39 protein-coding genes (2 of these 39 cut by a window edge) are annotated in these 57,671 nt (G+C 70.9%); 26 read left to right on the top strand and 13 right to left on the bottom strand.

Features of this window, described 5'->3' with window-relative positions; translation table 11 throughout:
* Positions 1–237 carry the 3' end of a family 43 glycosylhydrolase gene (locus tag ACH34S_RS33065; protein WP_395956790.1) on the top strand. 1,245 nt of this gene lie to the left of the window's left edge, so 237 of the gene's 1,482 nt are visible here — the last part of the coding sequence; its start codon lies beyond the left edge, outside the window; the stop codon is at positions 235–237.
* Here ACH34S_RS33065 and ACH34S_RS33070 read toward each other — a convergent pair.
* From ACH34S_RS33070 to ACH34S_RS33080, 3 genes are read right to left on the bottom strand one after another with little or no spacing between them, the layout of a single operon-like run.
* The gene (locus tag ACH34S_RS33070) at positions 219–1,208 is read right to left on the bottom strand and encodes a glycosyltransferase (protein ID WP_395956791.1); all 990 of its coding nucleotides are present in this window, start codon (positions 1,206–1,208) and stop codon (positions 219–221) included. The two genes, ACH34S_RS33065 and ACH34S_RS33070, sit on opposite strands and share 19 nt — an antisense overlap.
* Positions 1,205–2,413 carry a hypothetical protein gene (locus tag ACH34S_RS33075; RefSeq protein ID WP_395956792.1) on the bottom strand — a complete coding sequence of 403 codons (1,209 nt, stop codon included), beginning with the start codon at positions 2,411–2,413 and terminating at the stop codon, positions 1,205–1,207. The genes ACH34S_RS33070 and ACH34S_RS33075 overlap by 4 nt, the downstream gene beginning before the upstream one ends.
* On the bottom strand, positions 2,410–3,792 hold the full coding sequence (locus tag ACH34S_RS33080) for a hypothetical protein (protein WP_395956793.1): 1,383 nt from the start codon (positions 3,790–3,792) through the stop codon (positions 2,410–2,412). The genes ACH34S_RS33075 and ACH34S_RS33080 overlap by 4 nt, the downstream gene beginning before the upstream one ends.
* Before the next feature lie 134 nt (positions 3,793–3,926).
* Here ACH34S_RS33080 and glf point away from each other — a divergent pair, with 134 nt between their 5' ends.
* From glf to ACH34S_RS33135, 11 genes are all read left to right on the top strand, one after another.
* Positions 3,927–5,150: a UDP-galactopyranose mutase gene (gene glf, locus ACH34S_RS33085; RefSeq protein WP_395956794.1), complete on the top strand. Its 1,224-nt coding sequence runs from the start codon at positions 3,927–3,929 to the stop codon at positions 5,148–5,150.
* Positions 5,147–7,234: a glycosyltransferase gene (locus ACH34S_RS33090; RefSeq protein WP_395956795.1), complete on the top strand. Its 2,088-nt coding sequence runs from the start codon at positions 5,147–5,149 to the stop codon at positions 7,232–7,234. The genes glf and ACH34S_RS33090 overlap by 4 nt, the downstream gene beginning before the upstream one ends.
* On the top strand, positions 7,231–8,100 hold the full coding sequence (locus ACH34S_RS33095; RefSeq protein WP_395956796.1) for an ABC transporter permease: 870 nt from the start codon (positions 7,231–7,233) through the stop codon (positions 8,098–8,100). Before ACH34S_RS33090 ends, ACH34S_RS33095 begins: the two co-directional genes overlap by 4 nt.
* A 2-nt stretch (positions 8,101–8,102) precedes the next feature.
* Complete coding sequence (locus tag ACH34S_RS33100) at positions 8,103–8,885, top strand: ABC transporter ATP-binding protein (RefSeq protein ID WP_395956797.1); 783 nt, start codon at positions 8,103–8,105, stop codon at positions 8,883–8,885.
* 66 nt (positions 8,886–8,951) lie between these two features.
* Positions 8,952–11,648, top strand: coding sequence for an HAD family hydrolase (locus ACH34S_RS33105; RefSeq protein WP_395956798.1), 2,697 nt, complete (start codon positions 8,952–8,954; stop codon positions 11,646–11,648).
* On the top strand, positions 11,635–12,780 hold the full coding sequence (locus ACH34S_RS33110; protein WP_395956799.1) for a class I SAM-dependent methyltransferase: 1,146 nt from the start codon (positions 11,635–11,637) through the stop codon (positions 12,778–12,780). Before ACH34S_RS33105 ends, ACH34S_RS33110 begins: the two co-directional genes overlap by 14 nt.
* Before the next feature lie 61 nt (positions 12,781–12,841).
* Complete coding sequence (locus ACH34S_RS33115) at positions 12,842–13,732, top strand: class I SAM-dependent methyltransferase (RefSeq protein WP_395956800.1); 891 nt, start codon at positions 12,842–12,844, stop codon at positions 13,730–13,732.
* A 291-nt stretch (positions 13,733–14,023) separates the two neighbouring features.
* A complete protein-coding gene (locus tag ACH34S_RS33120) occupies positions 14,024–16,105 on the top strand; it encodes a hypothetical protein (protein ID WP_395956934.1) in 2,082 nt (693 codons plus the stop codon).
* Positions 16,106–16,501: 396 nt separating this feature from the next.
* On the top strand, positions 16,502–20,614 hold the full coding sequence (locus tag ACH34S_RS33125) for a LamG-like jellyroll fold domain-containing protein (RefSeq protein WP_395956801.1): 4,113 nt from the start codon (positions 16,502–16,504) through the stop codon (positions 20,612–20,614).
* Between the two features lie 78 nt (positions 20,615–20,692).
* Positions 20,693–27,574: an RHS repeat-associated core domain-containing protein gene (locus tag ACH34S_RS33130; RefSeq protein WP_395956802.1), complete on the top strand. Its 6,882-nt coding sequence runs from the start codon at positions 20,693–20,695 to the stop codon at positions 27,572–27,574.
* Between the two features lie 1,766 nt (positions 27,575–29,340).
* On the top strand, positions 29,341–32,187 hold the full coding sequence (locus tag ACH34S_RS33135) for an ATP-binding protein (RefSeq protein ID WP_395956803.1): 2,847 nt from the start codon (positions 29,341–29,343) through the stop codon (positions 32,185–32,187).
* Between the two features lie 20 nt (positions 32,188–32,207).
* Here the strand turns inward: ACH34S_RS33135 and ACH34S_RS33140 are convergent, their stop codons facing one another.
* Positions 32,208–33,047 (bottom strand): hypothetical protein, encoded by an 840-nt coding sequence (locus ACH34S_RS33140; protein ID WP_395956804.1) that lies wholly within the window; start codon positions 33,045–33,047, stop codon positions 32,208–32,210.
* Positions 33,048–33,186: 139 nt separating this feature from the next.
* The gene (locus tag ACH34S_RS33145; protein WP_395956805.1) at positions 33,187–34,824 is read right to left on the bottom strand and encodes a hypothetical protein; all 1,638 of its coding nucleotides are present in this window, start codon (positions 34,822–34,824) and stop codon (positions 33,187–33,189) included.
* 355 nt (positions 34,825–35,179) lie between these two features.
* Here ACH34S_RS33145 and ACH34S_RS33150 point away from each other — a divergent pair, with 355 nt between their 5' ends.
* Both ACH34S_RS33150 and ACH34S_RS33155 read left to right on the top strand, forming a co-directional pair.
* A complete protein-coding gene (locus tag ACH34S_RS33150) occupies positions 35,180–36,430 on the top strand; it encodes a MurT ligase domain-containing protein (RefSeq protein WP_395956806.1) in 1,251 nt (416 codons plus the stop codon).
* Positions 36,420–37,133: a type 1 glutamine amidotransferase gene (locus tag ACH34S_RS33155; RefSeq protein ID WP_395956807.1), complete on the top strand. Its 714-nt coding sequence runs from the start codon at positions 36,420–36,422 to the stop codon at positions 37,131–37,133. Before ACH34S_RS33150 ends, ACH34S_RS33155 begins: the two co-directional genes overlap by 11 nt.
* A 10-nt stretch (positions 37,134–37,143) precedes the next feature.
* On the opposite strand, the gene ACH34S_RS33160 is transcribed toward ACH34S_RS33155, so the two are convergent.
* Positions 37,144–37,902, bottom strand: a complete 759-nt coding sequence (locus ACH34S_RS33160) for a gfo/Idh/MocA family oxidoreductase (protein WP_395956808.1) — start codon at positions 37,900–37,902, stop codon at positions 37,144–37,146.
* Between the two features lie 112 nt (positions 37,903–38,014).
* Here ACH34S_RS33160 and ACH34S_RS33165 point away from each other — a divergent pair, with 112 nt between their 5' ends.
* Positions 38,015–38,509, top strand: a complete 495-nt coding sequence (locus tag ACH34S_RS33165; RefSeq protein ID WP_395956809.1) for a pyridoxamine 5'-phosphate oxidase — start codon at positions 38,015–38,017, stop codon at positions 38,507–38,509.
* Positions 38,510–38,517: 8 nt separating this feature from the next.
* Here the strand turns inward: ACH34S_RS33165 and ACH34S_RS33170 are convergent, their stop codons facing one another.
* Positions 38,518–38,814 carry a DUF3303 family protein gene (locus ACH34S_RS33170; RefSeq protein WP_395956810.1) on the bottom strand — a complete coding sequence of 99 codons (297 nt, stop codon included), beginning with the start codon at positions 38,812–38,814 and terminating at the stop codon, positions 38,518–38,520.
* Positions 38,815–39,056: 242 nt separating this feature from the next.
* Here ACH34S_RS33170 and ACH34S_RS33175 point away from each other — a divergent pair, with 242 nt between their 5' ends.
* The 3 genes from ACH34S_RS33175 (at position 39,057) to ACH34S_RS33185 (ending at position 41,189) form a co-directional block, all read left to right on the top strand.
* Entirely contained in the window at positions 39,057–39,323 is a 267-nt protein-coding gene (locus ACH34S_RS33175; protein WP_395956811.1) for a DUF485 domain-containing protein, read from the top strand.
* On the top strand, positions 39,320–40,843 hold the full coding sequence (locus tag ACH34S_RS33180; RefSeq protein WP_395956812.1) for a cation acetate symporter: 1,524 nt from the start codon (positions 39,320–39,322) through the stop codon (positions 40,841–40,843). Before ACH34S_RS33175 ends, ACH34S_RS33180 begins: the two co-directional genes overlap by 4 nt.
* A gap of 67 nt (positions 40,844–40,910) precedes the next feature.
* Positions 40,911–41,189: a VOC family protein gene (locus ACH34S_RS33185; protein ID WP_395956935.1), complete on the top strand. Its 279-nt coding sequence runs from the start codon at positions 40,911–40,913 to the stop codon at positions 41,187–41,189.
* On the opposite strand, the gene ACH34S_RS33190 is transcribed toward ACH34S_RS33185, so the two are convergent.
* Positions 41,190–42,437 carry a flavin-dependent oxidoreductase gene (locus ACH34S_RS33190; RefSeq protein WP_395956813.1) on the bottom strand — a complete coding sequence of 416 codons (1,248 nt, stop codon included), beginning with the start codon at positions 42,435–42,437 and terminating at the stop codon, positions 41,190–41,192.
* Positions 42,438–42,681: 244 nt separating this feature from the next.
* Here ACH34S_RS33190 and ACH34S_RS33195 point away from each other — a divergent pair, with 244 nt between their 5' ends.
* On the top strand, positions 42,682–43,278 hold the full coding sequence (locus ACH34S_RS33195; protein ID WP_395956814.1) for a snapalysin family zinc-dependent metalloprotease: 597 nt from the start codon (positions 42,682–42,684) through the stop codon (positions 43,276–43,278).
* Positions 43,279–43,352: 74 nt separating this feature from the next.
* On the opposite strand, the gene ACH34S_RS33200 is transcribed toward ACH34S_RS33195, so the two are convergent.
* The 3 genes from ACH34S_RS33200 to ACH34S_RS33210 all read right to left on the bottom strand — a co-directional run bounded on the left by ACH34S_RS33200 (position 43,353) and on the right by ACH34S_RS33210 (position 48,238).
* On the bottom strand, positions 43,353–46,145 hold the full coding sequence (locus tag ACH34S_RS33200) for an ATP-binding protein (RefSeq protein ID WP_395956815.1): 2,793 nt from the start codon (positions 46,143–46,145) through the stop codon (positions 43,353–43,355).
* A 10-nt stretch (positions 46,146–46,155) separates the two neighbouring features.
* Entirely contained in the window at positions 46,156–47,175 is a 1,020-nt protein-coding gene (locus ACH34S_RS33205) for a hypothetical protein (protein WP_395956816.1), read from the bottom strand.
* Between the two features lie 94 nt (positions 47,176–47,269).
* Positions 47,270–48,238 carry a hypothetical protein gene (locus tag ACH34S_RS33210; protein ID WP_395956817.1) on the bottom strand — a complete coding sequence of 323 codons (969 nt, stop codon included), beginning with the start codon at positions 48,236–48,238 and terminating at the stop codon, positions 47,270–47,272.
* Positions 48,239–48,760: 522 nt separating this feature from the next.
* Between ACH34S_RS33210 and ACH34S_RS33215 the strand changes: the two genes are divergently transcribed.
* From ACH34S_RS33215 to ACH34S_RS33225, 3 genes are all read left to right on the top strand, one after another.
* The gene (locus ACH34S_RS33215) at positions 48,761–49,510 is read left to right on the top strand and encodes an SDR family oxidoreductase (protein WP_395956818.1); all 750 of its coding nucleotides are present in this window, start codon (positions 48,761–48,763) and stop codon (positions 49,508–49,510) included.
* Positions 49,511–49,591: 81 nt separating this feature from the next.
* Positions 49,592–50,494, top strand: a complete 903-nt coding sequence (gene sigJ, locus ACH34S_RS33220) for an RNA polymerase sigma factor SigJ (protein ID WP_395956819.1) — start codon at positions 49,592–49,594, stop codon at positions 50,492–50,494.
* A gap of 82 nt (positions 50,495–50,576) precedes the next feature.
* Positions 50,577–52,748, top strand: coding sequence for an MMPL family transporter (locus tag ACH34S_RS33225; RefSeq protein WP_395956820.1), 2,172 nt, complete (start codon positions 50,577–50,579; stop codon positions 52,746–52,748).
* 44 nt (positions 52,749–52,792) lie between these two features.
* On the opposite strand, the gene ACH34S_RS33230 is transcribed toward ACH34S_RS33225, so the two are convergent.
* Positions 52,793–53,812, bottom strand: a complete 1,020-nt coding sequence (locus tag ACH34S_RS33230) for a TerC family protein (protein ID WP_395956821.1) — start codon at positions 53,810–53,812, stop codon at positions 52,793–52,795.
* Positions 53,813–54,571: 759 nt separating this feature from the next.
* Positions 54,572–54,934, bottom strand: coding sequence for a DsrE family protein (locus ACH34S_RS33235; protein WP_395956822.1), 363 nt, complete (start codon positions 54,932–54,934; stop codon positions 54,572–54,574).
* 207 nt (positions 54,935–55,141) lie between these two features.
* Here ACH34S_RS33235 and ACH34S_RS33240 point away from each other — a divergent pair, with 207 nt between their 5' ends.
* The 4 genes from ACH34S_RS33240 to ACH34S_RS33255 all read left to right on the top strand — a co-directional run.
* On the top strand, positions 55,142–55,627 hold the full coding sequence (locus tag ACH34S_RS33240; RefSeq protein ID WP_395956823.1) for an FABP family protein: 486 nt from the start codon (positions 55,142–55,144) through the stop codon (positions 55,625–55,627).
* 356 nt (positions 55,628–55,983) lie between these two features.
* Positions 55,984–56,400, top strand: a complete 417-nt coding sequence (locus tag ACH34S_RS33245; protein ID WP_395956824.1) for a Fur family transcriptional regulator — start codon at positions 55,984–55,986, stop codon at positions 56,398–56,400.
* Between the two features lie 9 nt (positions 56,401–56,409).
* Complete coding sequence (locus tag ACH34S_RS33250) at positions 56,410–57,402, top strand: YgfZ/GcvT domain-containing protein (protein WP_395956825.1); 993 nt, start codon at positions 56,410–56,412, stop codon at positions 57,400–57,402.
* Positions 57,403–57,463: 61 nt separating this feature from the next.
* Positions 57,464–57,671, top strand: partial view of a hypothetical protein gene (locus ACH34S_RS33255; RefSeq protein ID WP_395956826.1) — the start only. The gene runs 284 nt beyond the window's last position; only the first 208 of its 492 coding nucleotides appear in the window; it begins with the start codon at positions 57,464–57,466; its stop codon lies off the right edge, out of view.

Below are 57,671 nucleotides of genomic sequence, written 5' to 3' on the forward strand. Positions count from 1 at the left end.
GCGCCCGCCGCCGGGCCGTACTCGGTCACCGTGCGGTACGCCAACGCGACCGGCTACGACGCCGACCTGGAACTGTCGGTGAACGGGCACGCGGCGACGTCCCTGCGGCTGTCCGCCACGGCGGGGGCCGGATGGGCGGTGGTGACGGCGAAGGCGGACCTCACCGCCGGATGGAACACCATCAGCCTGCGGAGGGTGGCGGGGCAGGGCGAGATCGACTACCTGGAACTCCGGTAGGCGGCCGTCCGCCCGCGCCGCTCATCGACCGGGACATCGACTCCGACCTCGCGCAGGATCGCCGCGGTCGGCCTCGGCCGTCCGAGCAGCCCCGCCCTTGTTCCGCGGAGCATCGCGCGGCGCAGCACCGCCCGGTCCGAGGACCGGGCGAAGGTGCGGGCCCAGCGCCGCAGGGTGGAGCCCGCGTACAGGACGCGTTCCGCCGGTGCCAGCCCACGGCTCCCGGTGAACAGCCAGATCTTGTTGCGGACCTCGTAGAAGAAGCGGTCGCCGGGGTCGGCGTCCGTCCCGCCGAACTCCCTGGTCTTGTGCACGGCGACGCTCGCCGGGCAGAGCAGGCCGCGGCGCCCGCGCAGCAGCCGGGTCGTGAACTCGAAGTCGTCGTTCCAGAGGAAGTAGCCGGCGACCGGGAGCCCGCGTTCCCGCACGTCCCGCGCGTCCACCAGCACGGACACGAAGGACGCGGAGCGGATCGGGACGCAGCCGGCGGCGCGCGCGATCCGCGCCTCGGCCGCCGCCGGCCTGGGTTTCGGGCGCGGCGTGTTCATCGGATGGTGGCGGCCATCGGTCCACACGACGCGGCTCGCGACCAGCGCGGGCGGCCCGTTCGTGCCGGTCGTGGCCTGCCGCCGTGCGGCCAGCAGGGCTTCGAGGGCCCCGGGTTCGGGGACCGTGTCGTCATCGAGCAGCCAGAGGAGGTCGGCGCCGCCGTCCAGCGCGCGGGCGATGCCCGCGCTGAACCCGCCCGCCCCGCCCACGTTCCGGGGCAGAGTCAGCAGGTCGACGTCCGGGAACCGGCCGGCGACCATCTCGGCGGTACCGTCCTCGGACGCGTTGTCGATGACGACGACCCGGTCCGGGACGCGTGATTGCGCGGCGAGCGCGGTCAGTGCCTCGTCCAGGAGTTCGCGCCGGTTGTAGGTGACGACGACCGCCGTGACGGACGCGCCCTCTCCCGGCCCCGGGGTCACGGGTTCCGCCTGCCCGTGGCGCGCCGGGCGGCGCGCTGCAGCGCGGGCGGCGGGGCCGCGGCCGCCTCCAGGAGCCGCCGCAGGTTGTCCTGGACGCCGGCCATCTCGCTGCGCAGGTGGGCGAGCCCGATGCGCTCGCGCGCCGCCGTCAGCTCCCCGAGCAGGTGCGCCGCGACACCGACGGACGCGGTCGCGATCGACTCGTCGGAGACGTCGCCCGGCAGCATGCCCGGACCCGGGTCGCGCGCCGCCGTCAGCTCGCCGAGGTCGCCGCGCACGTCGTAGCCCGCGCCGCGCAGCGCGTCCGCGATCTGCCGCGTGCGGTTCGCCGCCCACTCCGCATGCCGCGCCGGCAGGCCCATCCGCGGCCGCCCGGTCGTGTCGGTGCCCGCGGTGAGGCCGTGGCCGACGAGATGTTCGCGGACCGTGCGCTCGTAGTCGGCGCCCAGCGCCGGTCCGATCCGCTCGTTCAGCCGGCGCAGCAGCTCCGCTTCGATCGCCGACAGCGGCTCGTCCGCGGGGATCCCCCCGACGTCGCAGGCTCCGGCGTCGACGCCGATCAGGGCGCGGAAGCGGTCCCACAGCGGGCTCTGGCCGCCGTCCGGCGCGGGCAGCGTCAGCACGTGGACGCGCTCCTTCGGGACGGCGGACTCCCAGACCCCGAGCACACGCACCGGGTCGTGCAGCCCCCAGAACATCTCGCCGTACGGCTCGGGAGCGTCGATGCCGCGCGCGACGAGGTCGTCCACGAACCGCTCGAACGTGATCGTGTGGGCGTGCCGGAGCTGCTCCTGCCAGTCCAGGATCAGCTGCCAGCCGAGGTCGCGGGTGGCGAACACCACGTGCACTTCGGCCGGTTCCAGCGCCGCCACGGCACGCTTGACCTGCTGCTCGGTCGCCCCGCCCAGCAGGCCCTGGGAGAAGACCACCGTGGGGCCGTCCCACTCGCGGGCACGCTCGGCCATCCGGGCCCATGCGCCGTCCCAGCCCGGCTCGCGCCGCCCGCCCCAGCTCATCTCCCGCAGATCCATGACGGCCGCGAAGTGCTCCTGCGGGGCGGTGACCGGGTAGCAGACACCGGCGTCGGCGAGGCGCCGCCGGTTGTCCCACAGGGCCCGGTGGAGGAAGGCGGTCTCCGCCGTGGGCGCCCCGATGTGCAGGTAGACGGACTTTCCGGACCCCCGGCCGTCCATGCGCGCGTTCACCTCGTTCTCGTCTCGCTCGTCTCGGCCGCGGACCGTCCCGTCCGGTCCTGGATCTTCCGGTCCTGGATCTTCCGGTAGGCGCCGCGCAGCCGCCGCGCCGCCGGATAGCGGTCGCTCGCGGTCCGTACCGCCCGCCGGACGAGCGGCGCGGCGTCGTGCACGAGCCGTCCGGTGGTCTCCGCCAGGCCGGCGGAGTCGTGCCGCAGCAGGTCGACCTGGTCGCCGACCGGTGCGTCGGCGCCGGGCACGGCGGCGGCACGGCCCTCCGTCTCCAGGACGCGCCGCAGCAGCGCCGCGACGGCGTCGACGCCGGCATCCGCCATCTCCGCCCAGCGCGGTTCGTCGGGCGGGAGCGCGGGCACGGCGCCGGAGCCGGAGCCGGACGGAGCCATGGGCATCAGCTCGTACAGGTCGCCCACGACGTGGTAGCCGGCCGCGCGGAGCGCCTCGACCGTCTCGATGGACCGCTCGGTTGCCCAGGGGACGTGCTCGGCGGGCAGCTCGATCCGCCCCGGGGACGGCCGCGCCGCCAGGACCTGCTGCGCGAGGAAGTGCTTGACGTCCTCGTTGTAGGCGTACCAGGTGAACCCGTCGCCGAGCGTCGCGTTGAGCCGTCGCAGGAACTGGGTTTCGGCCAGGCCGAGCGACTGGTTGGTGAAGACGAGGGACTGGTCGTAGGCGTCCGGGTCGAGCCCGGTCACGGCGCAGAACCGCCGCCACAGCAGGTCGCGGGGCGCCCCCGGACGGGGCAGCGTGACGACATGGACGCGTTCCGGCGGCAGATCGGCGCCCCAGCGGGCCAGCACGGCCACCGGGTCCTGCAGCCCCCAGAACAGCCGGGCTGTCTCGTAGGCGTCCGGGTCCTCGTGCCGCAGCGCGGTGACGAAGTCGCCGAAGCCGGTCGTGAACCGGTTCTTGACGTCCTCCTGCCAGTGCGCGGGGATCTGCCGGCCTAGGTCGCGCGCGGTGAAGATCACATGGACGTCGGCGAAGTCGAGGTCGGCCATGGCCCTCTGGACGTGCTCCGGCGCGGCGGGCGCGAACAGCTCCTGAGAGAGGATCACGGTGCCGTTCCAGTCGCGGGCCTCGTCCACGAGGCGCCGCCAGGTCCCGGGCGTCCTCGGATCGGACGCGTCGCGGAAGAACGTCCTGCGAAGGTCGAAGGCCGCCCGGACGTGGGCGGCGACGTCTCCGCCGGGGTAGAGCACGCCGTCCTCGCGCAGCCGGTCACGGTTGTGCCACAGCATGTACTGCAGGTACGTGGTCCCGCTCTTGGCGGCTCCGACGTGCAGGAAGATCGTCGGCCGCGCACCTCGCGCCGCACTCCGCGCCGCACCGTCCGTGCTGTGCGCCGCACTGCCGGAAGTGGATGGGGCCACCGCGATCCCTGGACTCCTGCGCCGGTACCGATCGAACCCCGGGTATCTTAGCTCCATTCGGTACATACAGGCCGGTCGGCGCCGGGCGCGCGGCCAGGTCTTCCGCTCCCCCCGCACGGGATGGACGCCGTCCAGTGAATGTTGATCTCGTGGTGGCCGGTTCCGGTTTCTTCGGGCTCACGGTCGCCGAACGATGCGCGGCCGAACTGGGGCTGCGCGTGCTGGTGCTCGACCGGCGCGACCACATCGGCGGGAACGCCTACAGCGAGACCGAGCCGGAGACGGGCATCGAAGTCCATCGCTATGGGGCGCACCTGTTCCACACGTCCAACGAGCGGGTCTGGGAGTACGCGAACCGGTTCACCGCCTTCACCGGCTACCGGCATCGCGTGTACTCCACGTTCAAGGGCCGCGTCTACTCGATGCCGATCAACCTCGGCACGATCTGCGAGTACTTCGGCCGCGCCTTCACCCCGGACGAGGCGCGGGCGCTGATCGCCGGGCAGGCCGCCGAGGTGACGGACCCGGCCAACCTGGAGGAGAAGGCGATCTCGCTGATCGGGCGCCCGCTGTACGAGGCGTTCATCCGCGGCTACACCGCCAAGCAGTGGCAGACCGACCCGCGGGACCTGCCGGCGGAGATCATCACCCGGCTCCCGGTGCGGTACACCTTCGACAACCGGTACTTCAACGACACCTACGAGGGCCTTCCGGCCGACGGCTACACCGCCTGGCTGGAGCGGATGGCCGACCACCCGAACATCGAGGTCAGGCTGAACACCGACTTCCTCGACCTGCGCGACGACGTCGCCGGCAACGTGCCCGTCGTCTACACCGGGCCCCTCGACCGCTATTTCGGGTACGCGGAGGGCGAGCTCGGCTGGCGCACCCTGGACTTCGAGCTGGAGGTCAAGCCGACCGGCGACTTCCAGGGCACCCCGGTCATGAATTACGCGGACGAGGACGTCCCGTACACGCGGATCCACGAGTTCCGCCATTTCCATCCCGAGCGGGACGCCTACCCGTCCGACAGGACGGTCATCATGCGGGAATTCTCGCGCGCCGCCGAGCGCGGAGACGAGCCGTACTACCCGGTCAACACCGCCGCCGACCGCGCCCGCCTGGTCGCCTACCGGGACCTGGCCGCGCGCGAGGACGGCGTGTGGTTCGGCGGCCGGCTCGGCACCTACAAATACCTCGACATGCACATGGCGATCGCGAGCGCGCTCGGCATGGTCGACAACAAGCTGCGTCCCCATTTCCGCGGGGATTCGCGTCTAACGAACGGGGGCCTCGGGGGCCCTTCCGGCCCCGGGGGCTCGTCCTCCCGGGAGGAACACGGAGGTGTGGACGAGTGAGCCGATCCACCGCGGACGCCGGCGACGCGGGTACCGACGCCGCCGGCCTGCGCGTCCTGCAGCGGGTCGTGATGCCCGTCGACCGCGACCTGGACGTCCTCAAGCTGTACGTCGAGGGCGAGATCGCCAGGGGCGCGGAGGCGTTCGCCGCCGAGGCCGCCGTCGAGGCCGGCCTCCTCGCCGGGCTCGCCGAGAACGTGGGCCGCCGCAGCGTGGTCGTCCCGGTGGGGCGGCGGGTGTCGTTCGCCACCTACTTCAACGCTTTCCCGGCCAGCTACTGGCGGCGCTGGACGACCGTGGAGGAGGTGGTGCTGCGGGTCCGGCTGCGCGGCCAGGCCACCGTGATCGTCTACCGGTCCAGCGCGAAGGGCCACATCCAGCGCGTCGACGCCGTCCGGATCGATTCCGAGGAGCCCCGCGAGGAGACGGTCCGGCTGACGCTGCGCCCGTTCATCGACGGAGGCTGGTACTGGATGGACGTCCTCGCCGGTGAGGGCGACGCCGTCCTGGAGCGGGCCGACTGGTGCGCCGATCAGGGCACGGCCGGTGAGGTCCCGCAGGGGCGGGTCAGCCTGGGCATCACGACGTTCGACCGGCCCGGCTTCTGCGTCGACCAGCTCCTGGCGCTCGGCCAGGCGCCCGAGGTCCTGGACGTGGTGGACGAGATCTACGTCGTCGACCAGGGCACGCAGCGGGTCCGCGACGACGGGAACTTCGCGCGTGCGGCGGAGGCGCTCGGGCCGCGGCTCCGCGTGATCGAGCAGGGCAACCTCGGCGGGTCGGGCGGCTTCTCCCGGGCGATGGACGAGACGGTCCGCGCCGGGAAGAGCGACTACGTCCTCCTTCTCGACGACGACGTCGTCACCGAGACCGAGGGCGTGCTGCGCGCGGTCGCGTTCGCCGACTTCGCCCGCACGCCGACGATCGTGGGCGGGCACATGTTCAACCTGTTCGCCCGTTCGCAGCTGCACGCCTACGGCGAGACCATCGGACGGTACCGCTGGTGGTGGGAGGAGGCCCCGCACACCAAACGGGAGCACGACTTCGCCGTCCCGCCGAACCCGTTCCCCGTCCTGGACACGAACTCGAACTCGACCAAGCGGGTGAAGAAGAGCTCGGGGAGCCTGCGGCAGACGAAGTGGCTGCACCGGCGCGTGGACGTCGACTACAACGGCTGGTGGATGTGCCTCGTCCCCACCGACGTGGTCCGCAAGGTCGGCCTGTCCATGCCGATGTTCATCAAGTGGGACGACGCCGAGTACTGCGTCCGCGCGGGCGCGGCCGGCTTCCCGACCGTGTCCCTTCCCGGGATGGCCGCCTGGCACGTCCCGTGGCAGGACAAGGACGACGGCATCGACTGGCAGGCGTACTTCCACGAGCGCAACCGGCTGGTCACGGCGCTGCTGCACTCCCCGTACGAGCGGGGCGGCAACCTCCCCAAGGAGAGCTTCATCATCTCGGTGAAGCACGCTCTGGCCATGCAGTACTCCACCGCCGAGCTGATGCTGTCGGCGATCGAGGACGTGCTGACCGGACCCGAGCACATGCACGCGGGGATCGCCACGAAGCTCCCCGAGATCCTCGCGTTCCGGGCGGCGTTCCCGGACGCGCGGAACCGCGTCAGCCACGAGGAGTTCCCCCAGGTCCGGATGACCAGGCCGCCGAGACGGGGGCGCGGGTTCAAGCCCCCGAAGGGGACGGTGAACGTGCTGGCGAGCGCGATGCTCGGCACCGTGAAGCAGCTCCGTCCGGTGGACGCGGCGGCGCTCGGCAACCCGCAGGCGGTGGTGCCGCACATCGACCGGCACTGGGGCCTGCTGTCGCAGCTCGACAGCGCGCTGGTCTCGTCCGCCGACGGCACGAAGGTGGCGTGGTACCAGCGCGACCCCGAACGGTTCCGGACGCTGCTGAAGCGGACGTCGGTGCTGCACGCGCGGCTCAGCCGGGAATGGCCCGAGCTGAGCCGCCGCTACCGGGCGGCCATGGGCGAGATCGCCTCACCGGAGGCTTGGCGCGCGACGTTCGACGCGTCCACGCCCGCCGGCTCCGCCGGCTCCGCCGAGTCCGGGGACGGCGCGGAATGACCGTCCGGTCGATCCGCGCGGACGAGGGGCTCCGGCCGCCCGGAGGCGACGGCGGCCTGCTGCGGACGTTCCGGAGCACCTACCTGCTGCGGCTGCTGGTGCGCCGGGAGCTGCGGGCCCGCTACAAGGGGTCGCTGCTCGGCCTCGGCTGGTCCTACGTGCGGCCGGCGGTGCACTTCGCCGTCTACTTCTACGTCATCGGCGTCTTCCTCGGCATGGACCGGCAGATCGAGCACTTCCCGGTGTACCTGTTCTCGGGGATGATCCTGATCAACCTGTTCACCGAGACGCTGCACTCCGCGACCCGCTCGGTGAACGGCAACGCCGCGCTCATCCGGAAGGTGTTCCTGCCCCGGGAGCTGTTCCCGATGGCGTCGGCGCTGGTGTCGCTGGTGCACTTCCTGCCGGGCCTGACGATCCTGCTGGGCGCGTCCGTCGCCACCGGATGGCGGCCCTCGCCCGGCAGCGTCGGCGCGGCCCTGTTCGGGTTCGCGATCATCGCCGTCCTCGGGCTGGGGCTCGGGCTGCTGTGCGCGGCCGTCAACGTGTTCTTCCGCGACCTGGAGCAGGTCGTGGACATCCTCATGATCGTCATCACCTGGTCGGCACCGATGATCTACCCGTGGACGCACGTCCGGGAGCACGCGCCCGGCTGGGTCCTGGACGTGTATCTCGCGAACCCGCTCGTCAGCGCCGTGTCCCTCTTCCAGCGGGCCTTCTGGTACCCCGGGACCGGCGGCGACTTCGCCTTCCCGCCCGACCTGTACGCCCGCGCGGGCATCTCCCTGGCCGTCAGCCTGCTGGTGTTCGCCGCCGGGCACGCGGCCTTCGCCCGCATGCAGAAGCGTTTCGCGCAGGAGCTTTAGCCGTGACTTCCTCGATCGTCATCGACCGCGTCACGAAGAACTTCACGCTGCGGCACGCGCGCTCGATCAAGGAGATGAGCGTCCGCGCGTTCCGCCGGCAGCGCCTCTCGGACCGGTTCCGTGCGCTGGACGAGGTGAGCCTCACGATCGGCCGGGGCGAGACCGTCGCGCTGATGGGGCTGAACGGGTCCGGCAAGAGCACGCTGCTCAAGCTCATCTCGGGGGTCATGCAGCCGGACGAGGGGTCGGTGCTCGTCCGGGGCCGCGTCGCCGGGCTGATCGACGTCGGCGCCGGCCTGCACCCGGAGCTGACGGGGCGGGAGAACGTCTTCCTCAACGGCGCGATCCTCGGCATGTCCCAGGCGGAGATCACGCGGAAGTTCGACGCGATCGCGGAGTTCTCCGGGGTCGAGCGCTTCCTGGACGACCAGGTGAAGTTCTACTCGTCCGGCATGTTCATGCGGCTGGCGTTCTCGATCGCCGCGCACACCGAGCCGGACGTGTTCCTGATCGACGAGGTGCTGGCGGTCGGCGACCCGCCGTTCCGGGAGAAGTGCCTGGAGCGCATCCGCGAGCTGCGCGGCGAGGGCCGCACGATGGTCATCGTCGCGCACGACATCCGGATGCTGATCGGGCTCTGCGACCGCGGCATCACGATGCGCCAGGGCAGGGTGATCTTCGACGGGCCGACGGAGGAGGCCGGCCGGCTGGTCCGCGAGGACCGCGCCGCCCGCGCCACCGCGGCCGTCACAACGGCCCGTACACAGGGAGAAACCGGTGGATAGGGTGTCCCGGACCATGGCCGGGGGCGGCCATGGACGCCGATGCGGAACCAGGGGAGAGGTGCGGCGTTGACCAAGCAGGTAACCGGGGGCCCGTTGCTCGAGGACGTTCACCGCGTCATCGCCGACCGGGCGTGCTCCGTGCTGTCCCTGGACATCTTCGACACGGTGCTGTGGCGGCGCGTACCCCGCCCGGCGGACGCGTTCGCGCTGCTCGGCTCCCGGCTGCGGGACGCGGGCCTGTGCCCGCCCTGGGTGACGGACGCGACGTTCCGCCGGATGCGGATCGCCGCCGAGGACGCGGCCCGCCGCGGCCGCGACGCCCTCGGCACCGAGGTCTCGCTGTTCGACATCTGGCGCGCCATGCCCGCCGGGATCTTCGGTTCCGCGCCGCTGGAGCAGCTCGTCGGGGCGGAGCTGCGGCTCGAACGCGAGCTGACCGCCGTGGACCTCGACGTCGCCGCGCTCGTGCAGGCCGCGCGGAAGCAGGACGTCCAGGTCGTCCTCGTCTCCGACACCTACTTCACCGAGGACCAGCTCGCGCACCTGCTCGACCGTCCGGAACTCGGCCCGATGGAGGACGTGCGGATCTTCCGGTCGAACCAGCACGGGACCGCCAAGGCGACCGGCCTCTGGGAGATCGTGCTGCGCGACCTGGGCCGCAGCCCGGAGCAGGTGGTGCACGTCGGCGACCACGAGATCGCCGATCACGAGGTGCCGTCCGCGCTGCGCGTCCGCACCGTCCACTACAGCCGGTTCGACGAGCCGTACCTGGAGGTCCTGAAGCGCGAGCGCGAGCCCGTCGCGCCCTTCGGGGACCACGCCCCCGACCTGGACGACCGGCACGGCGACTTCGGCCTGACCAGCCTGCGCGCCAAGGCCGTCCGGGCGGGCGTGCCGTTCACCACGTCCGCGCTGGACGTCGCGTGGCGCTATGGGGCCGGCGTCCTCGGCCCGGTGCTGACCGGCTTTGCGGAATGGGCCGCCGGGAAGGCGCACGAGGCGGGCGTCCGCAGGCTGTGGTGCTCGATGCGCGAGGGCGAGCTGCTGTCCCGGCTGATCAACGAGGCGGCCCGGGCGCGCGGCTGGGACGTCGAGGCCAGGCCGATCTGGCTGTCGCGGTTCGTGACGTCGCTGGCCGGGCTCGACCCGCACGACACCGATGCCGTGCACGCGTTCATCCGGACCGGCTACCGGCTGTCCGTCCGGCAGGCGCTGGCCGTGCTGGAGCTCCAGCCGGGCGACGTGCCGAGCCTCGCGGCCGAGCTGGACACCGTCATCGACAACGGCGACATCGCCGACCGCGTGGCCCGCGCGCTGACCGAGACGCCGCACCTGTGCAACCGGCTCGCCGTGACGGTCACCACCGCCCGCGAACGCATGATCAAGTCGCTGCGGAAGGCGGGCGCCCTCGACGGCGCGGCGGCCCCCGGCGCCCCGGACGGCGGGGACGCCGAGCTGACCCTCGTCGACCTCGGCTGGGGCGGGACGATCCAGCTGCAGCTCGCCAAAGCCCTGGAGATCGCGCGGATCGGCGTCCGGGTGTCCGGGCTGTACCTGGCCACCGGCACCCGGGCCGAGCGGGTGTATCTGGCCGGGCTCCGCGCCGAGGGGTATCTCGCGCAGGCGGGGCACCCGGAGCACGTCGCCGCGACCGTCACCCGCAGCCCCGAGATCGTGGAGCAGTGCGTCAGCGCGCTGTGCGGGTCGCTGCTCGGCTTCACCGAGGACGGCGAACCGGTCCTCGGCGAGACGTCCGACACGCCCACCCAGAACGCGGAGCGGCGGACGGTCCAGGACGGCGTTCTGGCATTCCAGCACCTGTGGAACAGGTACGTCGCCGCGGCCGACGGCGGCTGGCCCGACCTCACCCGTCCGGGGCCCGGCCGTGACCGGCTGGCGCGGATCCTGGTGACCGCGCTCCGGTCGCCGACCGCCGACGAGGCCGCCGTCTTCGGCAACTGGACCCATGAGGACAATTTCGGCTCCTCCCTCGTCACGACGCTGATGCCCGCCGACCTGAAGCCCGTCGTCCCGTACCTGTCGCCCGGCGACCTCGACGACCTGGGCATGCGCGACTCGTTCTGGCCCGCGCTGATCGCCGCGTCCGACACCGGGCTCGGCGCCATGGCGCGGGCCATCGCCGACGACGCGATCGGCCCGGAGGCGTTCGACCCGGCGGGCGAGCCGTACGAGACGCGGCTGCGCTACCGGACGGCGGACGACCAGTGGCACGACCCGATCCGCCGCCGGGTGCGGATCAACCACAACGGGCTGTCGTTCGCCCGGATCGCGTTCGAGCACCACGACACCGTCGACATCTCGCTGGCGATCCCGGGCCGTCCCGCGATCGTGCGGGTCGACTGGATCGAGGCCGTGGTGATCGCCGGCGGCCGCCGCCGGGAGCGGGTGCTGCGCTGGGACCGGCCCGAGGACTTCGTCGGCCTGCACTATGCCGACTGCCGGTATCTCGGCGGCAGCCTGATGGAGTTCGACACCTCCTACGCGGCGGTCTGGCTTCCGCTCGCTCGCCGCGCCGGGACGCCGACGGTGTCGTCCGCGCAGGTGACCATCGCGTTCGCGATGCTCCCGCAGTCCATGACCGGAATGGCGCCGCGGATGCCGGTGGACCGCAGGGCCGAGCGGGCCGCGCGGGCCGCGCGCCTGTCCGAACGGCTCCGCGCGGAGTACCGGACGGCCGGCGTCAAGGGCGTCGCGGCCGGCGCCGGACGAGTTGCCAGGAGGAAGCTCGGTGACACCAGATGAGCTCGCACACGAGCCGGGCGACCGGCCGGGGCGCCGGATGACCCAGGTAACCGGATCCCGCGAGGACCCGCACGCGCAGGCCCGCGCCGCCCGCGAGCGGTCCCTGCTGCTGCACTCGATGTCGGTGTTCCGGGAGCTCTTCGAGACGATCTTCGCGCACCGCGAGATCGCCACGGTGGTCGAGGTCGGCGTGGAGTCCGGGCAGGTCAGCTCGGTGTACGCCGATCTCGGCGCGACGGTGCACTGCGTGGAACCCGCGCCGGACGACGAGCTGCGCGCCGTCCTCGCCGCGGACCCGAGGCTGAACCTGGTCGAGGGCCTGTCCCCGGCGGTGCTCGGCGATCTGCCGGTCGCCGACCTGTACGTCCTGGACGGCGACCACAACTACGCGGTCGTCCGTGCGGAGCTCGCGTGGATCATGGAGAACGCGCCCGACGCCGTGGTCGTCCTGCACGACGTGCTGTGGCCGTGCGGGCGCCGTGACTTCTACTACCAGCCGTCCCCCGTCGCGCCCGAGGACAGGCATCCGGCGACGAAGGACGGGCCGACGGTCTGGCACGACGACGTCACGCCCGCCGGCCTGATCGGCGACGGCGCGTACACGGTCGCGCAGCACGCGGGCGGGCCCCGCAACGGCGTTCTCACGGCCGTCGAGGACGCGCTGGACGGGGCCGGCGGCGACTGGCGGCTCGTGATCGTCCCCGCCGTGTTCGGGTTCGGCGTCCTGATGAGGGATTCCGCGCCCGGCGCGGAGGAGATCGTCGAGGCGCTGCGTCCGCTCACGTCCTCGACCCTTCTCGCGGCCATGGAGGACAACCGGATCGCGCTCTACACGCGCGTCCTGCAGTTGCAGTACGAAGCCGAGGCCCGGACGGACGACGCGACCCGCCTGGCCGAGACCATCACCGCCCAGCAGCGGGAGATCGCGGGCCTGCGGTCCGAGCTCGACCGCGCCCGGGCCGAGAACGCGACCGTGCGCCAGGAGGTGCGGAGCCTGCGGGAGGCGTCCGCCCCATCGTCGGCCCCGGCGCCCGTTCAGGAGCCGGAGCTTGGCGAGGCCGTGTCGCACCTGGGACGGGCGCTCTCCGCCCGCATCCGCAAGAACTCCGGCCGGTCGCGCCCGGCGCGCTGACCTGGCCGGGCCGGCGGCCCGGCGGATGCCGGTACGCCATCGTCAAGAGAGGTATCCGCTAATGACGGACTACATCACGAACGTTGCGATGCACGAGGCGGACTGGGGGACGTTCCTCGCACCCGACCCCGCCCTCGAGGACGCGGAGAACCTGCACGACGTCCTCGGCATCACCATCCTCAGCGGACACCACGCCGACCTGACCGTCTTCAAGGGCAGGAATCCGGTCTTCGACCGCATCGCCTCCCGGTCGACCGGTGTGGACCTCGCCTACGAGGACCAGTGCAGCGCCCAGCACTACTACGACGTGTTCGGCTGCGTGGAGCGCGAGCACGGCGCGCTGACCAGGCTCGTCGACGTCGGTGTGTTCATGGGCGGCTCCGCCGCGGTGCTCGCCGGGTGCGTCGAGCCGATGGGCCTCGAACTCGATCTGGTCGACGTCAACCCGGTGTATCTGCAGTTCGCCTACGAGCGGGTGCGCCGCATCTTCCCGCGCGCCATGACACGCGTCCGGATGTTCCACGGCGATCTGCCGACCTACGTCGCGAAGGTGCTGCGCGCCGAGCCGCAGACGCGGGCGCTGATCCACCACGACGGGGCGCACGACTTCAACCAGGTGGTCAAGGACCTGAGCTCCCTGTACTTCGCCCGCGACCGGGTCCACGGCGTCGCGCTGCAGGACACCCACCTCCGCGGCGACATCGGGTACTTCAACTTCGTGGACGCCGCCGTCTACGCGATGTTCGGCGCCGACGTGAAGTACGAGGCCCTCGGCTCCCGGTACCCGAAGGACTCGCCCGTGACGAACCCCAACCAGTGGAACGGGAACTACTTCCTGGCAGACACCCCGGAGGGCATGTACGTGCAGTTCGACGGCGTCGAGTGGAAGTACCCGCATCCGATGATGGAGCTGGACGACTTCCTCCCGGGGAAGGCACCGTCCGACGGCTGACTCGGGAGGCACCGTCCGGCGGGCGACTCCCATCTTTCCCCGGCGGTTGACCGTGCTGGCCGGATGTGGCCACGCTCTCTGGGAGCGGGTGTCCGATCTTTCCCGCAGGTTGGCCTGGTGACCGAATTGGCGAGGGGAGTCGGAGATCTGGCGGCCTGTTCCATTGAATGAGACGCGGGGATGCCGCAAGCTCTTTACCCTGTGCTGTGTAGACCGATGTAGGAAACCAACCGGCCACCCCCGGCGTTCCATACATTCCCGCGACTCCAGGGGTCTCTCGACGTGACGGACATGGCGAGCGGGTCCGCGATGGCGCGGCTGACACAACCCGACCGCGTCTACGTGGGCTGGCGCTACGCGCAGGTGCACCCCGATCCGGGGCCGCCTCCCGGGCGCCCCGAGCGGCCCGAACAGCCGCCGCCGGCGGCTCCGGCGCGGCGGCCGGGCGAGCACATGGCGGCCAGCCCCCTGCGGATCGTGGTCGGCGGGGCCCTGGTCTGCGTCGTCCTGTTCCTGCTGTGCGGCATCGCGGGCGTCATCCCGTGGTCGTTCGTGGGTGTCGCGCTGCTGGCCTTCGCGATCGTGCTGGGCATCACCGGCGGCGCCCTGTGGCGGGACGAGCGGAGCGTCCGCGAGCGGATCGCGCACGAGCAGGACATCGCAGAGCGCGCGCGGGACGTCCGCGAGCGGGAGCTGGACGCGGCCGAGCAGGAGTACGCGAAGGCCCGCTCCGACTGGGAGCGCCGCAGGTCGGCGTACGAGGGTCAGCGTGAGTGGTATCCGGTCGCCGTCCCGCCCGGGGTCGACCGGGTGGACGTCGTCGGCGGCACCCTGGCGGGCTGGTCCGCGGCCGTCACCACGATGGGCGCGGCCCGGCTGGCGGTCGGGGCCCGGCTCACCGTCATCGACCTGTCCGAGGGCGCGGTCGCGCACGACCTGCTGCGGCTGGCCGCCGACCGCGGCGACGACCCGCTGGTGTGGGTGCTGCCGAACGATCTGCCGCGCCTGGACGTCACCCGCGGCCTGAACCCCGAGGCGCTCGCGGACGTGCTGTCGCTGGTCGTCAGCGCGGGCGAGGAGGAGGGCGGCACCCGCGACCTGTCGTTCGACAACTCGATCCTGGAGCGGATCATCGACGTCCTCGGCCCGGACGCGACGATCCCGCGGATCACCGCGGCGCTGCGCGTGCTGGCCCAGGTCGGCGACCCGCGCGACGATCTGCGCAAGGGCCTGCTCACCGACGACCAGCTGGAGCGGATCGCGACGCTCTTCGGCCGCGACGCCACCGACCGCATCGTCGTCCGCCGCGCCTGGGCCCTGGAGGCGCAGCTCCGGAAACTGGAGAAACTAGCCACCGAACCCGTCCGGCTGCCCCCGTCCCGCCTGCACGTCGTCTCGATGGACAGGCGCGCAGGCGTCCTCACCAACCGGATCCTGGGCACCTACGTCACGACCGCGCTCACCCACCGGATCAGGGAGGCCCCGCCCGGCGGCCGCTGGGACCACACGCTGTTCCTGTGCGGCGCCGAGAAGCTGCGCGGGGACGTCCTGGACCGGCTCATCGACGCCTGCGAGGCCACCGGAACCGGACTCGTGCTGATGTACCGGTCGATCCCGGGCCACGTCCGCGAACGCCTCGGACGCCGCGGGCACGCCGCCGTCGGGTTCATGCGGCTCGGCAACCCCGAGGACGCCCGCATCGCCGCCGAGCACATCGGCGCCGGACAGCCGCTGCTCGTCGCGGAGATCACCGACTCGGCCGGCGAGACGCTGTTCGACGTCGCGGGGGAGAGCTACGCCAGCACGGTCGCCTACGCCCGCCCGCGCGGCGACGGCCTCACCGACCCGGCCTGGTCTCCGCTGCCCGCCCCCGCCGCCGACGACTCGGTGCTCGTCGAGGGCATCAGCTCCGCCACCGCCTGGGGCCGCACCGTCGCCGACCGCCGCGACGACGGTGACACCAGCGCCAAGCAGCGTTTCCGCGAACTCATGGTCGAGCCCCCGCAACTCCAGGAACTGCCGCCGACCGCAATGGTCTTCACCCATTCGGGCGCGACGGGCCGCCGCGTCCTCCTCGTGGACGCCAACCCCGGCATCATCACCCTGCCGACCGCCCATTCCATGGAGTTCGAGGAGTACCTCCGCGAACAGGAGACGCACTCCGAGCCCGCCGACGAGGCCCCGGCGGAGGCCCCGGCCCCAGCTCCGGCTCCCGAACCGGCGGCACGGGCGGCCCCCGCTCCGCGCCTCCGCCAGCCGTCCCGGGCCCGCCACGCCCTCCCGCGCGGCGCGGCGGCCCAGCGCCCGGTCAGGATCGTCCCGCCCCTGAAGCCGAATGGCCGCCACAAAGCCGACCCTCCGCCCTCGCCCTGAGGGCCATACGACCACATCCGGCCCAATGGCGATAAGCCTTGTGAACGCTGCCGAAACGTGGCAGGTAGCGCGGCTTTTCCAATTCTGGCGCTCTCCAAACCTCCAGTTCCGGAAGCGTCGAGTCGCGCAGCGTGACGTCCGCGCTCAGGACGATTTCTAGAAGTCGCGCAGCTCGATCAGCGAGTTTACCGACAAGCGTGTGATCTATGTCACAGCGTGAAGATCAATCGGGGATCTTCCGCTCCTTCAACCGCCGGGTTACTTTAAGGCGGATTTAACTACCCTTTACATCGAGGGGTTCATATGGGTCGCGATGCGGTACGCCGTTGGGCGTCGATTCTTCCGTCGTTATTGTGGCGGCGGCCGGGATGGATTGCCCGTCTTGCGACCTTGACAATGGTCGCCGGATTGGTGCAGGTGCCATTGTCGGAGGTGACCCATGAAACCGCAGCTCAGGCCGATGAACCGGCGAAGCCGACGAAGACGGCGGTGACCGAGGAGAAGGCCGTCGCCGCGGCGCGGCAGGCCGGTGAGCCGGTCGAGATCACCTCCAAGCGCGGGGAGGACCGCACGGTCCGGGCGCTGCCCAACGGCCGTATCGAGGTCCAGCAGCATCTGCGCCCGATCCGGACCCGACAGGACGGCAAGTGGGTCGAGATCGACACCACGTTGCACCGTTCCGGCGAGGCGATCGTCCCGGCCGCGAGCACGGTCGGGCTGCGCTTCTCCCCTGGCGGGAACGCTCCGATGGTGCGGCTGACCCGGGCCGGCCGCGAGCTGGCGCTGTCATGGCCCAAGCCGCTGCCCGCACCGACCCTGGACGGCGACACCGCCGTCTACCAGGGCGTCGCCGGCCCCGACGTCGACCTGCGGCTGCGAGCCGAGCGGGACGGGTTCGCGCACGTCCTGGTGGTCAAGACGGCCCAGGCGGCACGGGACCCACGGGTGGCGAAGCTGGCGCTGGGGCTGTCGGCCAAGCGGCTCGCGGTGAGCAAGGAACCGGGCAGCGGGGTGCTGAAGGCCGCCGACACCGGCTCAAGGTCGGTGGTGTTCGAGGCACCGTCCCCGATCATGTGGGACTCCTCCCAGGCCGGCACCCAGCCCCCGCAAACCCGGGCCGCGGTGGCGCGGGGCGACGAGCCCGCAGAAGGCGCCAGGACGGCCGCGATCGAGGTGGCCGTGGCCGACGGCACGCTCACCCTGACACCCGACCAGGCCCTGCTGACCTCGCCCGACACCAAGTTCCCGGTGTACATCGACCCGGTGTGGACGACGAGCAAGGCCTCCAGTTGGGGAATGGTCTCCTCGGGCTGGCCGACCCAGTCGTATTACAAATTCGCCGGAAAGAGCACCGAGGGTGTGGGGCGCTGCGAGGTCGCCAAGGACCCCAACTGCGTGAAGAACCAGACCAAGCGCCTGTTCTACCGGATGCCGCTGCCGGCGATCAAAGGCCGCTACATCCAGGCCGTGGAGTTCACCGCCTACGAGACCTACGCCTACGACTGCGGCAACGACACCTCGATCGAGTTGTGGCGGACCTCGACGCTGAGTTCCGGTGCGACGTGGAACAACGCCACAAGCTCATCGGTCTGGAGCCAGCAGCTGGGCTGGAAAGCGGTGTCGTACTGCTCGAGAGCGCCGGTCGAGTTCGGCGGGACGTTGCTGCGGTCACATGTGCAGGACGCGGTCAACAAGGGCCATTCCACGATCACGTTCGGGCTGAAGGCCTACAACGAGTCGTCGATGTCATGGTGGAAACGGTTCGCCGATGACGCCTATCTGCGGGTCCAGTACAACAACCCGCCGTCGCAGCCCAAGACCGACAGGATGTACGCCGACCCGGGCACCGCGTGCCTGCCCAGCGGCCAGGCCAAGTCGGTCAACGACTTCTCCAGGTTGTACGCCTACCTCGAGGACCCTGACGCCGAGGACGCCAACAAGGTGTACGGCCAGTTCACGCTGCACTGGGCGAACAACCCCGACGGGTCGGACTGGGGCGAGAAGTGGACGTCGCCGCTGATCGGCCCGAAGACCACGGGCAGCAAGTTCGATGTGGAGGTGCCGCACACGATCCCGGTCGGAACCAAGATCGGCTGGGGTGTGCGGGCCTGGGACGGCGAGCAGTACAGCGCATGGAGCTACAACGGCGCGCAGACCGGCTGCTACTTCTTCTACGACCCGGCGATTCCGGGAAAGCCGACCATCACCTCGCAGGAATACCCGGAGGGCGGCGAATGGCGCGGCGGTGTCGGGGAGGCAGGACGGTTCGTCATCTCCGACTCGGCGGGGGTCGCCAGCCGGTACGAGCTCACCCTGAACAGCGCTCCGATCAGAACGCTCGCCACCACCAACGGGGCGGCGCAGGTGGCGAGTCTGGCACCGACCCGATCGGGCCCGAACGTCCTGGAGGTCGAGGCGTTCTCGGCCGCCGGCCAGAAAGGCGCCACCGTCTCCTATGAGTTCCTGGTGAATGCCGGGGCCGACCCCGTGGCGCGGTTCGCCCTGAACGAGGGCGCCGGAGCCACCGCGGTGACCTCGACCGGTCCAGGGCTCGCGGCGACGGTGGCCGGGTCCGCGACTCTCGGCGGCGCGGGCAAGCACGGCACCGGTCTGTCGATGGACGGCGTTTACGGCTTCGCGGAGAGCACCCTTCCGCTGGTCGACCCGACCAAGAGCTTCACCGTGTCCGCCTGGGCGAAGCCGACCCAGTACGGAATGGTGAACGTCCTGGCCCAGAACTCCACATTCCAGAGCGCGTTCCAGCTCGGAATCGATCCGGCGGGGATGCCGCAGTTCAAGAAGCCCGCCACCGACACCGACGGCGGTGGCGGAGCCTGGTCCAAGGCCACGGACGACACTCCGCTTCCCCTCGGGGAATGGAGTCACCTGACCGGCGTGTACGACCATAGCGCCGCACAACTGCGACTTTATGTGAACGGGCAGTTGCAGGACACCGTGGCCGCGGGCGCTCCATTGGTGTCACACGGCGCCTTCGAGATCGGCCGCAGCCTCTACAACCGGGCCTTCGCGAACTATTGGCCCGGCTCCATCGACGACGTTCAGGCGTTCACCCAGGCGCTGTCCGGCGAGCAGGTCCAGCAGCTCCTCGATGGTGCGGCCCCGGCGGGGGCGGACATGGCCGCGCATTGGAACATGGACGAGCCGGCGGGCAAGATGCGGGTGTACAGCCCCATGGATCCGTGGCAGGCGACCCTGCACGGCACGGCGACGCTCGGTGCCCCAGGGCAGGCGGGCAGCGCACTGAGGCTCGACGACACCACCCAGGCGCACGCCGGAACCGACCGTCCCGTCATCAACACCATCCGCAGTTACGCGGTATCGGTGTGGGTCCGTCTGGAAAAGGGGGACCGCACCAGGACGGTCCTCAGCCAGGACGGCGAGAGCAGGAGCGGCTTCTACCTTAAATACGATCACGCCTATCAGAAGTGGGCCTTCTCCAGGGTGAAGGTCGACAACGGTGATGACACCACCGCCTACCAGGCATTCTCGAAAGAGCCCGCAATCCTGAACTCCTGGACCCACCTGGTAGGGGTGTACAACCAGCACTCCGGAAAACTACAGATCTATGTGAACGGCCAGCCCGGGACGGAGAGCCCGCAGGTCGCCTCGTCCTGGCTCGCCGCAGGCGGATTCCAGATCGGCCGGAGCAAGTGGGCTGGTATGCAGGCCGACCACTGGCCCGGCGTGATCGACGACGTGCGCGTCTATGACCGGATTCTCGGCGACCGGGAGGTCGAGGAGCTGGTCACCCAGCACCCTGTGCTCAAGGCTCGGTGGGTGCTGAACCAGGAGCCGGTTGGCGAGGCGTTCGAGGGGCCGGCGGGGTCGCCCGGGCTGGCTCTGCACAATGGCGCGGCGATCGTCGGTGGCGCCGGGATCGGGCTGGACGCGGTCGCGGGTCTCCAGCTCGATTCGGCCACCAAGGCGTTCGCCGAAAGCGCGGCGAACGTCGTGGAGACCGATCAGAGCTTCACGCTCGCGGGCTGGGTCCGGCCGCCCGCTGGTGGACGTCCCCAGCAGCCGGTGACCGTGTTCTCCCAGGCCGGTGCGAATACGAATGCGTTCCAGTTGCGCTACGTCCCCGGCGCGGACCCGGCGCTGCAGGGGAGCTGGCAGATCGAGATGCGCAACGCCGACGACCAGGCCGCCGCACCGATCACCGCCGTCCACGGGGACTTCGATGAGCACGGCTGGATGCACCTGGCCGTGGTGTACGACGCGCTGCGCGACCGCGTGAGCCTGTACGTCAACGCGGAGCTGTACCAGAACAGCGACGGCGTCTCGCAGGTCGGTCAGGTCCAGGGCTTCAAGACGCCGGGCAGCCTGCTCCAGGTCGGGCGGACCAAGTTCGGTGCCACCGACGGCAACGGTACGGAGTTCTGGCCCGACGCCGTCGATGACATCTGGGCGTACCAGGGCGCTTTGACCCCGGAACAGATCGCCCGCCTGGCCATCAACGACGACATACCAACCGACGCCGGCCCGTAGCCCGGCACCCGTCCCTGCCCTTGACCCGCTGGATCCGTGATCCCCCCTTGCCAGGGGCGATCGGCGATGGAGGATGTCGTGAACGCTGGCCGGAAGGTATCTGGTCGGGCCACTAAGGCGCTGGTGCTGGACCCGGGCAGGGGCCTGACCACGATCGCGGCCGTGACGGCGGTCGTCATGGCCATGGGGCTGATGTCGGCGCCGCGCGCGCTGGCCGAGCCGCCGAACCTCGGCCGTCCCAAGGTGGACGACCGGCAGGAGCCCGTCGCGGGCCGGAACCTGAAGGTCAAGCCCCGCAAGACCGACACGGCCGCCGCCGACCCCGGCCCGGCGGCCCGCGCGGCCTGGCCCGCGCCCGGCAGCGCCGAAGTCGGCGTCGCTACAGGCGGACGGAAGGCGGGCACCCTCCCCGTCGAGATCCTTGAGGCGCCCAGCCGGAAACGTGCGTCCGGTGGCGCCGAGCCGGCCGGCCGGGTGCGGGTTCAGCTGCTGGATCGCGGCGCCACACGCGCGGCGGGAGTGGACGGGCTGGCGTTCACCGTCGCCCGCACCGACGCCGCCGCCCCGGGACGCGTGCGGTTGCGGCTCGACTATTCCAAGTTCGAGCAGGCGTTCGGCGGCGCCTACGGCGCTCGGCTGCGGCTCATGACAATGCCGCAATGCGCGCTGACCACCCCGTCCCAGCCCGGCTGCCGCACGCCCATTCCGCTGGACACGGTCAATAACGGCAAGGCGAAGACGCTCACGGCGGAAGTGGAGGCGGCGCCGGCATCGGCCTCGACAATGGGCAACGCAACGTTGCTCGTCGCCGCAGCCGGTTCCGAAAGTTCTCAGGGCGACTACAAGGCCACATCGCTGGAGGCGTCGGCCACGTGGAACGCCGGCGGGAACACCGGTGACTTCACCTGGTCGTATCCGATGCGCGTTCCACCCGTTCCCAGCGGGCTGACGCCGAAGGTTGCGCTCTCCTACTCCTCGGCGAGCGTGGACGGCAAGACCGCCAACACCAATGGCCAGCCGTCCTGGGTCGGTCAGGGATTCGACCTGTGGCCCGGCTACATCGAGCGGCGCTACAAGTCCTGCGAGGACGACGGCGCCCCCAAAGACGAGTGGGGGAACTCGCCGGGCGACCAATGCTGGGGTTACGACAACGCGACCGTCACGTGGAACGGCAAGGGCGGGGAACTGATCAAGGCCGCCGACGGCTCCTGGCGGATGAAGGGCGACGACGGCACCAAATTCGAGAAGCTCGCCAGTTCGTCCACCGCAAACGGCGACGACAACGGCGAGTACTGGAAGGTCACCACGACCGACGGCACGCAGTACTACTTCGGCCTCAACCGCCTTCCCGGCTGGACGAGCGGAAAGCCGGAGACCAACTCGACGTGGACGGCCCCGGTGTTCGGCGACGACGCCGACGAACCCTGCCACGACTCCACCTTCGCCGGATCCTGGTGCCAGCAGGCCTACCGCTGGAATCTCGACTACGTCGTCGACCCCGCCGGCAACGCCCTCAACTACACCTACGGCCAGGAGACCAACCACTACGGCCGCAACCTCAAGGCCGCCGACGAGACCCCTTACGTCCGGGGCGGCTACCTCAAGACGATCTCCTACGGTCTCCGCAAGGACGCGCTGTTCGCCAAGCCGCCCGCACAGGTCGTCTTCACCACCTCCGAACGCTGCATCCCGGACGCGACCTTCGACTGCGCCCCGTCCAAGATCGGCGCCAACCCGGACCGCTGGTGGGACGTCCCGTGGGACCTGAACTGCAATTCCGGCCAGGAATGCAAGGACGACCACGGAGCGATCTCGCCGACGTTCTGGTCCCGCATGCGCCTGACGAAGGTCACCACCCAGATCCTCACCCCGGACGGGTCCGCCTACCGGCCGGTGGATTCATGGTCGATGGACCACGAATGGAAATTCGCCGACGTCGAGCGGGACCTCGTCCTGAAGGAGATCACCCACACCGGTCACGCCGCGACCGATGGAGGCGGCGCCGTCACGCTGCCGAAGGTCACGTTCAACCACGTCCAGCTGCCGAACCGGCTCGACAAGACCGGCGACGACATCCTGGCCTACGTCCGGTACCGGCTCGGCGCCATTTACGACGAGTCCGGCGGCCAGATCGACATCTCCTACTCCGAGACCGACTGCTCGCTCAGCAACTTGCCGACCCCCGAGACCAATACGACGCGCTGCATGCCGGTGATCTGGACGCCACCGGGCCGCGAAGACCCGATCACCGACTGGTTCCACAAATACGTTGTCACGTCCATCATCCAGACCGACCGCACCGGCCTGTCCCCCGACATGGCCACCAAGTACGAATACGTGGGCGGCGCGGCCTGGCATTTCGATGATGACGACGGGTTGACCAAGGAGAAGGACAAGACCTGGTCGCAGTGGCGCGGCTATGGCCACGTCCGCACCCTCACCGGCGACTACAACACCCCGTCCACCCAGGCCGACGCCTATTTCATGCGCGGCATGGACGGGGACCGCCAGACCACGTCCGGCGGGGAGAAGAACGTCTCCGTCTCCGACGGGGAGGGCGGCACCCACCCCGACCACGACGCGCTGTCCGGGTTCGCGCTGCGGACCGTCCAGTACACGGGGCCCGGCGGCGCCGTCCACGCCAAGACCGTCAACACCCCGTGGCGGCTGCAGACCGCCTCCCGGTCCCGCTCCTGGGGCACCACGACCGCGAACCTGGTCACCGTCGACACCACCCGCACCTGGACGGCCAAGGACGGCGGCGGCTGGACCGAGACCAAGACCGACAACACCTACGCCGACACGGGCCCGGGTGCGGGCCGGATCACCGAGGTCAACGACTTCGGTGACACCGCCACCAGCGACGACGACAAATGCACCCGCACCACCTACGCCGACAACGACGACGCCTGGATGGTGAGCTTCCCGTCGCGGGTGGAGACCGTCTCGGTCGCCTGCACCGTCACTCCGAACCGTCCCGCCCACGTAGTGACCGACACACGCGCCTACTACGACAACGCGGGGTTCGGTGCCGCCCCGTCCAAGGGCGACGTCACCAAGGCGGAGAAGCTCGCCGGCTACGAGGGGACGACGCCGGAGTACGTGACCGAGTCCAGCACCGTCTACGACTCCTTCGGCCGCGCCATCCAGGTCAAGGACGCGCTTGGCGCCACGACCACCACCGCCTACACCGACACCCAGGGCCTGACCACAAGGAAGCAGACGACCACACCACCGGCGACCGCCGGGAAGGCCGCCACGGCGTTGACGACCATCGAGGAACTGGATCCCGCGTGGGGGTTGCCGACCCGCACCACCAACGCGAACGGCCTGAGCACGGACCTGGTCTACGACGGGCTCGGACGGCTGCGCAAGGTGTGGCTGCCCGACCGATCCAAGGCCAACGGCAACGATCCCAGCTACGAACACCAGTACCGGTTCACCGAAGGGAAGATCGTCGCGGTCACGTCCAAGGCCATCGTCGCGGGACAGTTGCGCGTCACCGGCATCGAACTGAGGGACGGATGGCTGCGGCCCCGCCAGACACAGGCGCCCGCAAGCGCGCCGTTGCGGCTGATCAGCGACACCTTCTACGACGACCGTGGCCAGACCGTCAAGACCTACGCGCCCTACCCGGCCTCGGGCGAACCGGAACCGGAACTGTTCGGCGTCGGCACTCCCGGCGCGGTCGAGTCACAAACCCGCACCGAATATGACGGGCTGGGCCGCAAGACCGTCGAGAAATCGACGAAGGGGAACGGCTCGCAACCCGACCAGGAACTGTGGCGCACCACCTACGCCTACGGCGGCGGCAACCGCGTTTCCGTCACCCCGCCTGAGGGCGGCATCCCCATCGCGACCCTGACGGATGCCCGCGGCCAGGTGATCGAACGCCGCCAGTACAAGGCCGCGACCCCGGCCGGTGAGTTCGACGCGACCCGCTACGCCTACACGCCCGCCGGGGAGATCGCCTCGGTCACCGACCCGTCCGGCAACGTCTTCACGACCACCTACGACCTGCGCGGACGCAAAACCAAGACCACCGACCCCGACAAGGGCACCACCACCTTCGGCTACGACGACCTCGACCGGGTCGTCTCCACCACCGATGCCCGCGGCAAGAAGGTCTTCACCACCTATGACGGCCTGGGCCGCAAGATCGCCACCCGTGAGGGGGCGTCGGACGGGCCACTGCTGACGTCCTTCACCTATGACACCGCGACGCGCGGGAAAGGCCTCGCGGCCAGCACGACCCGTCATCACAACGGCGCCCAGTACACCAGCAGAGTTCCCGAATACGACGTGCTGGGACGTGTCCGCAGCGCCACGGTCACCATTCCGCAAGCCGAAGGTCCGCTCGCCGGGACCTATTCCACGGTCTCCGAATACAACAGCGACGGAACCCTGCGAACCTTCAGGCCACCCACTGCCGGCGGACTGCCCTACGAAACCCTCACCCACACCTATGACGCGCTCGCCCGTCCCACCCGGCTGACCAGCGATCTCGGCACCTACATCGACAAGGTCACCTACCGCGACACAGGCGAGGTCCAGCTGATGGACTTCGGCCCGGTCGGCAAGCGAGTCTTCCAGGCCTTCCACTACGAGGAAGGCACGCGGCGCCTCGAACGCGCCAACACCACCCGCGAGGGCATCAACGGTTCTCCCCGCAGCGCGTTCTACCACTACTCCGATGCCGGGACGGTCACGTCCATCACCGACACCTCCGACGACGGCGTCGACAACCAGTGCTTCACCTACGACCACCTCCAGCGCCTCACCCAAACGTGGACACAAGGCACCACCGATGCCTGCGCCGCCTCCCCGACCGCCGCACTGATCGGCGGTCCGGCGCCGTACTGGCACACATTCACCTACGACAAGGCCGGCAACCGCACCGGCGAGACGCGCCATGGCATCGGCGGCGTCGCCGACACCGTCCGCACCTTCACCTACGCACCGCCTGGGCAGGGCAACCGCCTCAACCAGCTCACCCAGACGGGACCCACCGGCCAGCGCACGGACGGCTACACCTACGACGCGACAGGCAACACCACTGCCATCCAGACCACCGACGGCAGCCCCGCCCCCAGCACCCAGACCTTCGACTGGAACACCGAAGGCGAGTTGACCAAGGTCACCGAGAACGGCAACGACACCACCTTCATCTACGACGCCGAGGGCAACCGCCTGATCCGCAAGGACCCCGGCGGCGCCACCCTCTACCTGCCGGGCAGCACCGAGCTCCGCGCGCTCAACGGCGCCTCCACCGCGACCGGCACCCGCTACTACGACTTCGCCGACCAGACCGTCGCGATGCGCACGTCCGACGGCGCCGTCACCTACCTGACAGACGACCACCAGGGCACCGCCCAGGTCGCCATCAACGCCGTAACCCAAGCCGGAACAATCCGCCGCTTCACGCCCTTCGGCTCCATCCGAGGCATGGACGAAGACGCGACGTGGCCGAACGACAAGGGGTTTGTCGGAGGCACCCAAGACCCCACCGGCCTCACCCACCTTGGCGCTCGCGAATACGACCCCGAAACCGGCCGCTTCATCTCCGTCGACCCCATCCTGGACCAGGCCGACCCTCAGCAGATGAACGGTTACACCTATTCCAACAACAACCCCGTAACGCACGCCGACCCTGACGGCCAGTGCCCACCCGACATCTGCGGTAAAGGCGTAATGAACGTCGGCCACAGCAAACCGGCCACCACCGGCGGCTGCGGCCATGACGTCTGCGGTCCGGTGAAGCAGGTCGCGCGCTACCTCAAGACGTGGTGGAAGCCGGTTCGGCACAAGATCGGCGCTACCGTCATCGAAGCCCCTTCTGGCGCCGCTTATCACGCTGCCCTCCTGAAGGCGATGCTCGAGAGGTCGAAGAGCGGCTACTGGGTCGATAAGCACGATCCGCTGCCCAACTGCACACCTGGGGGCGCGGGCGCCGCGAATGGTGCCTGTATGGCCGGCGACATCGACATTCTCACGAGGTTCGGTGACCTGATTTGTAAGGTAGGGGGCTTCAAATGCGGCCACCTCTCCCGCTTCAGCCTCGGCCTCGCCGGATTCGTGCCAGGCATGGGCACCGGCGGTCAGGCCGGCGGCATCGGGATGGGCAGGTCGGCCCGACCCGGAAGAACGTCGGGCCCGGGCTGCCGCAGCAGTTTCGTGCCCGGAACAACGGTTCTCATGGCGGACGGCCGCCGGAAACCGATCGAGGACGTCAAGGTCGGCGAGGAGGTACTCGCCACCGACCCCGAGACGGGTGAAACCAGCGCCCAACCCGTCCTGGGCACGATCACCGGTAAGGGCGACAAGAACCTCGTCCAGATCACGGTCGACGGCACTGCCGCCTTCGTGCCCTTGAAGGCTGAGGATCGCGAGTCGGCCAAGCCCCACATCGACAAGTCCGGCGTCGTCATAGCCACCGACACACACCCCTTCTGGGTCGCCGGGGACATCGACGCCTGGGTCAAGGCCGCCGACCTCAAGCCCGGCATGTGGCTCCGCACCAGCGCCGGCACCTACGTCCAGATCACCGCCACCGAACACTGGACCACCCACCACCAACGCGTCCACAACCTCACCATCGCCGACCTCCACACCTACTATGTACTCGCTGGTCAGACGCCGGTGCTCGTTCACAACAGCCCCGGCAACTGCAACTCGCTCACGCGCGCACAGTCCGACGATATTGCGAAGTACTTGGGGTATACAAAGACCAAAAAGAGGTCTGCAGGCGGGGCCCCGATTTGGGAGAACAGGAATGCTGGAGCTGGTCAACCTCGATTTATCACCTACGATCGGACCGGGCATAACAGGCAGGCGGTATTCAAGGGTGCCAACTTCCGTAATCCTTTCCAGTCGGCGAGGGATTCGGCTCGGGACGGAACGTATGGGCTGGATATATCCTCGACAGGAGAGTTGTTGGGACTCAAGTGGCTAGCCAAATGACAGCCGAGCTTGTCGTCAGCCCGAGCGACCATCATGTACGAGCCTTCCTGGCAGAGGTGTCGGCCTGGAGTGCCTACGCAGTGGATTTGCGGAGGTTGCTCAATGTGGTAATCGAGGAATGCGGAGCTGACCGTCTTGAGGTCAGTGAGTTGCTGGTCAGTCAGCCGCCCCCTGGCCGGTATTGGAGGCTCCGCAACGGGATGCAGGCTAGCCCTGCGGAGGCGATCGATCTCGCTGAGCGGATGGCGGCTGGGTTGGGACCGTACTGCCGACTGATCACACCGGGACGGCTTCGCGTCGAGTCGGGATGGGATGGGGCGATTCATCTCTCAATGGATCCAGCGGTAGCCAATTCGCTTACCCGGCTCGCTGGCGACAACCTGTCTCTTGAGTGGCGCGCCTCGGAACCGGATCCTGAGGAGGAGGAGGAGCCAAGACTTGTCGATGACGTCGTGAATGACGAGTTTTGGAGCTCGGTTCGAGCGGCGGCTGATGGGCTGCTGCTCTTGTGTGAGCGCTGGGCGCACGGTGCTTATGGTAGCCGATGGTTCCGGGTGACTTTGGGAAATGTAGCGGAGGTGGCACAGGCTGTACGGCCTCGCTCGCTCCTCTGCGTTGTCGTAAACCCGGACCTGCGGCTCGACGCAGGGCTATTGGACGAAGATTTCACTGCGTTCGAAGGTCCGCTCACGCCTGGCCAGCTCATCTACCGCGCTTACCCAGGAGGGGCCGATAGTCTCGCCGAGGTAACGGACAGGGGATTGTCGTTCATGCTGGCAGATGCGGTCTTGGCTGGGTGGTGCGCCGTGGTGCCGGATTCAGACGGCGTAGCCAGAGCGGCATGGGAGAGTCCTGGTGAGGGGTGAAGGGGCTATCTCTAGGAATAAATCGATTCGCGATCGAAGTGATCCGCTTGTTACCGGTGGTGACCGAGCTTCGTGTCCGATCAAGAGCCCCATAGATGGACGGGGTGTTCCACCAATAATGGTCAAGAGTGTGAGCGCCCCATCGCGGCCCGAAGGGCGATCGAACTAGGTATCGTCCCCGACGGAGTCCTCGGAGACCTTCGATGAAGGTTGCCGCTGCACGGCGGGGTTCGAGACCTGCATGGAATCCGTTCCGATCCGGCCAAGCAGGGGATGGATGCCGGGACAAACTGGAGTGCTTTCGTGCGCAATCCAAGTAGAGAGGTCCAGAGGTGTCGTGTCTGTGGACTTCTGCAAGCGGAGCCGCCATGGGGTTTGGACGAGTGCACGCCGTCATTTGAGATCTGCACATGTTGCGGGGTGGAGTTCGGCTATGAAGACGCCACGTTGGAAGGGGTCAAGCGGCATCGGCGAGAATGGCTGGCCTCCGGATCGGTGTGGTGGGACGCCACGGCCGGGCTTGATGGCTGAGATCTAGAACATCAGCTTGCGCAGATTCCATCTGGATATCGTGACGGCTCGGCCTGACCGATCGCCTGCGTCGGGCTTGGCGGGCGGCTGTGCCCTCGGGTGGGGTGGTGGGCGTTTTTGGGTGGGTGGTGGCGGGGGGAGTGGGTGGCGCGGAAGGATGTCGGGGTGACATCGCCTCCTGGTCCGCCGTTTCCTGAAATGTCGCCCTACCAACCGCCGGCGAGTACGCCGCCGGTCGGGTTGCGCGGGCCCGGCGGGCGTGGGGTGCCGGACGCGCCGCGGGGGGACGAGTTCGTCCTGCCTGGGCCCTGGTACCGGATTCAGGCGATTCCGGTGCCGCAGCGGGAGGCGTCCGCTGAATGGGACTTTGTGAGCGTGCTGCCTGCGGCGTTGTCGGCGGCGCGGTTGGGGCGGCCGTTCGTCGTGGGGTGGCTGTCGGCCGGTGGCGGGGCGCCGCTTGAGCTGATCACCAATGCGGGGCCGATCAGCGGGGCGGGGGACGGGCTGCTGTTCCCGAGTGGGGCGCGTGGGGTGCCCATCGGGGACGGGTGGTTGCGGCAAGCCGAGCGGATGGCGTGGACGCGTTGTCCTGGGCGGCTGGCTCCTCAGGTCGGGCGGGCCGATGTTGGGCCCGGGCTGTTCGAGTCGACGCTCGTGACGTTGATGGAGCGGCCCTTCGGGTGGTTCGTGGTGGCCGATCCGTGCGATGAGCGGCTGATCGACACCGAGATGCGCGAGCTGCATCACGAGCTGCGGATGCTGCGGCGCGGTGAGGACGAGCAGGCCAGGCTCGCGGTCGCGCGGGCGGACCAGCGGCTCGGGGAGCTGGACGCGTTCCGCGAGGCGGGGCTGTGGCAGGTCAGGGTCGTCGCGGGGGCGGCGACGCAGGCCGAGCTGGGGCAGATCGCGCCGGTGCTGGTGGGGTCCATGGAGCTCGGGCACCATCCTTATCGGCTTAGGTCGGGGCAGGGCGGCGGGTCCTTCGCCGGAACGCTCCGGCCCGGGATCGAGGCCGCGCCGGTGCGGTCGGTCGTCGAGCCGGACGAGCGGTTCCCGTTCGTCGCCACCGCGGGGACGCTGGCGGCGCTGGCCGGGTTGCCGCGCAGGGAGGTTCCCGGGCTGCGGGTCCTGGACGCCGGATACTTCGACGTCACGTCCGAGACCGACGGACTGCCCGAGAAGGCGGAGGAGGCGCAGATCGAGCTGGGCGCCATCCTGGACGGGCAGGACCGGCAGGTCGGGCGGCTCACCGTGCCCCGGTCGACCATCAACCGGCATGTGTTCGTGACGGGCGCGACGGGCGCCGGCAAGTCGCAGACCGTCCGGCATCTGCTGGAGCAGCTGACCCGGGCGGGGATTCCGTGGCTGGCGATCGAGCCGGCGAAATCCGAGTACGCGGCGATGGCGGGGCGCATCCAGGACCTCGGCGGGCCGGTCACCGTGGTGAATCCGTCCGACCCGGGGTCGGTGCCGCTGTCGGTGAATCCGCTCGCGCCCGAGCCGGGGTATCCGGTGCAGGCGCATATCGACATGGTGCGGGCGCTGTTCCAGGCGGCTTTCGACGCCGAGGAGCCGTTCCCGCAGATCATGGCGCAGGCGTTGCAGCGGGTCTACGAGAACAACGGGTGGGACGTGGTGACGGGCGCGGGCGTGCCCGGGTCGCTGATTGAGCCCGCTGTCCCGACTTTGGAGCAGTTGCAGAACGCCGCGCTCCAGGTCATCTCCGACGTCGGGTACGGGCGGGAGCTGATGGCCGACGTCCAGGGGTTCGTGGACGTGAGGCTGCGGTCGCTGAGGATCGGGTCCGCGGGACGGTTCTTCGAGGGCGGGCACCCGGCCGACATCGGCGGCATGCTCCGCGACAACATCGTCCTCGCCATCGAGGACGTCGCGAACGACGAGGACAAGGCGTTCCTCATGGGAACGCTCATCATTCGGATTGTTGAACACTTGCGCATGCGGGAACGTCGCCGCGACCGCACGGACGGTCCCGCCCTCCGGCACGTCATCGTGATCGAGGAGGCCCACCGGCTGCTGCGCAATCGCGGCCCGGAACGCACCAGCTCGCACGCGGTGGAGCTGTTCGCCGGGATGCTCGCCGAGATCCGCGCCTACGGCGAGGGGATCATCGTCGCCGAGCAGATCCCGACCAAGCTCGTCCCCGACGTGATCAAGAACACCGCGCTGAAGGTCGTGCACCGGCTGCCCGCGTTCGACGACCGGCACCAGGTCGGCGCGGCGATGAACCTGGACGACGACCAGTCCCGCGAGGTCGTGTCGCTGCGTCCCGGTGTCGCGGCCGTGTTCGCGGACGGCATGGACCGTCCGCTGAGGGTCCGCGTCCCGCTCGGCGAGGGCCGCGAGGCGGAGCTGCCGGGCCCGCCGCCGCCCGTGGACGGCCGCCGGTCGGCCGCGTGTGGCTGCGAATGCCGTTCAGGACGGGCCTGCACGCTGTACGAGCTGCGGGAGGCCGATCTCGTCGCCGGGCATGCCGACTGGGCCTGGCTGCGGCTGTGGGCGGACACGCTGGTGCTCGCGCATGTCGTGAACCGTCCGATGCCCGCGGTGCCGCCCGAGCTGGGCCGCGCCTGGTCGCGGCTGACTCCCCGGCTGCGCGAGTGCGCGCTGGCGACCGTGGTGGAGCGCGCCGTGTCGCGGCGGTCGCGGGCGCTGCGGACGGCCTACCCGCCGTCCGAGCTGACCGCCGCCGTCGCGAAGGTCGCCGGGCGGCTCCTCAACCTGGACGTCCCCGTCACGGCGCCCGGCCCGAACTGGGTCATCCCGCAGGTCAGATGGCTGCACGAGCTCGACCGTCTCTTCCCCTACGGGGACGATGACCGCGTCCCCGACAAGCACGCGCCCGCCCCGCCGCTCGACTACCAGCTGCCCGGCCTGAAGCAGCCGCCGGACCCGAAGCTCGGCCACCGCCTCCGCGCGCTGCGCCGCCATCCGCTGTCGATGGGCCTCGAACGCAACCGCCCGATCGCGCTCACCGCCCTCTACGGCGACGACGACCAGGCGGGCTTCTACCAGGACCTCCCCGTCGTCGCGATCGGCTTCGAGGAGGACGAGCAGGTCGACCATGTCGCCGAGACGATGCGCGTCGGCGAGTGGCTGGAGCCCGTGCTGAGCTGGTTCGAGCGCTTCGTCGCCCCGTTCGAGGACCCGTCCGCCGGGCTCCCCTTCCTCGGCCGCCCCGACGGCGACACCGAGTAGGCCGATCGCCTGCCCGGTGGTCAGATGTCGTCGGCGGTGCGGGCGGGGAGGCCGGCCTGCTGGGCGATCGGGGTCCAGTAGCCGATGAACTCGTTCTTGGCGTCGCTGGCCCGCTGGTTGACGTCCGAGACCTCGCCGTCGGACGGGCAGCCGGGCGCGACGTCGAGGTAGCGCTGGTTCGACTCCGAGGACGCCTCCAGCGCGCGGACGAGCGCGTCCTTCAGCTGGGCGCCGTTGTCGAGGGCGGTCACGTCCAGGGAGCGGGCCCTGCCGAGCTGGGAGCGGCGGGCGTCCAGGACGCGTCGCAGCCCGCTCTCCTCGCAGCCGTCGACCACCACCGAGCCGAGGTCGGAGCGGGTCGTGCCCATCTCGGCCAGCAGGCCGTCGACCGCCTTGGCCTGCTCGCCGACGTCGCCGCTGGGCGTCCCGCTCTCGGGGACGCCGTTCTGGCTCTGCTGCGTGGACGGCCCGCCGCCGCCCGCGGGATCGGCGGACGTGCCCGACCCGCTCGGCCAGAACACGATGCCGAGCGCGAGCCCGAGGAGCAGGACGACGCCCGCCGCCACCAGGAAGTACGGGGTCCTGCTCGGCTTCGGCGGCGGGGGCGGCCGCCAGATCGCGGGTTCGGGCGTGCCGGGCCCGCCCGGCGGGACGGACCACGGCTCGGGCGAGAGCAGCGTCGACGTCTCGTCGGACGGCGGCATCGGCGTCGTGTACTCGGGCGGCGGCGGGGTCTCCCACTGGACCGGGCCCTGAGGTGACGCCGCCCACGGCGGCGCGGGCGGCTCGTCGGGAGTCGTCGCGTCGCCGCCCGGAGGCGGCGCGCCGAGCGGTGCGTTGCAGCGCGTGCACCGGGGCAACGCCGACGTGGTGTCGCTTCCGCAGCCCGGACACCGCATGAGGCCCCCTACCCATCGGTTTCGACGGTGCCAAGATACTTGCGCGGTCACCGGCCGGGAACCGTCTGTCAGAAGGTCGCAACCGGGTCGTGACCGGCCGTCACACCCTGCGCCAGCTCCGCGGCGGCTGCCCGGTCTTCTTCGCGACCGGATTCCACAGGACGACGAACCGCTTCTTCGCCGACGTCGCGCGCTGCTCGATGGCCGCGCGTCCGGGCACCTGCGCGGCGCTCGGACGGGGCTTGCCGCGGCAGTTCGCCTGGTTCTGCTGCGCCCACTGCAGCAGAACCTGGTCGACCTGCAGCGACGCCGTCAGCGCCTCCGCCAGCGACCGGCGGAGCCGCTCGCCGTTCGCCAGCTTGTCGACCTGGAGGGCCCGCGTGCGGTTCAGCTGGCTCTGACGCTGCTGCGCGACCGTCTGGAAACCCTGGATGGCCTGCGGCAACGTCTGGCATTTCGCGGCCCTGCCGAGCGCCCCGGCGAGGACGCGCCGCGTCCCCACGCTGTCGTTCAGCACCCCGTTCATCGCGTCGGCCTGCTCCTTCGTCGCCGCCGGGATCGGGTTCTTCTCCGCGACCTGCTTGTTCGACGGCGATGGGCTCGCGTTGGGGGTCTTGGACGAGTCGTCCCCGGACGGCCACGCCACGAACACGATGGACCCCACCGCGATCGTGACCAGCGCGGCGACGGCGGCGATGAGCGGCTTGCTCGGCCCGCCCCCGCCCGGACGTCCGCCCCCCTGACCCGGCGGGTAGCCGCCGTAGGCCGGGTCGCCCGGACCGAACTGCCCCATCGGCCCCATCGGCATGCCGCCGCCCTGCCCCATGTGGGGTGCGCCCATCTGGGGGGCGCCCATGTGGAACGGGCCCATGGCAGAGCCGGGGTCCATTCGTGTCTGGTCTGGGGCGGCGCCGAAGCCCATCGGCGTGGGGTGCGCGCCGGGCATGCCGGGATTCATCGTTGCCGGGCCGGGCGCGTACTGGGTCGCGTCGGCGTCCATCATCGTGGGCGGCTGGCCGCCGACGACCTGCGTCGCGTCCGCGTCCGCGGCGTCGGGCTTGCGCGGACGGGCGAACCACGAGTCCGGGACGATCGATTCCGTGCGTTCGGGCAGCGGCTCCAGCCCGAACCCGCCGGGGGCGGACTCCGAGGTACCGAACGCGCTGGGGGCGGCGCCGGCGGAACCGGCGGCGGGCAGTGCCGGCGGGCTCGCCGACCAGGCGGACGGCGCGGGTGCGGGCGCGTTGAAGGCGCTGAAGCCGCCGGACGTGTCGTCGTCCTCGTCGGGGTTGAACGTCCACGCCGCCGTGTCCTCGGGGTCGGCGGGCGGGAGCGACCCGGCCTGCGCGGGCGCCGGGGACGGCGGCGATGGCGGTACGGGCGGTGCGGGCGGTTCCACCGAGAGCCGGAGCGGCGGCTGCGCGGCCGCCGCCGGGGGCTCGGGCGCCGTCTGCGACGGCGACTGCGGCGATGGCGACTGGACGGGCGGCGGCTGCACGGGCGGCGGCTGCGGGGGCATGGCCAGGTCGGGTGTCACGGGCGGTGGTTCGCTCGGGGCCCAGGACGGCATGGGCGGCGGGACGCGCATCGTCCGGTCGAACACGTCGGCAGCCTCGGCCGCGGGCGGCGCCGACAGCGGAGCGACGGGGCCGGCCGAGTACACGTCGATCGGCGCCTCACAGTGCGAACACTTGCCGAGCGTCCCGGGCGTGTCATTGCCGCACGTCGGACACTGCATCGCTCAGACCTCGCCTTATAGCCGCTTGTCCCACGCCTGCGAGCGGTCCGCCGTCGCGGCGGGCGTCGCCTCCCCGCGAATCAGCAGGGGTCCCGACAAAAGTAGTGGGTGACGCCGTTCTCAGGCGCGTGGTTGGGAATCTGGCGCACCGCGGTCGGAGGACGCACCGAATCACGACATGTCGGCACAGGTCAAGATTGTCCTGATTGGTTTACCGGTCATCGTGTGATGATGGTCACATCATGCCCGGCCGGATCCGAGGCTGTCCCGTAACCCCGCCGGTGACGCCCTCAGCGTTGCGCGCAGCGGCTAGGCTCGGAGCGGTTTCCCGGCGCATCCAGAGAAGACGGAGTCCATGAGCGATCTTCCGCTGCGTTCGCAGCTGGCCGTCGCGCTCGGTCGTACGGCCGCCAAGATGTCCCGAATGGCGGGCCGCGGGGACGGCTCGGTGATCGGCGGTAAGGTCGGCCTCCGCCTCGATCCCGAGCTGCTGACCAGGCTCGCCAAGGACCGCAAGCTCGTCCTCGTCAGCGCCACCAACGGCAAGACGACGACGACCCGGCTGATCACCTCGGCGATGACGCCGCTGGGCGAGGTCGCGACCAACGCGTTCGGCGCGAACATGCCGACCGGCCACGTGTCCGCGCTCGCGGCGGCGCCGACGGCCCGCTACGGCGTGCTGGAGTGCGACGAGAAGTACGTCCCGATGGTGCTGCGGGAGACGGGCGCGAACCTCGTCGCGCTGATGAACCTCAGCCGCGACCAGATGGACCGTGCCGCCGAGATCTGGCTGCTGGCGGGCAAGTGGCGCCGCGCGCTGGAGGCGTCCCCGCAGAGCCACGTCATCGCCAACTGCGACGACCCGCTCGTCACCTGGGGCGCGTCCACCGCGAAGAGCGTCACGTGGGTCGCCGCCGGCCAGCACTGGCGCGAAGACTCCTGGTGCTGCCCCGAATGCGGCGGCCCCCTCGACCGGCAGGACACCGACGAGGACAGCGACTGGGCCTGCCGCCAGTGCCATTTCCGCCGCCCCCAGCCCGACTGGACGCTGCGCGGCGATCTCGTCACCGCGCCGGACGGCCGGACGTTCGGGCTCACCGAGCTGTCCCTGCCCGGCCGCGCGAACCGCTCCAACGCGCTGATCGCCCTCGCGGTCGTCGCGCAGTTCGGCGTCCCGCCCGAGCAGGCGCTGCCGCTGCTGTCGCAGGTCACCTCCGTCGCGGGCCGCTACACGACGGTCGAGCACGAGGGCCGTTCGATCCGGCTCCTCCTCTCGAAGAACCCGGCGGGCTGGCTGGAGGCGTTCGACGTCCTGCAGCCCGCGCCCGGCCCCGTCGCGCTGTCGATCAACGCGCAGGGTCCGGACGGGCGCGACACGTCCTGGCTCTGGGACGTCGACTACCGCATCCTCCGCGGCCGGCCCGTCTGGGTCTCCGGCGAGCGCCGCATCGACCTCGCCGCCAGGCTGGAGGCCGCCGACGTCTCCTTCACCGTCGTGGACGACATCGACCAGGCGGTCATGGCCGTCCCGCCGGGCCACCTCGACGTGATCGCCAACTACACCGCCTTCCAGACCATCCGAACGAGGTACGGCCGTGTCGTCTGACCGCATCAAAATCGTCTGGATCTACCCGGACCTGCTCAGCACCTACGGCGACCAGGGCAACACGATCGTCCTGGAGCGCCGCGCCGCGCTGCGCGGCATCCCGACCGAGACGGTCAACCTCCGCTCGGACGAGCCCGTCCCCTCCGACGGCGACATCTACCTGCTCGGCGGCGGCGAGGACCGGCCGCAGATCCTCGCGGCGCAGCGCCTCGCGGGCGACGGCGGCCTCGCGCGGGCCGTCCAGTCCGGCGCGGTCGTCTTCGCGGTCTGCGCGGGCTACCAGCTGCTCGGCCACGAGTTCGGCGGCGAGGAGGGCCAGCCCGTCGCGGGCCTCGGCATCCTCGACATCCGCTCGGGACGCGGCGAGCAGCGCGCCGTCGGCGAGATCGTCGGCGATGTCGCGGGCGAGCTGAACGTGCCCCGCATCACCGGTTTCGAGAACCACCAGGGCGTCACGCAGCTCGGCCCGAACGCCCGCCCGTTCGCGAAGGTCCTGCACGGCATCGGCAACGGCGACGGCTTCGAGGGCGCCTACAGCGGCCGCGTGCTCGGCACCTACATGCACGGCCCGGCGCTCGTCCGCAACCCCGGCCTCGCCGACCTGCTCCTCCGCTGGGCGGTCGGCCACGACCTGCAACCCCTGGACGACTCCTGGGCCGGCCGCCTCCGCGAGGAACGCCTGAACGCCGTGGCCGCCAGCTGATCCGCCTGACCTAGGGTGTCCCGTTTCCAATGGCCGGGACCGGGACGGGGCGTGAGCCCTCGCTGAGCGACTCCGCCCCGGCGACGCCGACCAGGGACGCGGCCACCGCCGGGCGGACGGGGATCAGCGGCGGTTCGCCCCGCTCCACCGTGGCTCGAAATCCTTGGAGTACCAGCACGGTGCCTTCGGCGCCGCGCTCCACCGTCTCGCCGTCGAAGCTCAGCGTGGGCGGCGTGCGCTCCTCCTCGTGTGCGGCGCCGTCCGGGCGCGTCCAGCTCTCCGCCTTGAGCCGGACGGACCAGGATCGCTCCGCGGGCCCCCGGACCGCCTCCGCCAGGGCCCGCGTCCCTCGGGCCGACACCCAGCTCCAGTGGCTGCCGGGTTCGCCCTGAAGGAAACCGTGCCGGGTGACGGCGAGGGCCCCGCTGGAGAGCCGGACCACCAGGACGGCCGCGGTGCGGCGGTCGGTCTCGTCCACGAGGAAGGCCGACACCTCGACCGGCCACGCGCCGGTCAGCGCCAGCACGGGCGAGATCGTGTGCGTGCAGTAGGCGGTCGGCGGGATGCGCCCGCGCCAGTGCGCCGGATCGCCGATCAGCGCGTCGATGTCGCCGGGCGACATCCCGTGCAGGTAGTCGGCCTCGGCCAGCGTGACCGCGCCGTGCCGCGCGGGGTCGCTGTCGCAGGCGACGGCCACGTCCATGCCGAGGCGGCGGCACCAGGTCGCCAGCTGGAGGCCCATCTTCAGCCCGACCACACCGATGCGCATTCCCGTAGCCTCGCGCAGCGGCGTTCAGCTGGGCAAACGACTTTCCCGGGGTGCCGGCGATGAGTTCGCGCGGGCGCGCGAGTCAACACCGCGTACCGAGTGAGGAGATCCCATGGACTTTCCGCAGGGTGATGTGTGCCTGCTCCAGACCGATATCGCGCAGCGCCTGTTGCATTCGACGATCCCGGCCCGGTTCGCCTACACCGCGACCGACGGGACGCCCCGCGTGATGGCGACGTGGTTCACCTGGACGGGCGACGAGCTGGTGATGGCGACCTACATCCATTGCCCGCCGATGGGCATGCTGCGCCCGGCGCGCAGGCTGAAGGCGCTGCGCGAGCGTCCCGACGTCGCCGTCACGATCGACACCGAGCCGCAGCCGCCGGAGGTCCTGCTCCTGCGCGGCCGGGTGTCGATCACGGAGGTGGACGGGATGGTGCCCGAGCAGGCGCAGGCGGCCCGCCGGTTCCTGGGTGAGGAGGGCGGCGCAGGCTACGTGGCCGGGGCCGAGCATCCCGAGACGCGCATGGCCCGCATCGCCCTGCGTCCCACCTGGGTGGGCGTCCTCGACTTCCAGACCCGGCTGCCGGAGATCATCACGCCCTGACGCGAACGTCAGCCTTGCTGCTGCTGCCAGGCGGCGATGCCCTTCCGCATGTCGTCCGCGTTCATCACCGGCTGGATCTCGATCCTCGCGCCCAGCTCCTGGAAGAGCGGCTCCGCGATGGTCGGCAGCGTCGAGCTGTCCTGCATGTCGAAGACGATGGTGCAGGAGCGTCCGCCCTGGCTGGGGCCGAAGTAGGCGGCCTCGGGATTGAGCTTGGCCATCAGCGACTCCATCACCTCCGGCAGCCTGCCGCTGGCGAGCGCCTCGTTCGCGAGCCTGATGTCGTCCAGATGCGCCCTGAGCATGACTCTCATCGCACTGCCCCCCGTACGGGCCGGGCCGAGCGCGGGCCCGTCCGCGTTCGTTGGAGACCCGGCGCCGTTCCGGTGAGTCTCCCCTGGTGCTCCGGGCAAAACATCGCCGGACGGTGGCGGAGTTGTAGCAGGTCGGGCACACATAGCGACGAAAGGGGTTCCTCTACGACTTCGTATTTGTTTTCATATACGGAGCTCCCTGCACGGCGCGCTTATCGAGGAGGCGCATCCGGATGCCCCGTACCCCCGAACCCCCACCCGGCGAACACGACCTCATGATCCAGCGGCGCAAGCGCGTCGTGCTCGGCTCCGCGGCGGTCACCGTCGTGGTCTTCATGGCCTTCCCGATCCTGACCTCGTTCACCGGCGTCCTCAACGGCGTCGCTGGCGGGGTCGGGGCCGCCTACGCGGCGGGTCTCGCCGTGATCCTGCTGCCCCTGGCCGGCGCGGCCGCCTACCGCAGGTGGACGTCCCGCATCGAGGACGGAGAACGGCGGTGAACGGCACGGCCGTCGCCATCGTCGGCGCGCTGGTCGCGGTCACGCTGGCGCTGACGACGTATGCGTCCCGGCGGAACAAGAGCACGGCCGAGCACTACGTCGCGGGCGGGCGGATCGGCGGGCTGCAGAACGGGCTGGCGCTCGCGGGGGACCAGCTGTCCGCCGCGTCCTTCCTCGGCATCACCGGCGCGGTCGCGCTGACCGGGTTCGAGGGCTTCTACCTGGCCGTCGGCGTCCCCGCCGCCTACCTGCTGATGATGCTCGTCATCGCCGAGCCGCTGCGCAACCTCGGCCGGTACACCCTCGCCGACGCCGTCGCGGCGCGCTTCGACGGGCGCGGGCTGCGCGCCGCGATGGCGGTGGCGAGCCTGGCGATCAGCGTCATCTACATGGTGATCCAGTTCGTCGGGGCGGGGCTGCTCGCGCAGCTGCTGCTCGGCGTGGACTTCCCGGTCGCGGTGATCGTCATCGGCGCGCTGATGACCGTCTACACGATCCTCGGCGGGATGGTCGGCACCACCTACATCCAGGTGTTCAAGGCCGCCGTGCTGATCGTCACCGCGCTGGCGCTGCTCGTGCTGGTGACGGCCGACTACGGCGGCAACCCGCTCGGACCCATGCGGGACGCCGCCGCCCGCTTCGGCGACGGGGTGATCGCGCCGCATCAGGGCGGGCTCATCGCGTCGCTGGACACGGTGTCGCTGACCCTGGGCCTGGTGCTCGGCATGATGGGCCTGCCGCACGTCATGGTGCGGTTCCTCACCGTCCGGGACGGGCGGGCGGCACGCGACTCCGCCCAGGTCGCGATGGTGATCTTCTGCGGGTTCTTCGCCGCGCTGCCGATCTTCGGGTACGCGGCCCTCGACCAGGTGGGCAAGGCGGCCATCGTGGCCGACAACAAGGCCGGCAACCTCGCCGCGCCCCGCCTCGCCGAGGCCATCGGCGGCAACCTGCTGTTCGCCATCGTCGCGGCGGTGGTGATGGTGACGATCCTCGCGGTGCTCGCGGGGCTGGCGATCGCCACGTCCGGCGCGATCGCGCACGACCTCTACACCGTCGCGCTCAAGCGCGGGGAGGTCTCGCCCGAGCGGCAGCTCCTGGTCGGGCGGTTCGCCGGGGCCGGTATCGCGATCGTCGCGATCCTGATCGCCCTGTGGGCCAAGACGCTCAACATCGCCTTCCTCGGCAACGTGGCGTTCGCCGTCGCCGCGAGCACGACGATGCCGGTGCTGGTGCTGACCATCTACTGGCGGCGCTTCAACCGGACCGGCGCGGTCGCGGGCCTGGTCGGCGGGCTGGTGTCGTCGATCGGGCTGGTGCTGGCCGGGCCGGACGTCATGGGCGACGCGCACCTGTTCCCGCTGACCGTCCCGGCGCTGGTGTCGGTGCCGGCCGGGTTCCTGTGCGCCTGGACGGGCACGCTCGCCGGCCGCGGCAACGCCGATGCCGCCGGTCACCCGTACGACGAGCTGACCAGGCGCGCGTTCCCGGTCGGGCGGGACCGTATGATCGCGCGATGAGCGTCGACCTGTACGCGGGGATCCCGGTGGCCGGCTACGCGGCGGCCTGAGCTGGTACGAACGGCTGCTGGGATCTCCGCCGACGTTCGTCGCGAGCGACACCGAAGCGGTGTGGGAGCTCGCGGAGCACCGGTCGCTGGCCGTCGAGCACCGGCCCGAGCACGCGGGCCACGCCATGGTGACGATCTTCGTCGACGACTTCGACGCCCGCGTCGCGGGAATCGCCGGCCGGGGGATCGAGCCGGCCGAGCGGGAGACCTATCCCAACGGTGTGCGCAAGGCGATCTACCGCGATCCCGACGGCAACGAGATCGGCTTCGGCGGTGCTCCCGTCGAGACGGGCTGATCAGCCGGGGCGGTTCACCTGCTCCCTGGACGATCCGGACACCTGGGCGTAGCCGGCGACGATGGCCTCCAGCTCCGCGGGGTCGATCACGTCCGCCAGGCGGGTGAAGCCGTCGGGGGCGCGGCGCTCGACCTCGTCGATCACGTTCTCCGGCCCGCCCTTCCGGTTGCGGAGCACCACCTCGGCGGTGACCGGCAGGCGTTCGTCCTGGTAGGCGAGGAGCGCCGCGGCGGGGTCGGTGGGATGCCGGGCCAGGTGCTCGCTGAGGCTGACGGCGTCCATGATGGCCTGGCCCGCGCCGTTGGAACCCATCGGGTACATCGGGTGGGCGGCGTCGCCGAGCAGGGTCACGCGTCCTTGCGTCCAGTGGGGGAGCGGGTCGCGGTCGCACATCGGCAGCTCGTAGCAGTCCCGGGTGGACGCGACGAGCGCGGCGTGGTCGACGAGCGAGGTCCGGAACCGGGCGGCGTGCGGGCCGAGGCCGGACGGATCGGCGCGGCGGGACCAGTCCTGGCGCTGCGGCGGCGGGTCGCCGGGCCGCCCGGTCCGCAGGCAGATCGCCCAGTTGGTGAGCCGCGTGCCCGGCCGCTCGCCCGGCGCGATGGGGTAGACGACCAGCTTGGTGTCCGTGCCACCGGCGATCATCATCGTGCTGCCGGTGCCGAACTCGGGCCAGTCGGTCGCTCCCCGCCACATCATCACGCCGTTCCAGCGCGGCAGCCCCTCGTCCGGAAAGAGAATGGACCGGACCGTGGAATGGATCCCGTCGGCCGCCACCAGCACCTCGCCCTGCGCTGACGCCTGCATTTCGCCGCCGCGGTCGGTGAAGCGGGCGTGGACGCTCTCGGCGTCCTGCTCGAAACCGGTGAGGCGGTGGCCCGTCCTTATCGCGTCCGGGCCGAGCCGCTCGCGCACCGCCCGCAGCAGGACGCCCTGAAGCCGCCCGCGATGCACGCTGATCTGTGGAAAGTCGAAACCCGCGTAACGCCCGCAGGGCCTGCGCATGATCTCCTGGCCCAGCCGGTGCGCGTAGATGAGTTCGCGGGCCTGGATTCCCTCGTCCTCCAGCCGGTCGAGAAGCCCCACTTCCGCCAGTTCCCGGACCGCGTTGGGCAGCGTGTTGACCCCGACGCCCAGCTCGCGGATCCGCTCGCTCTGCTCGTAGATCTCGCAGCCGATGCCCTTGTGGTGGAGCCGCAGTGCCGTGATCAGCCCGCCGATTCCCGCGCCCACGATGACGACCTTCATGGCTCTCCCACCCGATCCAAGCCGCGTGATCACTTCAAGTCTGCCACCACGGCCGCACTTCGGCTCCATCAGCCGAATGCGACCGCGCGGTGACGGCAAATAATGCCATTCAGAGAATGGTATGGGCTCCTGATATGTGCATTGCCTGTCTTTATAAGGCTACGCTCCATCACGTCGGTGTTCGTAAAAACGCCGGCGGAACGGGGGCAACCGGTTCATTGCAACCTACGAGAAGGAGCCGGAGTTGTTCCCCACCCGATTGGTCGCCGCTGTTCTCGGCGGCATTGTCGCGCTCGTGCTGGTCGGCGTCGGTGCGCCCGGCGCGGCCGCCGCCCCCGCCGCCCCCGCCGCGCCGCAGCGGGCCGCCGTGCAGACGACGATCTACTACGACTCGTCCCGAGCGGCCGAACTCGCCCCCCAGGTGGACGAGGCCGCCGAGATCTGGAACACGCGCGTCACGAGCGTCAAGCTGGTCAAAGGTACGGCCGGCATTACGGTGATCACCGCCCAGAACGGTTCGGCGCCGGGGACGGCCAGTTGCGTCGGCTGCACGCGCGGGCAGATCTACTTCTACCGCAACCAGATCCAGCAGTCGGGCGCGGCGGCGCTACGCGTGATCGTCCACGAGTTCGGGCACATCCTCAGCCTCAACCACCCACCGGACATCGGGAACTGCGACAAGGTCATGGCCGGTGGACGGTGCCAGAACGCCATTCCGAGCGCGGAAGAGATCGCGGCGGTCGAGCGCTTCTGGGCGCGCGGGTGGCGTCCCGCCAAGCCCGGCCCGAACCCCGCCGACGAGCGCGAAGTCCTCGGAGCGCCCGCACTGGTGACCAGGTAACCGGTCACCCGTTCCGTCCGTACAGGCAGCCGGACGTCAGCTGCTGGGGCCGCTGGCGTCCGGCTCGCGCTCGCCTATGCGGCGCCGTCCGCGCCGTTCGTGCCGGTGTGCTGCCTGTAGCGCTGGACCCACGGCAGGACGTCGCGTCGCCAGGCACGGCGCGCGACGTGCACGAACACGCAGGCCGTGTAGTCGCGGCGTTCGGCCTCGGAGGGGGAGTCGAGGGCGACCTCGTCCGCGATCGCGTGCGTCCAGCCGACGGTCTCCCGCCACCACCGGGCCTGCGTGGCGGCGGTGCCGGGATAGTCCTGGACGCGCGTCTTGAGCTCGGCGGCATGTTCGGGACGTACCGCCGTCGCGGCGCGGGACCGGAACAGGCACCGGTGCGCGCAGCCCTCGCATTCGGTGAACGGCGCGATGGCGGCGTCGAACTCCGGGACGGCGGCGCGCAGCGTCCGGAACCGTCCGGCCAGATCCTCGTCGGTGGCCAGTGGCGCGCGTTCCAGCCCGGCGGCGCGGGCGGCCTCGGCCCGGACGTCCGGGACCCGGATCAGCGCCGGACGGTCCATGCCGCCGTGATAGGCGAACGCCGTGAACGGCTCAAGGGTGGCCGCGTAGCGCTCCTGGTCGGCGGACAAGCGCATGGTGGAGCCGATCACGGCCCGGTCGTCCTCCGCCGGGAGGCGGTGCATGACCTTGAGGTTGGTGTTCTTGTAGGCGTCCTCGACGAGCTTGCCCGGAACCTGCTCCACGATCACGAGCGCCTCGCCGTACTTGCCGTTCTCCGCGAGCGCGCCGGCGAACGCCTGCGCGGCGCGGGCCTGCGCGTTCCCCTCCGTGGTCCCGCGGTGGACGGTGCGCCGTCCCAGCAGGCGATGGGCCTCCTCGACCACGGTGACGTGCGCGAGGTCGCCGCTCTCCCGCCCGGCCTTGTAGTACTCGGTCATGGTTTGCAGGATCAGCGCGGTGAGCAGCGACTGCTCCTTCTCGTTGTCGCCGGCCTCGGCGAGCTCGATGACGACGGGGCGGCGCAGCAGCTCGGCGACGGGGTAGGAGGTGGCGCAGTCGAGCGTCCCGGCGCAGGCGCCCTCGGCCAGCGACTCGGCGCGCAGCCGGGACGCGGCCATGATGGTGGACCGGACCTCGCCGGAGTAGTCGAGCCGGTCGGTCTGCTCGTGCATCCGCGCGACGAAGTCGCCGAGCGTCGGCCAGTTGCCCTCGTGCCGGGGGCCCGCGCGGTCGGTGGGGACGATGCCGCGGCGGGCGTAGGTGTCGCGCAGCGCGCGGTTGAAGATCGCCGGGAGCGGGTCCCAGAGGCCGAACGCGGCGTCGAAGCAGGCCAGCAGCCCGGCGATGTGGGTGCCGATCCGGACGCCGGGCGGCACCGCGAACGGGTTGAGCCGGAACGGCGCGGTGTTCTCGTCGCCGACCGTGAAGACGACGAGGTCCTCCATCCCGGGACGCGTCGCCAGCCACCGGTAGTCGTCGAGCGTGGTGCTGGTCGGTTCGAGGACCAGGAACGGTATCCGGTGGTCGCGCCACAGCTGCTCGCAGAAAGCCAGCGTGCTGTTCGTCTTGCCGGACCCGGTGGTGCCGGTGAACAGGGCATGCCGGGTCAGGTCGGACAGCTCGATGCCCAGCGGCCCGGCGGCGCGGTCGGCCACCAGCTGGCGTCCGAGCACCACGTGCGGCCCGGACGGCTGGTACTCCGCCTCCAGCGCCATTCCGGGGCGCCGGACGGGAAATCCAGGCATGTGGCCGTGCACCGCCAGCGGGAGCCGCATCGCGGACGCGGCCTCGCGCGGGTCCGCGAGCTCCGCCGCCAGCCGCACCACCGGGGGCGGCCGCACCGGCAGGTCGCGCAGGTACTGCGCGTCCCAGCGCAGGTGGTCGAGCGTCGAGACGTTGTGCCAGGCGGTCGCGAACTCGTGCGGCAGCGGGCGGACGACGACGTGCGGCGCGCCCTGGAACGTCGAAGTCAGCGCGGAGGCGCCGGTGGGGCGCTGCGGCGGGGAGATCGTCGCGGCGACCAGTTCGGTGAGCGACGGCGGCAGCGGCTCCGGTGACGCGAGGGTCACGCGGAGCCGGAACGCCTGCGACCGGTAGCGGCGGGCGGCGTCGGCGAACAGCCGGGCGGCGTCCACGGCGAACGCGTCCGGCGCCAGCTCCACGCCCGACGACCACAGCCCGCCGCCGGGCAGCGTGCCGGGGGCGGCGAGGCGGCCGTACTGGGTGGCCAGCATGTCCAGCTGGGCGGCGACGCTGCCGGACCCCGGATACGGCGCCACGCCCACGGTGAGCATCGCCGGATCGGGATGGGCGGCCAGCGCCTGCCACAGCGGTTCCCACGACGGCGCGGCGACCGTGAACGGCTCGACGGCGAGGTAGTGCGCGACGCCCGCGTCGGGCCGGTTGGGAAGCGCGAACCGGATCCGCCTGCGGATGTCGGCCATTCCCGCGAGGGACGGCCGGAACGGTGCCAGCCACCTGCCGACCTCCGCGGTGGCGGTGATCGCGGTGGCGTGCACGTGCCGGGGGAGCCCGGCCAGCCGCTCGCGCAGCCGCAACGCCTCCGGCACGACCGCGCGCTCGTCGGTGCCGTACACGCGGCCGAGCACCGCGCAGGAGAGCCGTCCGGCGGACGGGTCGACCAGGTAGCGCAGCTCGACCCGGGTGTCGGCCGCGGTGTCCAGCTGCCCGGCCAGCCACGCGGTCTCCGCGACGGCGGCCTTGCGGAGCCGTTCGGGTTCGGGCAGGCCGGCGTACTCGCGGGTCTCGATCAGGTCGGCGGCGGCGTCGATCCGGACCGCCACCCACGCCCACGTGCCGCTCCCGTCGGTGGCGACCAGCACACCATCGTCCGCCATGCGCCCGCCCTCAGTCGTCGCTCTGCCGCCGCCCTTGTTGCTCGTCCGTTTCGCCGGGCCCGTCCGGAGCGGGCGCGGGCGGGGCAGGTGCGGGCGGAGCGGCGGCCGGTGGCGCGGGCGCCGCAGGGGCAGGGGCAGGGGCAGGGGCAGGGGCAGGGGCGTACGGGACGGGGGCTGGCGGGGGCGCCGCCGTCATCAGGTCCTGGATCGGGAGGTCCTGGCCGAAGGTCGCCGCGAGCGGCACCTCGATCCCCTGCACGGCGACCTCGACGCCCTCGCGGACCGCCGAGTGCACGGCCTCACGCGTCGCGCGGACCCGCTCGGTGCGCAGCATCTGGTTGACCAGCCCGCTCCGCCCCAGGATGTTGCCGACCAGATCCTTGATGAAGGTGCCGATCAGCACGTAGCCGCGCCTGTTGCGCCACATCATCCAGCCCACGTAGAGGCTGGTGCCATAGGCGAACACCGAGATGAACGCGGCGTAGTGGCGCTCGGTGATGACCAGCCGGTTGTTCACCACCTCGGGGGCCAGGAGGTCGCTGCGGATCCGCATGGCCGTCACGTTCACCGGGATCTGCCGCCGGGCCAGCGAACCGTAGATCGCCGCGTACGACGAATCGGCGGCGGGCGCCTTGTTCTCCAGCAGCGTCCGCCATTCGGCGATCGGCTCCTCCGTCTGGGAGAGCAGCAGGACCAGCCAGAACACGGCGGACGCGACGAAGACCCCGAGCCACCCCATCGACATCAGCCCGAGCCCCGAGGACTCCTCCTCCTGGAACGCCTCCGCCGACACGATCCAGTCGACGAAGCCGATGAACGCGAGGAAGCCGAACGGGAGGTACACGGCGAACGAGACGATGAAGGCCCGCATGAACAGTGCGAGGAGCGAACGCCACGGGACGGACTCGTCCAGGGAGAGCTCGACCGGCACGAATTTCAACGACTGCGTGCGGTAGGCGATGTCGCCGCCGCCCGGCCCCGCGGCGGCCCATCCGCCGCCCCCTTGGGCCGTTCCCGGTTGGGTGGTCACGAGTCCTCCATCGGATCGTCGCAGAGTCTGGCTGGGGTCGCGGGTCTGCCTGAGTTCGCAGGGTCTGGCCGACTCGCGGGGTCTGCTCGCGGGTCTAGCTGATGGACACGGTGATCTGGCCGCCCGTCGCCGTCGCCGACCCCTGCACGCCGAAGCGGACGTCCCCGGTCTGGGTCTCGGTGCCGCCGCCGAACAGGTCGGTGACCTTCGCGACGTAGTGCGCCACCCCGTCGTAGGACTCCGAGGAGATGACGGCCTGCTGCTCTTCGGACGGGTAGGACGACAGCGCCACGGTCACGGTCGGGTAGGCGGTGATCGTCCACTTCACCGATTCGTCCGAGCCGAAGAGATAGGTGCTGAACGGGCAGTTGGGGGGCTGGCTGCTCGTGCTCTGCGCGCAGGTGTCGATCTGCTGCTTGACCATCGTCTGGACGGCCTCCTGCGCGCCGGGCGCCAGGGTCGGCGTCCCGAAGTCGACGATGGCGACCGCCTGCTCTTCGATGCCCCCGGACCGCACCGTGGCGTTCGCCGTGGCACCGGCGATCAGTGGAGTGCCCTGCGCGCCGGCCGTGTAGGCGCCGGGGAAGACGTAGGTGTAGTCCTCGGCGCCGAGGGGCGTCGCGACTCCGTTGACCGTGAGCTGCCGTCCTGCCAGGGACGTCACGCCCAACCGCAGGAACGGCTCGTAGAGCACGTACGCGGGGTCGCCGTCCGTTCCCCTGGTCGCCAGAATCGCCTGCGTCACGGTGGCGCCGCGAATCTCGTACGAGACCCGCACGGACGTCACCTTCCGCTCGGCGCCGGTGAAGAGGTCCGTCCCCAGGATTCGCAGGTTGCGCGGCCGGCTATCGGCCTCGGAGAGGACCTTGGGGACGAGAAGCGGATTGCTTTCCGGCGAATATTCGGACGCGTCGGAAACGAGTTCGAGTGCGGCCGCCGTGTCGCCGTCGGAGAGTTCGTCGAAATACTGCTCCACCGTCGACTCCGCGGTCGGCGGCTTGAGGACGGTGTAGGCGGCGAAAGCGCAGCCCACCAGCATGATCGGCACGATGGCGAGAACCACCAGCGTTCGCTTCCGCGGTCGGCGAAATTGCGCGCCACCCGCCGTCCCGGCACTGACGGCGATGGCCGGAAGGGTCACCACCGGCGTGCTGAGCACGGGCCCGGTCGGCGTGGACGGAGCCACGGGCACGGGCGGGGGCGTAGGCATGGGCGCGGCCGCGGGTGCGGGCGGAGCCGGGGCCAGAGCCGTCGCCGCGGTTATGGCGCTCGGCAGAACCGCCATTCCGCACAGCGCGCAATACGCGGTGCGCGAGCCTAATTCAGAACCACACTGATAACAGATATTCATGACAGAAGTGGTCGGGGGAGAATGCGCGGGCAACGTTCATGATCGTTAAAGCCGTAAGCGACGGCGTAAGTGTAGCGCTCGTGAACCGGGTCCGCCATGGCCAATCCGAACCCCGGCTCTCCGGTGTCGAAAAAGGGTTCTTCCAAGTGGCCGGGGAGAAAGCCGTACTGCGGAGTATCACAACGGTGCCTCGCCTCAAGACAAGGACCGGCCGAGCGACTAGCGTCGGGAGTCATGACAGCAGCCAAGCCGCTCGACGGGAAGCGCGCCCTGGTCACGGGCGGTTCACGCGGAATCGGGAAGGCCGTCGTCCGGCGGCTCGCCAGGGACGGCGCACAGGTCGTCTTCGGCTACCGGGAGAACGAGGACGCCGCCGACGCGCTCGCCCGGGAGGTCGCGGGCACGGTCGCCGTCCGCGCCGACCAGGAGGATCTGGCGAGCCTGGACGCGCTCTTCGAGCGCGTCGAGCGCGTCGAGGGAGTCCACAGGGGGCTGGACGTTCTCGTCAACAACGCCGCCATCAACCCGCCGACCCCCATTCGCGACATCACCCCGGAACTGTTCGACCGGGTCATGACGGTGAACGCGAAGTTCCCCCTGCTGGCGATGCGCCGCGCGGAGCCCCTGCTGCGCGACGGCGGGCGCATCGTGAACATCTCGACGCTGAACACCGTCCTGCCGATGCCGGGCCTCGCGCTGTACTCGGCGAGCAAGGCCGCGCTGGAGCAGTTCACCGCGGTCGCCGCCCGCGAGTTCGGCGCGCGGAACATCACGGTCAACACCGTCTCGCCGGGCGCGACGGACACCGACCTGCTGCGAGACACCAATCCGCCCGAAGCCCTGGAGCAGACCGCGGCGTTCACGGCGCTCGGCCGTGTCGGGACGCCCGAGGACATCGCCGACGTGGTCGCGATGCTCGCCGGGCCGGACGGGCGCTGGATCACGGGCCAGAACATCCGCGCCACCGGCGGTTTCGTCCTCTAGCCGGAGTCTCTGGCCGGTGCCGGGGCGACTCGCTCGGGCCCGGAGATGTCACGCAATCGAGGGCTGCGTCGTCCTTGGCGTATGAGCTACCGGCGGAACGTGGTGAACGAGCTGGCGCAGGCCTTCGAGGTGGAGCGCCCGCGGCTGGTCCGCGTCGCTTACGCGACGCTCGGGTCGCTGGCCGAGGCGGAGGACTGCGTGCAGGAGGCGTGGCTGCGGCTGCGCGGCCTGGACGACCCGGGCGAGATCCGCGACCTCCGGGCCTATCTGGTCCGGATCGTCGGGCGGCTGGCGCTGGACGCGCTCGGCACCGCCCGGGCCCGCCGGGAGCGCTACGTCGGGACGTGGCTGCCCGAGCCCCTGGTCGGGGACGCGCCGCCCGCCGCCGACCCGGCCGACCGGGTGACGATGGACGAGCAGGTCAGCATGGCGATGCTCGTCGTCATGGAGAGCCTGTCGCCCGCCGAGCGGATGGCGTTCCTGCTGCATGACGTGTTCGGGCTGCCCTTCGACGAGGTCGCGGAGGTCGTCGGACGCTCGACGGTGGCGGTGCGGCAGCTCGCGTCGCGGGCCCGGCGGCGCGTGGCGGAGGGCCGGCCGCGCTTCCCGCCCACGCAGGACGAGCAGCGGGCGCTGGTCACCGCGTTCCTGAGCGCCTGCCGGAACGGCGACCTCGACCGGCTGATGGAGCTGCTGGCTCCCGAGGTCGTGCTCCGCGGCGACGGCGGCGGCAAGGTCAGCACGGTGCCGCGCGTCATCCGCGGCGCGGACGGCGTGGCCGCGGCGATGCTCGCCTTCAGCGGAGCCCCCGTGCCCGAGATGCGGGTGACCACGATCAACGGGGCGCCGGGGGTCGTCGCGCGGGGGATCGACGGCAATCTGTCCGTGGCGGCGATCACCGCCGATGCCGGACGGATCGTCGCGATCGACGTCATCCGCAACCCCGACAAGCTCACCACCGTCCAGGAGCCGCACACCGGCTGACCTACCGCCCCCCTCCGCTCCACCGCTGATCGCGCACGCTCACGTCCAACTACTGAAAGTAATCAAACGTAAGGAAAAGGTCATGACACTGACAGAAGAATCACCGGCCAAGGCGGTGCGGCCGCCCGCGGGCTTCTTCGCCCGCGTCGCCGGGTTCGCCCATCGGCGGCGCTGGCTCGTCCTGATGCTCTGGGTCGCGGTCCTCGCCGGGGTCTGGGGCGCCGCGACGGTGAGCGGCAACGACTACCGCAACGACTTCTCGCTCCCCGGCACCGAATCCCAGGAGGCCGCCGACCTGCTGTCCGCGCACGGGCTCGGCCGGGCGGGCGACACGATGCAGATCGTCCTGAGCAGCGACGCCGGGCTGGCCGACCCCGCCACCCGGCGGCAGGTCGAGACCATGCTGGCCGACGTCGCCGCGGTCCCGAAGATCGCCCAGGTGCGCAGCCCGTACGCGGACGCGTCCGCCATCGCCCCCGGCGGCAAGATCGGATACGCCACGGTGGTGCTGGACGTCCCGTCCAAGCAGATGACCAAGCCCGACAGCGAGCTGGTGTACGAGGCGGCGGCCAAGGCGGAACGCGACGGCCTCCGCGTCGAGCTGGGCGGCGAGGCGGCGCGGCTGCTCGCCGCGGGCGAGGGCGGTACGGCCGAGGGCATCGGGCTGCTCGCCGCGATGGCCATCCTGGTCCTGATGTTCGGCACGTTCATCGCCGCCGGGCTGCCGATCATCACCGCGGTGTTCGCCGTCGGGTCGACGCTCGGCGCGATCGTGCTGGCGTCGCACCTGTTCACGGTCGCCGACTGGACGCCGTACGTGATGATGCTCGTCGGGCTCGGCGTCGGCATCGACTACGCCCTGCTCGTCTTCGCCCGGTACCGCGGCGAGCTGGTCAAGGGCACGCCGCCGGGGCAGGCGGCCGTCGCCGCGCTGGACGTCGCGGGCCGGACGGTGTTCTTCGCCGGCTGCACGGTGATCCTCGCGCTGCTCGGCCTGGTCGCGCTCGGCCTCGGTTCGCTGCAGGGCATGGCCCTGTCGGTCGCGCTGACGGTGCTGGTCACGATGCTCGCGTCCCTCACTCTCCTGCCCGCGCTGCTCGGCGTGTTCGGGAAGCGGTTCGCGCGCCAGTTCACCGACCGGGCCGCGCGGCGGGCCGCCAAGGGCAAGGCGGACGAGGGCGCGCTGTGGCGGCGCGTCGGCGGGCTGGTGCAGCGCCGCCCGCTGGTGGCGCTGGTGGTCGGCGGCGTGCTGCTCGGGGCGCTCGCCGTCCCGGCGCTGGGCATGCGGTTCGGGTTCGCCGACGCCGGCAACGACCCGCAGGGCACGACCAGCCGCGAAGCCTACGACCTGCTGTCGCAGGGGTTCGGCCCCGGATTCAACGGGCCGCTGCTCCTGGTGGTGCAGGGCGGCGAGGGAGGCCCGGCCCGGGCGGGCGCGGCGGTCTCGCAGGCGCTCCAGAACGTCGAGGGCGTCAAGGCCGCGGGCGCGCCCGTCGCCGCGCCGGACGGGCGGATCGCCACCATGCTCGTCTTCCCCACCACGTCCCCGCAGGCAGAGGAGACGTCCGAGCTCGTCTCGACGCTCCGGAACGACGTCCTGCCCGGAGTGTCGGCCCGGACCGGCGCCGACGTGCTCGTCGGCGGGGCCACGGCCGCCGCGGAGGACTTCTCCGCGAAGGTCGCGGACCGGATGCCGCTGTTCATGGCGATCGTCGTCGGGCTGTCGGTCGTCCTGCTGATGGCGGTGTTCCGCTCCGTGCTGATCCCGCTGAAGGCGGCGCTGCTGAACCTGCTGAGCATCGGCGCGGCGCTCGGCGCGATGAAGCTGGTGTTCCAGGACGGGCGGTTCGGCACCGAGGCCGCACCGATCGAGGCGTACCTGCCGGTGATGGTGTTCGCGATCGTGTTCGGGCTGTCCATGGACTACGAGATCTTCCTCGTGTCCCGGATGCGCGAGGAATGGCTGCGGACCGGGGACGCGGCGCACGCCGTCCGCGAGGGGCTGGCCCACACCGGGTCCGTGATCACCGCGGCCGGCGCGATCATGGTCGTCGTCTTCGGCGCGTTCATGCTCAGCCCGGAACGGCTGCTCCAGCAGACCGGCTTCGGGATGGCCGTGGCCGTCTTCGTGGACGCCGTGATCATCCGCTGCCTGATCGTCCCGGCGGTGATGCGGCTGCTCGGACGGCACGCCTGGTGGTTCCCGCGCCCGCTGGCCCGCGTGCTGCCCGAAGTCCAGGTCGAGAAGGCCTGAATTCGCTGTACGAGCCCGGCGCATGGACGAGCCCGCCGCCCGCGTCATCGGGTGGCGGGCTCCTCCTCGCTCCGCTTCTTCTCGCGGCGCTTGCGCAGCGTCCCCGGACGCGCCTTCTCCTCCGGGTGGTGATGCACGCGGACGAGGCTCGCACCCGTCGTGAACAGCAGGATCGCCAGGATCACGCCCAGCGACAGCGGCGTCGGGATCTCCGGGACGGACTTGCTGACGTCCTCGTGCAGGAAATGCAGGATCAGCTTCACGCCGATGAACCCCAGGATCGTCGACAGCCCGATCGTCAGGTAGACGAGCCGTTCCAGCAGCCCCTCGATGAGGAAGTACAGGGCGCGCAGGCCGAGGAGGGCGAACGCGTTGGCGGTGAAGACGATGAACGGTTCCTTCGTCACGCCGAACACGGCGGGGATGGAGTCGAGCGCGAACAGGACGTCCGTGCTGCCGATCGCGACGAACACCAGCAGCAGCGGCGTCGCCACGCGCCGGCCGTCCTCGTGCGCGATCATCCGGCCGCCGTGGAAGTCGGTGCTCACCGGGAAGAGCTTGCGGGCGCGGCGGACGAAGAAGGTGTCCTCGACGTCGGGCTCCTCGTTGCGGTGCCGGACGAGCTGGACCGCCGTCCAGATCAGGATCAGCCCGAAGAGCAGGAACGTGAAGGAGAACAGGTTGATCGCCGCGGCGCCGATCGCGATGAGGATCGCCCGCAGGATGAGCGCCGCCGCGATGCCGAACAGCAGCGTCTTCTGCTGGAACTCCGCGGGCACGGCGAACCGCGCCATGATGATCACGAAGACGAAGAGGTTGTCGACCGACAGGCTCTTCTCCACCACCCAGCCGGAGAAGTACTCGGTGCCCGCCGTCGTCCCGGCGAGGGCCCAGACGGCGAGCCCGAAGATGATCGCGACGGCGATGTAGAACACCGACCAGAACGCCGCCTCCCGGAGCCCGACCGCGTGCGGGCGCCGGACGGCGACGAGCAGGTCGAACACGAACAGCGCGATGACCAGGGCGATCGTCGCGCCCCAGGCCCATGCGGGTATGTCGACCATCCGGCGGCTCCACTCGGTCGGGGCGTCGGCCGTCCCCGTCTACGTCCCATGATCTATATCCGTTCTGCGGCACTTATACCTCGGCGTGCCTTCGCGTGCTCTCCCGCCCCGATCGTGATGGCACTCAGGCCGATCTGAGTATCCGCGCCGATGTGCCCGCACCCCGCGGGCGGAGAGGCTGGCGGCATGAACACGTCCCGTTGGCTTCCCGCCGCGCTGCTGGCCAAGGCGGCCCTGGCCGCGCTCCTCGTCCTCGCCGTCGCCTTCCCCGAATGGGACCGGTTCGCGGACAAGGCGATGGGCGCCCGCGTGGTCGCCTACCCCGCCGCCGTCATGGTCGTCGCGCTGATCTGGGCGCTGCGCGGGCGGCGGCGGGCGGCGAAGGCGTACCCGTGGGACATCGACCTCCTGGTGACCGCGCCGTTCCTCATCGACGTCGCGGGCAACGCCGCCGACCTCTACGACACCGTGAGCTGGTTCGACGACGCCTGCCACTTCGGGAACTGGGCCCTGCTGAGCGCCGCCGCCGGGCTGGCCCTGCGCCGGTGGGGCGGCCTCGGCGGCCGGACGCTGGCGCTGGGCTGCGCCGGGCTCGGCGCGATAGCGGCGATCGTCTGGGAGTTCATCGAGTACCGCCTGTTCATCCTCGACACCCCCGAGGCCGTCACGGCCTACAGCGACACCGTCGTCGACCTCATGCTCGGCCTCAGCGGGGCGGTCGTGGCGGGTGTGGCGCTGGCGGCGGCGTCCAGCCGCAGGTCAGTACACGAGCGCCTGGACGTCGTCGCGGGTGATCTCCTCGACGAACGTCGGCGCGCCGGCGATGCGGACGCCGGGCAGGACGTCGTCCGGGCCGATGTCACGGCGGGCCGCGCACTGCGTGCACAGGGTGACGCGCCCGGCGGTGAGGACCACGGTGAGCAGGTCGTCCAGCGGAGTGGCGTGCGGTAGTGAGAACTCCGCCGCGCGCCCCGGCAGCGCGAACCACGCGGACTCGCCGGTCAGCCACAGCGAGATCGGCACCCCGCTCGCGGCGGCCGCCGCGGCCACGGTGAACGCCTGGTTGCAGCGCTCGGGGGCGTCCGCGCCCGCCGTCACCTTGATCACCAGCGGTCTGGCCATGGTAGAACTCTAGCCCGGCGGAGCCGCGTAGCATCCTGCGGTATGGGTGGGATGCTGAACGCGGGGATCCTCGTCGTCTTCCTGGGGCTCGTGGTGGTGTCCGCGGTCCTGCTGGTGATCCGGCTCGCCCGCCTCAAGTGATCGCGGACGGCCCCAAGTGATCGTCGGGCGCCATCAAGTGATCGGACGCCGCTACCCTCGGTGCCCATGGATCCTGAGCTGCATCCGGACCTCGAGCCGCTGAAGTTCCTCCTCGGCACCTGGGAGGGCGCCGGCGTCGGCGGCTATCCCACGATCGAGTCGTTCAACTTCGGGCAGGAGCTGTCCTTCACCCATATCGGGAAGCCGTTTCTGAGCTATGCGAGCCGGACCTGGCTGATCGAGGAGGACGGCACGCTCGGGCGCCCGCTGGCCACCGAGACGGGCTACTGGCGGCCGCGTCCCGACAACCAGGTCGAGGTGACGCTGGCGCACCCGACCGGCATCGTCGAGATCTACGTCGGCACCGTCGCGTTCGGCCGGGTGGAGCTGCACACCGACGTCGTCGCGCGCACCGAGTCGGCCAAGGAGGTGACGGGCGGGCACCGGCTGTACGGCATGATCGGCGAGGACCTCGGCTGGGCCTACGACATGGCGGCCATGGGCCAGAAGCTCCAGTCGCACCTGTCCGCACAGCTCAAGAGGGTCGGCTGAGCGTCGGCGCGGCGGGGACGCCGGACATGAACGATCCCCGGACCTTCCCGCGTGGGCGGGCGATGGACAGGACGGGTCCATCGGTCCGGGGACCGGGTAACTGCCTGGGATTCGCCGGTCACCGTCGCGACCGGTTGCCACCGCCGGGGGCGGCGGCGCCGAGGCGGAACGGCGACTAGCGGACAGTCACCTCGCGAGTCCTACAAGAAACCATTGTTTAGGACCACCTCCTTTCGCGCGTACTTCGCACGCTATGCGAGCCTCCCGCGATCGGGCAAGCAGGTTTTCCGAGGGCCGAACCCGCGGCGTTCCATGGCCCGGGACGGGACGCGCCGGACGGGATCTAGACTCGGACCATGGTCGAGTCGTGGCAGGAGGAACTGCGGGCGAAGGGGTATCGGGTCACCCCCCAGCGCCAGCTGGTCCTTGAGGCTGTCACCAACCTGGAGCACGCGACCCCCGAGGAGATCTGCACCGAGGTGCAGCGCACCGCCCGCGGCGTGAACATCTCCACCGTCTACCGGACGCTGGAGCTCCTCGAAGAGCTCGGGCTGGTCAAGCACGCGCATCTCGGGCACGGCCCGCCGAACTACCACATCGCCGCCGAGGCCGAGCACATCCATCTCGTGTGCCGGGGCTGCCACACCGTCCAGGACGTCGACCCGAGCGCCGCGTCCGGGCTCGCCGAGGGCCTCCTCCGCGACTTCGGCTTCGAGACCGACGTGCACCACCTCACTGTCTACGGGCGGTGCAAGGAGTGCCGCGCCACATAACCTGGTGGCATGGAGAGCCCGTTGCTGCAGTCGTCCGGAGCCGTCCCCGCCGATGCGCCCGACCAGGAGGTCGCCGCGCACTACGGTGAGCCCGCGCAGGAGCAACGAGCTTTGGAGGAGGGCACGGCGTTCGTCGACCGGAGCAACCGGGGCGTCGTCCGGGTCTCCGGGCCAGACCGGCTGAGCTGGTTGCACAGCCTGCTGAGCCAGCATCTGGACGCGCTGAAGCCGTTCGACCCGACCGAGGCGCTGCTGCTCGGCCCCCACGGCCACATCGAGCACCACCTCCACCTGATCGACGACGGCGAGAGCGTCTGGGCGCATGTCGAGCCCGGCGCGGCGCCCGCGCTGGTGGAGTTCCTCGACCGGATGCGCTTCATGCTCCGCGTAGAGGTCGCCGACGTCTCCGCCGACTATGCCGTGATCACCGTCCCGGGGCCCGCCGACCCGGGCGCTGTGGCCTGGCCGGACGTCGCCGGAACCGTCACCCGGATCGTCCCGCGAGCGGAGCCGTTCCCGGCGGAGCTGCGCCCGGCGGGGCTCTGGGCCTACGAGGCGCTCCGGATCGCCGAGCACCGCCCGAGGCTCGGCCTCGACACCGACCACCGGACGATCCCGCACGAGGCGGGCTACGTGGAGACGGCCGTCCATCTGAACAAGGGCTGCTACCGGGGGCAGGAGACGGTCGCGCGCGTCCACAACCTGGGGCGCCCGCCGCGCCGCCTGGTCTTCCTGCACCTGGACGGGAGCGTCGACCGCCTCCCGGCCCGGGGCGCCCCCGTCGAACTCCCGGACGGCGGCCGCACCATCGGTTTCGTCGGCACGTCGGCCCGCCACCACGAGCTGGGCCCGATCGCGCTGGCGCTGGTCAAGCGGAACGTCCCGGTCGACGCCGAGCTCCTGGCGGACGGCGTCGCGGCGGCGCAGGAGGTCATCGTGTCGCCGGAGACCGGCGCGAACGCGCAGATCGACCTCCGGCGGCGCCCGGCCAAACACGGATAAAATCGGCTGAGTTAGGCGATTTCTAACCGGCTGTGCCCCGGGGAAGGCGGTTTCCTCCCGTATGGTCGTGAACCTGGGGAAAGAGGAGCCTCCGGATCCTCCACCGGCCAGGAAGGGCGCCCGGCGCCTCCCGCGCAGGGAGTCCGCGCTGGTGTGGTGGGCCCTGTTCGCCGCGTTCGCCGGTGCCGCCCTGTGGCTGCAGTCATGGCGCGTCGCGCTGCTCGGGCTCCTGTCGTGGTGCCTGTACGAGTTCGCCCTGGTCCCGACCC

It is taken from the genome of Actinomadura sp. 3N508 (assembly GCF_044326375.1).
GTDB lineage: Bacteria > Actinomycetota > Actinomycetes > Streptosporangiales > Streptosporangiaceae > Spirillospora.

Coding starts and splice junctions, on each gene's coding strand:
- ACH34S_RS33095 (WP_395956796.1), top strand. CDS start 7,231: ATGACCGTCCGGTCGATCCGCGCGGACGAGGGGCTCCGGCCGCCCGGA.
- ACH34S_RS33115 (WP_395956800.1), top strand. CDS start 12,842: ATGACGGACTACATCACGAACGTTGCGATGCACGAGGCGGACTGGGGG.
- ACH34S_RS33120 (WP_395956934.1), top strand. CDS start 14,024: ATGGCGAGCGGGTCCGCGATGGCGCGGCTGACACAACCCGACCGCGTC.
- ACH34S_RS33125 (WP_395956801.1), top strand. CDS start 16,502: ATGGTCGCCGGATTGGTGCAGGTGCCATTGTCGGAGGTGACCCATGAA.
- ACH34S_RS33145 (WP_395956805.1), bottom strand. CDS start 34,824: ATGCAGTGTCCGACGTGCGGCAATGACACGCCCGGGACGCTCGGCAAG.
- ACH34S_RS33150 (WP_395956806.1), top strand. CDS start 35,180: ATGAGCGATCTTCCGCTGCGTTCGCAGCTGGCCGTCGCGCTCGGTCGT.
- ACH34S_RS33160 (WP_395956808.1), bottom strand. CDS start 37,902: ATGCGCATCGGTGTGGTCGGGCTGAAGATGGGCCTCCAGCTGGCGACC.
- ACH34S_RS33165 (WP_395956809.1), top strand. CDS start 38,015: ATGGACTTTCCGCAGGGTGATGTGTGCCTGCTCCAGACCGATATCGCG.
- ACH34S_RS33170 (WP_395956810.1), bottom strand. CDS start 38,814: ATGCTCAGGGCGCATCTGGACGACATCAGGCTCGCGAACGAGGCGCTC.
- ACH34S_RS33175 (WP_395956811.1), top strand. CDS start 39,057: ATGCCCCGTACCCCCGAACCCCCACCCGGCGAACACGACCTCATGATC.
- ACH34S_RS33190 (WP_395956813.1), bottom strand. CDS start 42,437: ATGAAGGTCGTCATCGTGGGCGCGGGAATCGGCGGGCTGATCACGGCA.
- ACH34S_RS33200 (WP_395956815.1), bottom strand. CDS start 46,145: ATGGCGGACGATGGTGTGCTGGTCGCCACCGACGGGAGCGGCACGTGG.
- ACH34S_RS33215 (WP_395956818.1), top strand. CDS start 48,761: ATGACAGCAGCCAAGCCGCTCGACGGGAAGCGCGCCCTGGTCACGGGC.
- sigJ (WP_395956819.1), top strand. CDS start 49,592: ATGAGCTACCGGCGGAACGTGGTGAACGAGCTGGCGCAGGCCTTCGAG.
- ACH34S_RS33225 (WP_395956820.1), top strand. CDS start 50,577: ATGACACTGACAGAAGAATCACCGGCCAAGGCGGTGCGGCCGCCCGCG.
- ACH34S_RS33230 (WP_395956821.1), bottom strand. CDS start 53,812: ATGGTCGACATACCCGCATGGGCCTGGGGCGCGACGATCGCCCTGGTC.
- ACH34S_RS33235 (WP_395956822.1), bottom strand. CDS start 54,934: ATGGCCAGACCGCTGGTGATCAAGGTGACGGCGGGCGCGGACGCCCCC.
- ACH34S_RS33240 (WP_395956823.1), top strand. CDS start 55,142: ATGGATCCTGAGCTGCATCCGGACCTCGAGCCGCTGAAGTTCCTCCTC.
- ACH34S_RS33245 (WP_395956824.1), top strand. CDS start 55,984: ATGGTCGAGTCGTGGCAGGAGGAACTGCGGGCGAAGGGGTATCGGGTC.
- ACH34S_RS33250 (WP_395956825.1), top strand. CDS start 56,410: ATGGAGAGCCCGTTGCTGCAGTCGTCCGGAGCCGTCCCCGCCGATGCG.